The organism is Methylobacterium sp. Gmos1 (assembly GCF_053764715.1).
On record NZ_JBSNCC010000027.1, the window covers coordinates 1 to 55,815 of the forward strand.

General features: G+C 70.2%; 50 protein-coding genes, 2 tRNA genes and 1 pseudogene (1 of these 53 only partly in view). 32 read left to right on the forward strand and 21 right to left on the reverse strand.

All coding sequences use genetic code 11. The annotated features are described in order from the left end of the window. The 8 genes and pseudogenes from ACS5PV_RS29500 to ACS5PV_RS29535 form a co-directional block, all read left to right on the forward strand. Positions 1 to 760, forward strand: a pseudogene (locus tag ACS5PV_RS29500) (hypothetical protein); the annotation flags it as partial. A 35-nt stretch (positions 761 to 795) separates the two neighbouring features. Then, positions 796 to 990, forward strand: a complete 195-nt coding sequence (locus ACS5PV_RS29505) for a hypothetical protein (RefSeq protein ID WP_455398896.1) — start codon at positions 796 to 798, stop codon at positions 988 to 990. Then, a complete protein-coding gene (locus ACS5PV_RS29510) occupies positions 990 to 1,769 on the forward strand; it encodes a peptidoglycan recognition protein family protein (protein WP_455398897.1) in 780 nt (259 codons plus the stop codon). Before ACS5PV_RS29505 ends, ACS5PV_RS29510 begins: the two co-directional genes overlap by 1 nt. A 94-nt stretch (positions 1,770 to 1,863) precedes the next feature. Continuing rightward, positions 1,864 to 2,397, forward strand: coding sequence for a hypothetical protein (locus tag ACS5PV_RS29515; protein ID WP_455398898.1), 534 nt, complete (start codon positions 1,864 to 1,866; stop codon positions 2,395 to 2,397). Next, complete coding sequence (locus tag ACS5PV_RS29520) at positions 2,397 to 2,651, forward strand: hypothetical protein (protein ID WP_455398899.1); 255 nt, start codon at positions 2,397 to 2,399, stop codon at positions 2,649 to 2,651. Before ACS5PV_RS29515 ends, ACS5PV_RS29520 begins: the two co-directional genes overlap by 1 nt. A gap of 2 nt (positions 2,652 to 2,653) precedes the next feature. Next, entirely contained in the window at positions 2,654 to 2,854 is a 201-nt protein-coding gene (locus tag ACS5PV_RS29525; protein WP_455398900.1) for a hypothetical protein, read from the forward strand. A gap of 3 nt (positions 2,855 to 2,857) precedes the next feature. After that, on the forward strand, positions 2,858 to 3,382 hold the full coding sequence (locus ACS5PV_RS29530; protein ID WP_455398901.1) for a hypothetical protein: 525 nt from the start codon (positions 2,858 to 2,860) through the stop codon (positions 3,380 to 3,382). Between the two features lie 300 nt (positions 3,383 to 3,682). Beyond that, on the forward strand, positions 3,683 to 4,198 hold the full coding sequence (locus ACS5PV_RS29535; RefSeq protein WP_455398902.1) for a hypothetical protein: 516 nt from the start codon (positions 3,683 to 3,685) through the stop codon (positions 4,196 to 4,198). Positions 4,199 to 4,493: 295 nt separating this feature from the next. Here the strand turns inward: ACS5PV_RS29535 and ACS5PV_RS29540 are convergent, their stop codons facing one another. The 6 genes from ACS5PV_RS29540 to ACS5PV_RS29565 form a co-directional block, all read right to left on the reverse strand. Beyond that, positions 4,494 to 4,832, reverse strand: a complete 339-nt coding sequence (locus ACS5PV_RS29540) for a hypothetical protein (RefSeq protein ID WP_455398903.1) — start codon at positions 4,830 to 4,832, stop codon at positions 4,494 to 4,496. Positions 4,833 to 5,141: 309 nt separating this feature from the next. Next, positions 5,142 to 5,597, reverse strand: coding sequence for a DUF6941 family protein (locus ACS5PV_RS29545; protein ID WP_455398904.1), 456 nt, complete (start codon positions 5,595 to 5,597; stop codon positions 5,142 to 5,144). After that, positions 5,587 to 6,006, reverse strand: a complete 420-nt coding sequence (locus tag ACS5PV_RS29550; protein WP_455398905.1) for a helix-turn-helix transcriptional regulator — start codon at positions 6,004 to 6,006, stop codon at positions 5,587 to 5,589. The genes ACS5PV_RS29545 and ACS5PV_RS29550 overlap by 11 nt, the downstream gene beginning before the upstream one ends. Further along, positions 5,990 to 6,481, reverse strand: a complete 492-nt coding sequence (locus ACS5PV_RS29555) for a hypothetical protein (RefSeq protein WP_455398906.1) — start codon at positions 6,479 to 6,481, stop codon at positions 5,990 to 5,992. Before ACS5PV_RS29555 ends, ACS5PV_RS29550 begins: the two co-directional genes overlap by 17 nt. A gap of 80 nt (positions 6,482 to 6,561) precedes the next feature. After that, positions 6,562 to 6,945 (reverse strand): hypothetical protein, encoded by a 384-nt coding sequence (locus tag ACS5PV_RS29560; RefSeq protein WP_455398907.1) that lies wholly within the window; start codon positions 6,943 to 6,945, stop codon positions 6,562 to 6,564. A 363-nt stretch (positions 6,946 to 7,308) separates the two neighbouring features. Then, entirely contained in the window at positions 7,309 to 7,593 is a 285-nt protein-coding gene (locus ACS5PV_RS29565; protein WP_455398908.1) for a hypothetical protein, read from the reverse strand. Positions 7,594 to 7,927: 334 nt separating this feature from the next. On the opposite strand from ACS5PV_RS29565, the gene ACS5PV_RS29570 reads away from it, so the two are divergent. Then, on the forward strand, positions 7,928 to 8,404 hold the full coding sequence (locus ACS5PV_RS29570; protein ID WP_093564527.1) for an Lrp/AsnC family transcriptional regulator: 477 nt from the start codon (positions 7,928 to 7,930) through the stop codon (positions 8,402 to 8,404). Positions 8,405 to 8,527: 123 nt separating this feature from the next. Here the strand turns inward: ACS5PV_RS29570 and ACS5PV_RS29575 are convergent, their stop codons facing one another. The 5 genes from ACS5PV_RS29575 to ACS5PV_RS29595 all read right to left on the reverse strand — a co-directional run bounded on the left by ACS5PV_RS29575 (position 8,528) and on the right by ACS5PV_RS29595 (position 15,224). Then, entirely contained in the window at positions 8,528 to 10,186 is a 1,659-nt protein-coding gene (locus ACS5PV_RS29575) for an ABC transporter ATP-binding protein (protein WP_455398909.1), read from the reverse strand. Then, positions 10,183 to 11,046 (reverse strand): ABC transporter permease, encoded by an 864-nt coding sequence (locus ACS5PV_RS29580; protein ID WP_455398910.1) that lies wholly within the window; start codon positions 11,044 to 11,046, stop codon positions 10,183 to 10,185. The genes ACS5PV_RS29575 and ACS5PV_RS29580 overlap by 4 nt, the downstream gene beginning before the upstream one ends. Further along, the gene (locus tag ACS5PV_RS29585) at positions 11,043 to 11,999 is read right to left on the reverse strand and encodes an ABC transporter permease (RefSeq protein WP_455398911.1); all 957 of its coding nucleotides are present in this window, start codon (positions 11,997 to 11,999) and stop codon (positions 11,043 to 11,045) included. Before ACS5PV_RS29585 ends, ACS5PV_RS29580 begins: the two co-directional genes overlap by 4 nt. Positions 12,000 to 12,072: 73 nt before the next feature. Beyond that, a complete protein-coding gene (locus tag ACS5PV_RS29590; protein ID WP_455398912.1) occupies positions 12,073 to 13,683 on the reverse strand; it encodes an ABC transporter substrate-binding protein in 1,611 nt (536 codons plus the stop codon). 1,184 nt (positions 13,684 to 14,867) lie between these two features. After that, positions 14,868 to 15,224: a cupin domain-containing protein gene (locus ACS5PV_RS29595; RefSeq protein WP_455398913.1), complete on the reverse strand. Its 357-nt coding sequence runs from the start codon at positions 15,222 to 15,224 to the stop codon at positions 14,868 to 14,870. Between the two features lie 312 nt (positions 15,225 to 15,536). Here ACS5PV_RS29595 and ACS5PV_RS29600 point away from each other — a divergent pair, with 312 nt between their 5' ends. From ACS5PV_RS29600 to ACS5PV_RS29635, 8 genes are all read left to right on the forward strand, one after another. Beyond that, on the forward strand, positions 15,537 to 16,418 hold the full coding sequence (locus tag ACS5PV_RS29600) for a GNAT family N-acetyltransferase (protein ID WP_455398914.1): 882 nt from the start codon (positions 15,537 to 15,539) through the stop codon (positions 16,416 to 16,418). Positions 16,419 to 16,515: 97 nt separating this feature from the next. Next, entirely contained in the window at positions 16,516 to 17,385 is an 870-nt protein-coding gene (locus tag ACS5PV_RS29605; protein WP_455398915.1) for a GNAT family N-acetyltransferase, read from the forward strand. 49 nt (positions 17,386 to 17,434) lie between these two features. Next, positions 17,435 to 18,712 carry an NAD(P)/FAD-dependent oxidoreductase gene (locus ACS5PV_RS29610; protein WP_455398916.1) on the forward strand — a complete coding sequence of 426 codons (1,278 nt, stop codon included), beginning with the start codon at positions 17,435 to 17,437 and terminating at the stop codon, positions 18,710 to 18,712. Next, on the forward strand, positions 18,709 to 20,166 hold the full coding sequence (locus ACS5PV_RS29615) for an aldehyde dehydrogenase family protein (RefSeq protein ID WP_455398917.1): 1,458 nt from the start codon (positions 18,709 to 18,711) through the stop codon (positions 20,164 to 20,166). Before ACS5PV_RS29610 ends, ACS5PV_RS29615 begins: the two co-directional genes overlap by 4 nt. A 198-nt stretch (positions 20,167 to 20,364) precedes the next feature. Next, a complete protein-coding gene (ycaC, locus tag ACS5PV_RS29620) occupies positions 20,365 to 21,012 on the forward strand; it encodes an isochorismate family cysteine hydrolase YcaC (protein WP_455398918.1) in 648 nt (215 codons plus the stop codon). Positions 21,013 to 21,117: 105 nt separating this feature from the next. After that, positions 21,118 to 22,020, forward strand: coding sequence for a LysR family transcriptional regulator (locus ACS5PV_RS29625; RefSeq protein ID WP_455398919.1), 903 nt, complete (start codon positions 21,118 to 21,120; stop codon positions 22,018 to 22,020). A gap of 251 nt (positions 22,021 to 22,271) precedes the next feature. Continuing rightward, complete coding sequence (locus tag ACS5PV_RS29630; RefSeq protein ID WP_455398920.1) at positions 22,272 to 23,750, forward strand: amidase; 1,479 nt, start codon at positions 22,272 to 22,274, stop codon at positions 23,748 to 23,750. 456 nt (positions 23,751 to 24,206) lie between these two features. Further along, positions 24,207 to 25,658, forward strand: a complete 1,452-nt coding sequence (locus tag ACS5PV_RS29635; RefSeq protein ID WP_455398921.1) for a M81 family metallopeptidase — start codon at positions 24,207 to 24,209, stop codon at positions 25,656 to 25,658. Between the two features lie 17 nt (positions 25,659 to 25,675). Here the strand turns inward: ACS5PV_RS29635 and ACS5PV_RS29640 are convergent, their stop codons facing one another. From ACS5PV_RS29640 to ACS5PV_RS29660, 5 genes are all read right to left on the reverse strand, one after another. Then, positions 25,676 to 25,822 carry a hypothetical protein gene (locus ACS5PV_RS29640; protein ID WP_455398922.1) on the reverse strand — a complete coding sequence of 49 codons (147 nt, stop codon included), beginning with the start codon at positions 25,820 to 25,822 and terminating at the stop codon, positions 25,676 to 25,678. 329 nt (positions 25,823 to 26,151) lie between these two features. Beyond that, a complete protein-coding gene (locus ACS5PV_RS29645) occupies positions 26,152 to 27,207 on the reverse strand; it encodes a patatin-like phospholipase family protein (RefSeq protein WP_455398923.1) in 1,056 nt (351 codons plus the stop codon). A gap of 126 nt (positions 27,208 to 27,333) precedes the next feature. Beyond that, the gene (locus ACS5PV_RS29650) at positions 27,334 to 27,924 is read right to left on the reverse strand and encodes a histidine phosphatase family protein (protein WP_455398924.1); all 591 of its coding nucleotides are present in this window, start codon (positions 27,922 to 27,924) and stop codon (positions 27,334 to 27,336) included. Next, positions 27,924 to 29,684, reverse strand: a complete 1,761-nt coding sequence (locus ACS5PV_RS29655; protein WP_455398925.1) for a hypothetical protein — start codon at positions 29,682 to 29,684, stop codon at positions 27,924 to 27,926. Before ACS5PV_RS29655 ends, ACS5PV_RS29650 begins: the two co-directional genes overlap by 1 nt. Positions 29,685 to 29,997: 313 nt before the next feature. Continuing rightward, positions 29,998 to 33,006, reverse strand: a complete 3,009-nt coding sequence (locus ACS5PV_RS29660) for a response regulator (RefSeq protein WP_455398926.1) — start codon at positions 33,004 to 33,006, stop codon at positions 29,998 to 30,000. Between the two features lie 248 nt (positions 33,007 to 33,254). Here ACS5PV_RS29660 and ACS5PV_RS29665 point away from each other — a divergent pair, with 248 nt between their 5' ends. Then, the gene (locus ACS5PV_RS29665; protein ID WP_455398950.1) at positions 33,255 to 34,256 is read left to right on the forward strand and encodes an SDR family oxidoreductase; all 1,002 of its coding nucleotides are present in this window, start codon (positions 33,255 to 33,257) and stop codon (positions 34,254 to 34,256) included. Between the two features lie 265 nt (positions 34,257 to 34,521). Here ACS5PV_RS29665 and ACS5PV_RS29670 read toward each other — a convergent pair whose 3' ends face one another. Both ACS5PV_RS29670 and ACS5PV_RS29675 read right to left on the reverse strand, forming a co-directional pair. Next, on the reverse strand, positions 34,522 to 35,880 hold the full coding sequence (locus ACS5PV_RS29670; RefSeq protein WP_455398927.1) for an MFS transporter: 1,359 nt from the start codon (positions 35,878 to 35,880) through the stop codon (positions 34,522 to 34,524). Between the two features lie 8 nt (positions 35,881 to 35,888). Continuing rightward, the gene (locus tag ACS5PV_RS29675) at positions 35,889 to 36,083 is read right to left on the reverse strand and encodes an Rmf/CrpP family protein (protein ID WP_455398928.1); all 195 of its coding nucleotides are present in this window, start codon (positions 36,081 to 36,083) and stop codon (positions 35,889 to 35,891) included. A 310-nt stretch (positions 36,084 to 36,393) separates the two neighbouring features. On the opposite strand from ACS5PV_RS29675, the gene ACS5PV_RS29680 reads away from it, so the two are divergent. The 3 genes from ACS5PV_RS29680 (at position 36,394) to ACS5PV_RS29690 (ending at position 40,108) form a co-directional block, all read left to right on the forward strand. Then, positions 36,394 to 37,374 carry a sulfurtransferase gene (locus tag ACS5PV_RS29680; RefSeq protein WP_455398929.1) on the forward strand — a complete coding sequence of 327 codons (981 nt, stop codon included), beginning with the start codon at positions 36,394 to 36,396 and terminating at the stop codon, positions 37,372 to 37,374. Next, positions 37,371 to 38,585: a YeeE/YedE family protein gene (locus tag ACS5PV_RS29685; RefSeq protein WP_455398930.1), complete on the forward strand. Its 1,215-nt coding sequence runs from the start codon at positions 37,371 to 37,373 to the stop codon at positions 38,583 to 38,585. Before ACS5PV_RS29680 ends, ACS5PV_RS29685 begins: the two co-directional genes overlap by 4 nt. 236 nt (positions 38,586 to 38,821) lie before the next feature. Beyond that, complete coding sequence (locus ACS5PV_RS29690; protein WP_455398931.1) at positions 38,822 to 40,108, forward strand: PLP-dependent transferase; 1,287 nt, start codon at positions 38,822 to 38,824, stop codon at positions 40,106 to 40,108. A gap of 3 nt (positions 40,109 to 40,111) precedes the next feature. Here the strand turns inward: ACS5PV_RS29690 and ACS5PV_RS29695 are convergent, their stop codons facing one another. Next, the gene (locus tag ACS5PV_RS29695) at positions 40,112 to 40,441 is read right to left on the reverse strand and encodes a hypothetical protein (protein WP_455398932.1); all 330 of its coding nucleotides are present in this window, start codon (positions 40,439 to 40,441) and stop codon (positions 40,112 to 40,114) included. Between the two features lie 390 nt (positions 40,442 to 40,831). On the opposite strand from ACS5PV_RS29695, the gene ACS5PV_RS29700 reads away from it, so the two are divergent. The 4 genes from ACS5PV_RS29700 to ACS5PV_RS29715 all read left to right on the forward strand — a co-directional run bounded on the left by ACS5PV_RS29700 (position 40,832) and on the right by ACS5PV_RS29715 (position 45,042). After that, positions 40,832 to 42,403, forward strand: coding sequence for a 2-isopropylmalate synthase (locus ACS5PV_RS29700; RefSeq protein WP_455398933.1), 1,572 nt, complete (start codon positions 40,832 to 40,834; stop codon positions 42,401 to 42,403). A gap of 126 nt (positions 42,404 to 42,529) precedes the next feature. After that, positions 42,530 to 42,605 (forward strand) — tRNA-Lys (locus tag ACS5PV_RS29705). A gap of 102 nt (positions 42,606 to 42,707) precedes the next feature. Further along, positions 42,708 to 42,783: transfer RNA gene (locus ACS5PV_RS29710), tRNA-Lys, on the forward strand. Positions 42,784 to 43,263: 480 nt separating this feature from the next. Beyond that, a complete protein-coding gene (locus ACS5PV_RS29715) occupies positions 43,264 to 45,042 on the forward strand; it encodes an omptin family outer membrane protease (RefSeq protein WP_455398934.1) in 1,779 nt (592 codons plus the stop codon). Between the two features lie 136 nt (positions 45,043 to 45,178). On the opposite strand, the gene ACS5PV_RS29720 is transcribed toward ACS5PV_RS29715, so the two are convergent. Beyond that, complete coding sequence (locus tag ACS5PV_RS29720) at positions 45,179 to 46,864, reverse strand: methyl-accepting chemotaxis protein (protein WP_455398935.1); 1,686 nt, start codon at positions 46,862 to 46,864, stop codon at positions 45,179 to 45,181. A gap of 194 nt (positions 46,865 to 47,058) precedes the next feature. Continuing rightward, positions 47,059 to 49,425, reverse strand: coding sequence for an oxidoreductase (locus tag ACS5PV_RS29725; RefSeq protein WP_455398936.1), 2,367 nt, complete (start codon positions 49,423 to 49,425; stop codon positions 47,059 to 47,061). Between the two features lie 390 nt (positions 49,426 to 49,815). On the opposite strand from ACS5PV_RS29725, the gene ACS5PV_RS29730 reads away from it, so the two are divergent. The 7 genes in view from ACS5PV_RS29730 to ACS5PV_RS29760 are tightly spaced (at most 26 nt apart) and all read left to right on the forward strand, a layout consistent with a single transcriptional unit that may run on beyond the window. Beyond that, positions 49,816 to 51,003: an ABC transporter substrate-binding protein gene (locus ACS5PV_RS29730; protein ID WP_455398937.1), complete on the forward strand. Its 1,188-nt coding sequence runs from the start codon at positions 49,816 to 49,818 to the stop codon at positions 51,001 to 51,003. A gap of 25 nt (positions 51,004 to 51,028) precedes the next feature. Then, positions 51,029 to 51,952, forward strand: a complete 924-nt coding sequence (locus tag ACS5PV_RS29735) for a branched-chain amino acid ABC transporter permease (RefSeq protein WP_455398938.1) — start codon at positions 51,029 to 51,031, stop codon at positions 51,950 to 51,952. Then, on the forward strand, positions 51,949 to 52,938 hold the full coding sequence (locus ACS5PV_RS29740) for a branched-chain amino acid ABC transporter permease (RefSeq protein ID WP_455398939.1): 990 nt from the start codon (positions 51,949 to 51,951) through the stop codon (positions 52,936 to 52,938). The genes ACS5PV_RS29735 and ACS5PV_RS29740 overlap by 4 nt, the downstream gene beginning before the upstream one ends. Beyond that, positions 52,935 to 53,687: an ABC transporter ATP-binding protein gene (locus tag ACS5PV_RS29745; RefSeq protein WP_455398940.1), complete on the forward strand. Its 753-nt coding sequence runs from the start codon at positions 52,935 to 52,937 to the stop codon at positions 53,685 to 53,687. The genes ACS5PV_RS29740 and ACS5PV_RS29745 overlap by 4 nt, the downstream gene beginning before the upstream one ends. Then, a complete protein-coding gene (locus ACS5PV_RS29750; RefSeq protein ID WP_455398941.1) occupies positions 53,687 to 54,382 on the forward strand; it encodes an ABC transporter ATP-binding protein in 696 nt (231 codons plus the stop codon). Before ACS5PV_RS29745 ends, ACS5PV_RS29750 begins: the two co-directional genes overlap by 1 nt. A gap of 26 nt (positions 54,383 to 54,408) precedes the next feature. Next, entirely contained in the window at positions 54,409 to 54,867 is a 459-nt protein-coding gene (locus ACS5PV_RS29755) for a cupin domain-containing protein (RefSeq protein ID WP_455398942.1), read from the forward strand. A 4-nt stretch (positions 54,868 to 54,871) separates the two neighbouring features. After that, positions 54,872 to 55,815, forward strand: partial view of a flavin-dependent oxidoreductase gene (locus ACS5PV_RS29760; protein ID WP_455398943.1) — the 5' portion only. 313 nt of this gene lie beyond the right edge of the window; 944 of the gene's 1,257 nt are visible here — the first part of the coding sequence; its start codon is at positions 54,872 to 54,874; the stop codon falls past the right edge of the window.

Here is a 55,815-nt window from a genome sequence, read left to right on the forward strand (position 1 = left end):
GGCTTTCAACCGGGGCATCGTCCTGGACGGCCTCTACGACTTCTCGCACATCACCACGCTGCACTGCTGGCCGTGGGATGTAGCTATGAACGGCACACTGCTGACCGTTGCGACGGACGGCAATTCGGTGTGCGCCGAGCTGGGCCGGATCGACGGCTTGGACATCAAGACCGCGAACCTCTACGGATCGAGCCTGCTCGGCAACGCCAACGGCACGAACGGCGCAGCGCGCCAGATCGGCCTCCTCCAGCTCGACGGCGACGCCGCCTATTTCCGCAATCTCGCGGGCGACTTCCACATCGGCATCCTGTCCTCGACGGCGGGCGGCACGCTGGGCATCCCGAAGGTGCGTTGGGACGGCGGCGAAGGGCTTGTCGCCAACATCCGGCTCTGGGGTGCGAACAACGCGCCGCAGCTCGCGGTCTACGGCGGGCAGTTCAACGCCTCGGGCGGTTCGATCCAGGACATTGGGACTGCGGTGACCGTGCTCGCAGCCGGCGGCACGACGATGCTGAACGGCGTGATGTTCAACACCAGCCCGACCCCGAACCAGGGCACCCGCGTGAACCCTGTCGTCCAGCAGACGGCCGGCCTCATCCACATGGTCGGAACCCGCTGGAACCGGATCGCGGGCAACACCGTCACGCTGCTCCAGATCCAGAACGACAGCCCGTTCCACTACGTCGTTGCCAACGCCTTCAACGGTGCGGGCTTCGTGAAGCCGTCGGGCACGCTCAACGGCACCTACGCGCCGAACTGACGCCGCGTCCCACCCCTCACAATCCGGAGATCCCGATGACCGTGAGCCATCCCGCGGAGCGCGCCCGCGCGCCCGACGATCACGATCACGCCGACGGCTGCCTGTGCGGCCTCGACCACGGCGAGCACGACGCGACGCTGGACCACGACTTGCCGGCAGCTGAGGGCGGCGTGGAGGCGCCCCGCAAGCGGCGCCAGCGCGCAACACGCACCAGCACAGGAGAGGCGTGATGCCGAACGCAACCTGGCTCGCAGACGTGCTGCGCGCCGCCGGCCTCAAAGTCGCCGAGGTCGCGGGCTGGCAGACCCGTGGCCATGCCGAGCTCGGCACGATCCGGATGGTGATGCTGCACCACACGGCGGGCCCGAAGACCGGCAACATGCCGTCGCTCACCACCGTCACCAAGGGGCGGCCCGATCTCGCCGGACCGCTCTGCAACGTCGCACTCGGCCGGGATGGTACCTGCTACGTCGTGGCGGCCGGGCTCGCCTACCATGCCGGCCCGGGCGCCTGGCAGGGGATTAAGGCCGGCAACTCCTCGAGCATCGGCGTCGAGGCCGAGAACACGGGCGTCGGCGAGCCGTGGCCCGAGGTGCAGCTGGACGCCTACGCCCGGCTCTGTGCCGCGGTCCTGTCCCATGTCGGCGCGCAGCCGATCATGGCGGTGGCACACCGGGAATGGGCGCTGCCGAAGGGCCGCAAGATCGACCCCGCGGGGATCGACATGACGGCGTTCCGCGCCAGGGTCGCTGGCATCATGAACGGCGCTCCGGTGCGGCCGCTCGTGCCGGCGAAGGATGCGACCGGTCGGCCGACGCTTCGACGCGGCGCCAGCGGCGAGGCCGTTCGCACCATGCAGGCGGCGATCGGCGTCACCGTCGATGGCGTCTTCGGCGCCCTGACCGAGGCGAGCGTGCGTGCCTACCAGCGGGCGCACGGGATCGTCGCCGATGGCATCTGCGGCCCCGGCACCTGGGCGGCGATCGACGGCGCCAAGGCGCCGGCCTGAACGACCCGCGCCCTGTCTAATCCCGGAAAAATTATTCCGGATTCATTCCCGCGCCGGCCGGGTCAGCCGAGCTCCCCACAATCAGGACACCATCATGCCCCGCATCTTCCTCGCGGCGCTGGCGCTCGCCTGCGTCTGCTCTCCGGCCTTCGCCCAGGCTACCGCCACCGTCGCCCAGCCGGCGACCGACACCGCGGTGGTCACCGTGCCGCTCGGCACCTGGATCGCCTCCTACGCGGCCGCGTTCCAGGAAGCCGTGGTGGCGATCATCATGGCGGTGGTGACCTACGCCTGCCGTCGATTGCCCACCACGATCGGCGCCCTGGTCAAGGGCATCGTCACCCAGCAGCTCGTCGAGAAGGCCATCGCGTTCGGGATGAACACGGTGGCGGGCGCGACCAAGGACCGGGCGCTCTCGTTCGATGTCGGCAACGCCGTACTCGCCAACGCGCTGAATTACGTCGTGCAGCACGCGCCCGGCTGGCTGATCTCCTGGACCGGCGGCGTCAACGCGATCCGGGACCACATCATCGCCCTGCTGCCGGTCGAGGAGGGCGCCTCCCTGGCCACCAGCACACCGACCGCGGCCGGGCCGACCACGACGGCGCCGACCGTCAAGGCGGGCTGATGTTCAGCCTTTCGGCCATCGGCACCTACCTCGCCGGGCTGATCGCCCGAACAGCCGGCGAGGCCGCGGTTAACGCGTTCATCCGGTGGGTGGACGGGATGCGCGCGGCCGAGGCGCAGCGCGAGGTGGGGGCGGCGCAGCAACACGCCTCCTCCCGCGCCGAAGCGGAGCGCCAGGAGGCCGCCGCCCGGGCTGCGGCCGATGCCACCGCGGCCGCACCCGAGGATCCGGCTGACCCGTTTAAAAGGGACTGACCATGACGCTCACCTGCACCGGCGTGGCGTTCCTGTTCGCACAGATGACCTGCACCTCGCCCGAAATCCAGGTGGACGCGGCGCGCTGGTGCGTGGTCGCCAGGCCAATCACCTATTCGAGCCGGGACACGCCGGAGACGCGTCGGCAGGTCCGGGCGCACAATGCCAAGTGGACCGCGGTGTGCGGCGCGGGCCGGCGGTAGACGATGGACCTGATCGCCGTCGCCATGGCCGACACCCCTGGCCTGCCGCCCGGGGTCGAGGAGGCTGCTAAGCGTCTCGCCACCGACGGCGGAATCACCGGCGCGCTCCTGGTGCTCGCCCTCGCCGCGATCCTCGGCCTGTGGTGGGAGATGCGCCGGCGCGACGCCCAGGCCGCCACGCGCCTTGAGGTCGTGCAGAAGGCGCACGAAGAGCAGCGCGAGGACTGGCAGCGGCAGACCGAGGCACTGCACGAGCGCCGGTTCGTCGACATGCAGCAGGTGCTCAACGCCCTGAATTCGAACACCGGCGCGCTCAACGTCATCAGCCAGACCCAGGCCGACCGGACCGCGTCCTTGCGCGAGGTCGGCCAGGGCATCCACGACCTGATCCTGATCGCTCGGGGCAACTCCGATGCGCTGCGCGGCCTCCAGAGCACCGTGACGGCGAACGGTACCGCGATCGAGCGGTTGGTCTGGCACGGTGGCATTGCCCGTCCCTCGCCCACCCCGCCGCCCGGGGGCGCCTGATGGGAGTGATCCGCGCCATGCTCACTTGGATCCGGCAGTCGCCACCCCCGCCACCGTGCGGGGCGTGCCCTTGGGCGCCGCCCCGTGCTGAGATCCGCGAGAGATCCGCCGAGCTCGAGCGGGCGCTGGCCCGGTCCAGCAATGCGAATGACCGGGCTGCCATGGGCATCGTCGCCACGGCCGGCCAGGCCATGAAAAATGAGAGCCGCATCCAGGCGATGCTGCGCGGCGTGCTGGAGGAGGTCGACCGGGATGTGGACCGCGGTTAGGCGGGTACTATGGCGGCCCACGGCGTGGGCCATGGTGTCTCTTGGGCTGGCGTACTGGGCGCTCGCCTGGGCCACCCCTTATCGGCCCCTCAACGAGCTCATCATCGCCATCGCGACCGGGTTCTGCGCGGTTGGCAGCATCTCCTACCTGCCGGCGGCGATGCGGGTGCTGCTCGCGCCCCACTGGCCGGAGCGCGACCAGCGTGCCGTTCTGGCGGTGTGGCTCATCATGTTCTCGGTCGCGGTCAACGCGCTGTGGTCGGTGTTCTGGCGGCTATCCGGGCAGCCTTCCTATCTCGTGAACAACGCGCTCTACGACGGTTGGCGGATCGGCATCATCGTTGGGATCGGCGCGCTGGTGCAGGGGCCCAACCTGTTCGGGCGCGGCGTGACGCCGGCGGGCCGCTGGACCCTAGCCCTGGCTTGGGCGGTGGCGATCGGCATCGTGCTCTACCTCACGATCGTCAGCCCAGAACTCGATTGGCTGGCCGCCGCGGTTCGGCCCTGGCTCGACAACGGCGTGGGCTACGGGTCCGAGACGCCATAGCTGGAACCCGCCTCACCGCCAGCCCGTTGGCCACGCGTCTCCTCGGAAACGAGGCCCCCGCCTCCAGCCCCGCCGGCAGCCGTCGAGCGGGGCTTTTTCGTCGGTGCTCCGTTCCGCCGAGGACGCTCGTTCCACCGGTATATCCGTTGCGCCCTGAAAAGCATCGTGCCATGAATATCTTGTGAGAAGAGTGTTCCCCGCATGCGCGGGGATGAACCGATCGGCAACACCCTCAACATCCGCCTGCCGAGGTGTTCCCCGCAGGCGCGGGGATTGATGCCTCAGCCCGCCCGGGTCATCCCGCGGCGGGCTTTTTGCTGTCCCGGCCCGGCCACGGCTTCACCTCCATCTTCCATCCGGTCTCTGCGGAGAGCCGGGCGTAGTAGGCCTCGATGTCCATCATCACGCCGACGCGCCGACCATTGCAGGCCGAACAGCGCAGGTGGAGCGCAATGTCGGGGAACGGAAGGTCGTCCGGGAACCGGTCGGTGCTGATCGTCGCATCGTGCCGGCAGTCGTGGCACCAGACCCAGGCTGTCGTATCGCCCTGCGCCCGGCAGTCCTTGAGGGTCGGCGGCGCGATCTCGCGCCCCTCCTCGTCGTAGGCCCGGCGGGGGCTGCGGTCGCGCCTCACCCCTCGTCCTTGACGTACATCGCCACGAAGTCCCGTGCTCGGTCGTAGGCCGTCCGGATCAGCCCCTCGTCGAGAGGGTCGGCTGGGTCTAGATCCGCCCAAGCAGGCCACCATGTGTGTCGCTCGCGCGAGTGCTCGTGCAGCCACTAGGCGATGAGGTGGACAGGCCGAGGTCGGTTGGTAGATGTGTCGCCGCCGGTTCACCTATCAAGCCATCTTACCAGTCGTCATGCAACAATGAACAAAGAGACGATGGAATTAATAATTACTATCAAAGCCATATTAAATGTCTAATTGCCATCTAATTTATTAAGAATGCGCCTTCAAAATTCTAATAGCTCCGGCTTTTATAGTTTCTCCATTTATATTTAATCTTACTTTTACAAATCCTTCTTGCTTTATTTCAAAGGGCGAGAGAACAATGTGCTGGAGTAGTTTATAATGCGGTGGCACGTCTAAGTCACTGTGATCTCGTTCGGTCATTATGTCTTCTGTCCTAACATGACTAGGGTGCGATATCGTGGGAATATCTTCATCTCCAGGAATGAATATCTGCAAATTTATATCGAGATTTTTCGGCTTATCTCTCGGAAGCACAACGACAGTCATCATACCAAACTTAGGTATAATAACCGGAAATTCAGGAATAATAATATTTTTCTGTATTGCGCCAACAATAGTTAATGACCCGCCTACTTCCTGGCGAATATCTTCACAGAAAATAGTAGTGCCATACGGTATGAAAGATTTTGCTTTATTGGGCATTTTCGAGCACCGCTGTTTCAGCTTTCGTCACTTTTGATTTTGTCGAAGTCCAATTACCAATAGATTTTGATGATGCGCCGATAATAGACGATGGTTTTCCAGCTGCCTGTTGAGGAGGGGCTGCTTCAAAAAAATTACCATCATCGATATCTTCAAACTTGATGGTTGCCCTTTTGTTAAGAGCCCAAGCTAATTCACCAATAGTTTTTAAGCTAAGATTTTCTTTCCCAAGAAGCCACCGATTGACAACAGAGCGATGTTTGAGCCCAAGTTTTTGCGCAAGCGCCTGCTGCGTAAGACCATGCTGCTTCTTTTCTTTTGAAAAAGCTCGCTGAATTTCCCGAACAGTACGTTCGATAAGGCTGGCGCCAGCTAAAGACTTGTCGTCAGAATCAAGTTGAAATGACATCGCGAACATCCTTTGAGTTGATGAACTTAGGCTCGTCCAGATTCAAAGCATCTCGTTCTGTCACCACTTTATCGATACGTTCCCCGTACCTTGGCTTCAGGTTTTGCTTCAAATAGTTGGCATCACCACCAATGCTTGCAACAAATGTGTCGTGCTCCACAAACCAACCAAAAATTCTAACGTCTCCAGTTTTAAATTCCCAAACTCCATCGCCCCAGGGAGTAAGAATTTTGAATTGGCGCTCATATTCCAGAGATTCACCCGCTCGATATGCGCGCATGAGTACCGTTATCTGGTCGCTTGCCCGAACCAGCCCACCCCAGTGAGTTGCTTGGATCTTTGGAAGATCACCCTGCGCCCACAGCTTGAACTGCGCAGTCACGAATATCCGTCTGCAGGGCTGCTGGCGTCCCTCGAGTTTCACGTCCCATGGCGTCAGCCCTCCCCCCCTAACCAGCTCGGCGATGGTTGCCATATAGGTCTACTTCTTACAAGGGCAATCGGCAGTTTGCTCCTGCGGATCTGCGTTGCAACCTACTAGGCTCCGCCTTCGCGTCAAAGTGAGACAGCCCTTGTTCCGCTGCTCTCCCATACCGGCACCATGCCCGGCATCTTCACCGACTCCAGCCGCCAGGCCCGCCCATTCCCGATCCGGATCCACTCGTCGGCGACCTCGGTCACGTCGCGGGTGCAGGGGATCAGGACCCCGCAGAAGTCGCCGCGGATCGCGCCGAGGTCCGGGCTCACGCCAAACAGGTGGGTCGTCTCCCACCCCGCCGCGTGCGCCTGCATTCCCCAGCGCTCAATGAATGCCGTGCAGCGCTCATGCGTCTCGCGCCATTCGTCGGGGCGGAGGCCGCGGCACGGGACGACGCCGGGGGAGAGGCTGGCGAAGCCCTTGGACCATTCGAGGACGGTGGGTGGGATGGTGAGGGTCATGCAGCATGGTCTAACCGGCCGCGCCTTCGCGATGAAGGGGCCGGCGACAGAAACGCTACAGATTGGCGTGAACCGACCGCGAACATTCCGGGGTGATCGGAGGCGCTTCGCGTTGATTTTGCTGGATAATTTTGGCGAGCCGGACGTTATGAGCGGTCGGCTCTAACCATTGAGCTACAGGCCCTCGGTCCTCGTCTTCTGTCTCCGCACACTCAGGCGACAGAGTCGGCGACGCGAGACCTGCCCGTAGGTACCCGGGGAGTGCGGCGCCGGCAAGCCCCCTTGCCACACCCGTCGCGCGTGTTCGGTGGTGGCCGGCCTGAGCGGCGGATGGGCGATTCAGGGACCGGCCCGGTCGATGGGTCAGCGCGCGGCCTGCTCCATCCCCGACGACGAGGCGAAGCCCATCGTGTCCTTCTCGGCCTCTCCCATCGAGGCGCCCACATGCATCAGGGGGCGGCTGCCGGTCCGCGGCGCGGCCGGCAGGGCGGCTTCGGGCTGGGCGCAGAACAGCCCGACCGTGTCCTTCTCCGGGTTCCCGGTGGTCGCGCCGACGCGCATCGGCAGGTAAAGCGGGCAGCGCGCCGCCGCGGGAACCATGTAGCCGACGATCAACAAGGCCGCGAGCGGCGCAGCGAGCACGCGCATTCATCCCTCCCGGGGTCTCGATTATTGTCTGCAAGCCGAGAGACTGCATGGTCTATGCGGCCGATCGGCCATCTTCTATCCGCCAATTCGCGCTCGCTCGCGTCCTCAGATTGAACGACATCGCTGTGTCGTCTGAAGCACCGGGCCGGAAACCGCGTCGGGCCGGGACGCCACTGCCGCGGCCCGGTGGCATTTCATGCCGCGGGAGACGAAACGGAAGGCGAATGTGCCGGACACGGCCGCGTTCGCTCGATTGCGGGGCGTGGCAAAAGCGGCAAGAATCCGCCAAGCCTCCTTCAAGCCTCCGCGCCGCCGCCGAACCAGACAGACCCCGATGAAGCTCGACAGGATCGATCTGAAAATCCTCTCCGAACTGCAGAAGAACGGCCGCATCACCAATGTCGAGCTCGCCGAACGGGTGAACCTGTCCCCGAGCCCGTGCCTGATGCGGGTGAAGAAGCTGCAGAGCGAAGGCTACATCGCGAACTACTCGGCGCAGATCAACCTGTCGAAGCTCGGCCAGGCCCTGACCGTCTTCACCGAGGTGACGCTGAAGAACCACCGCCAGGCCGACTTCGCCCGGTTCCTGGCGGCGATCGAGAAGATCGACTCGGTGATGGAGTGCCACCTGATCTCGGGCGGCTACGACTACCTGCTCAAGTTCGTCACCGTCGACGTCATCGAGTACCAGACGACGATGGAGCGGCTGCTCGACCTCGACATCGGCATCGAGCAGTATTTCAGCTTCGTCGTGCTGAAGTCGCCGATCGTGCGGTCGTACCTGCCGCTCGACACGATGTTCCGGCTCTGACGACCGCGCCCGGGGGCCCCGGGCGCGGAAGGCACCCTCCGATCGCGGCGCGATCGGAGGGTGCCTTGGGTCTTGTTGCCGCATACCATCGACGAACCGGTATCCGCTTCGCCGGACAATGCTCTAACGCTGCGCGAAGGCCCGGGTGAGCGCGGGATCCTGCGTCAGGCCGTCGAGCCAGCCGGTGCGCAGCTGCGGCACCGAGGAGAAAAGCAGCCGCGAATAGGGCTCGGTCGGCTGCCCGTCGTTCACGCCGGGGCGCAGCTGCTCGACCTTCTCGCCCTTGTACATCACCACCACCTCGTCGCAGACCGCCCGCACGGTCTCGATGTCGTGGCTGATGAACAGGTAGGACAGCGACAGTTCGCGCTGCAATTCCTTCAGGAGATCGATGATCGCGGCGGCCACCACCGTGTCGAGGGCCGAGGTGATCTCATCGCACAGGATCAGCCGGGCATCCGCCGCGAGTGCCCGGGCGAGGTTGACGCGCTGCTTCTGCCCGCCGGACAACTCGCCGGGGCGGCGATGGCGCAAGGGCCGGGGCAGCCGCACCATGTCGAGCAGCTGCTCGATCCGCGCCTCGCGCTCCCGCCCGCCCATGCCGTGGTAGAAGGCGAGCGGCCTGCCTAAGATCTCGCCGACCGACTGGTGCGGGTTGAGCGCGGTGTCGGCGGACTGGAACACGATCTGGAGGTCGCGCAGGTCCTCGCGGCGGCGCTTGCGGAAGTCGGGGGCGAGCGTCCGGCCATCGAGCCGGATCTCGCCCCTGGCCGCCGGCAGGATGCCGGCGATGACCCGGGCCAGCGTGGACTTGCCGCAGCCCGATTCGCCGACGATGCCGAGGTTGCGCCCGCGCGCCAGCGTCAGGTCGACGCCCTTGAGGATGCGGAGCGCCGGCAGGCCCTCGGCGTCGGGACGGCCGTAGCCCGCCACCACGTCGCGCACCACGAGGAGCGGCGCCTCGTCCTGGTCGAGGGGGGTCGCGCGCGGCGCGGCGGCCGGGCGGAAGGCCGCCAACAACTCGCGGGTGTAGGGGTGCTGGGGGCGCTCGAGGATGTCGGCGGTGCGGCCCTCCTCCCGGATCTCGCCATGGCGCAGCACGATGATCCGGTCGGCGATCTGCGCCACCACCGCGAGGTCGTGCGAGACGTAGACGCCGGCGATGCCGCCTTTTCGCATCACCGACTTGAAGGCGCGCAGGACCTCGACCTGGGTGGTGACGTCGAGAGCCGTCGTCGGCTCGTCGAATATCACGAGCTTGGGGTCGCCGATCAGCGCCATCGCGGCCGACAGGCGCTGGAGCTGGCCGCCGGAGACCTGGTGGGGATAGCGCTCGCCGATCGTGTCGGGGTTCGGCAGCGCGAGCGCGCGAAACAGCGCGACCGCCTTGGCGCGGGCTTGCGGCACCGGCATCGTCCCGTGGATGCGCACGACCTCGACCACCTGGTCCATGATCGTGTGGGCGGGGTTGAAGGCGGCGGCCGCGCTCTGGGGCACGTAGGAGACGAGCGAGCCGCGCATCTGCGCCCGCCGGCTCTCGGGCAGGGCGTTCATCGCGACGCCGTCGAGGGTGACGGTACCGCCGGTGACGCGGCAGCCGGGCCGGGTGTAGCCCATCAGGTCGAGGGCGATCGTGGTCTTGCCCGAGCCGCTCTCGCCGATCAGGGCGACGATCTCGCCCTCGTCGATGTCGAACGAGACGCCGCGGATGATCTCGACCTTGCGGCCGGAATCGGTGCGCGCCTCGATCCTCAGGTCGCGGACTTCGACGAGGCGGCTCATGCGTCTTCGCTCCGGTCGCGGATCTTCTGGGGCAGGTTGTCGATGAGGAGGTTCACGCTGATCGTCAGGCTGGCGATGGCGAGGAGCGGGAAGATCACCGCCGGCGCCGCGAGCGACAGGCCGCCGATATTCTCCTTCACGAGAGCCCCCCAGTCGGCGTTCGGCGGCTGCACGCCGAGGCCGAGGAACGACATGCTGGAGAGAAGCAGCACGATGAACACGAAGCGCAGGCCGAGATCGGCCAGGACCGGGCCGACGATGCCCGGCAGGATCTCGGCGCGGATCAGGTAGCCGAGCCGCTCGCCGCGCACCCGCGCCACGGTGACGTAGTCCATCGCGTTGACGTTGACGGCGAGCGCCCGGGCGAAGCGGTAGGAGCCGGGGATGTAGATGACGGCGAGCGTCAGGATCAGGACCGGGATCGACGAGCCGACCGCCGCCACCAGGACGAGGGCCAGGATCTTGCTCGGGATCGAGATCAGCGCGTCGAGGAAGCGGCTGAGCGCGGCGTCGAAGAACCCGCCGATCACCGCCGCCGCCATGCCGAGGGTCACGCCCGAGATGCACGCGATGGCGACGGCGGCGAGCGAGATGCCCACCGTGTAGCGGGCGCCGAACAGGATGCGCGAGAGCACGTCGCGGCCGAGATAGTCGGTCCCCATCGGGTAGGCGCCCGAGACGGGCTGGAAGAAGTCGAAATCGACGATCTCGCCGACCGGGTGCGGCGCGATCAGGGGCGCGATCACCGCGACGATCGCCCAGGCGAGGATCACCAGGAAGGCGACCGCGCCGACCGGGCTGATCCGGTAGCCGAGGCGCCGGCGGCGCATCGGCCGCGTGCCGGACAGGGAGACGCTCATGCGTGGCGCAGCCTCGGGTTGGAGACGATGGTGACGATGTCGGCGACCGTGATCAGCAGCAGGTAGGCGAGGCAGAACACCATCGCGCAGCCCTGGATCAGCGGCAGGTCGCGGGTCGACACCGCGTCGAGCATCAGCTTGGCGATGCCCGGGTAGTTGAAGATCGTCTCGACGATGATGACGCCGCCGAGCAGGTACGACAGGGAGAGCGCCACCGCATTGACGATCGGACCGAGCGCGTTCGGCAGGGCGTGGTGCAGCACCATGCGGCGGCGCGAGGCGCCCTTCAGAAGCGCCATCTCGACGTAGGGCGTGTTCAGGGTCTCGATCACCGCGGCCCGCGTCATGCGGATCATCTGCGCCGAGACGACGAAGCTCAGGGTCAGCACCGGCATCGCGTAGGCCTTGAGGAGGCCCGTGAGCGTCGTGACGTCGCCGGTCATCGACAGGGCCGGCAGCCAGCCGAGATAGACCGCGAAGACGATCACCGAGAGCGTCGCGACCATGAACTCGGGCACCGAGATCACCGCGATGGTGAAGACCGCGACGATCCGATCGATGAGCGTGCCGCGCAGGATCGCGGCCGTGATCCCGAGGGTCAGCGCGACCGGCACCGAGATCGCCGCGGTCACACCCGCGAGCTTGAGCGAGTTCGACAGCCGGCCGGCGATCTGCTCGGCGACCGGGATGCCGTTGACGTAGGAGACGCCGAGATCGCCCGTCGCGAGGTTCTTCAGCCAGATCAGGAAGCGCAGGGCGGCGGGCTGGTCGAGATGCATCGCGGTGCGCAGGCCCTTGACCGCCTCGGGCGTCGCCGCCTGGCCGAGCAGGATCTGCACCACGTCCCCGGGCAGGAGCGCGGTCGCGAAGAAGATGACCACGGCGACGATCAGCAGCGTCACCACGGTGACCACCACGCGGCCCGCGACCATGCGGAGGATGAGGGAGTTCATGGGCGAGCCCGCGCTGGCGACGTCGACGAGGTTCGTCCCGGGGGCGGCCATCCGCCCCCGGAACCGGTGGAGTCTACGCCCCGAACCAGGCGTACTCGGCGAGGCCGTAGGCCATCATGCCGCCGAGCGGATTCGCCACCAGCCCCTTCAGCTTGGGCGACACGCCGTCGAGGTTCGACTGGAAGGTCGGGATCACGGTGCCGGCCTCGTTCGCCACCATGGCCTGCATCTCGCCGTAGATCTGCTTGCGCTTGGCCATGTCGAGGGCGCCCCTCGCCTCGAGCAGCATCGCGTCGAACTTCTCCGACTTGTAGCGGCTCTCGTTCCAGGGCGCTGCCGACTGGTAGAACTGCGAGAAGATGATGTCCGGGGTCGGGCGGGCGTTGATGTTGCCGAAGCCGACCGCGTCCTTGAGCCAGTGGTTCGACCAGTAGCCGTCCGAGGGGACGCGGTCGATGACGAGGTTCAGGCCGATCTTGCCGCCGGCCTGCTGGAGCACCGCGGCGTAGTCGGCCGAGCTGCTGGCCGCGTCCGAGGCGACCATGCGGATCTCCTGGCCGAGCACGCCGGCCTTCTGGAACAGGGCCTTCGCCCGCTCAGGGTCGAACTCGCGCTGCTTGAGCTCGGCGTTGAAGTAGGGGCTCCACGGCGGGACCGGCTGGTCGTTGGCGATCTCGGCGAGGCCGCGCAGCACCGACTTCTGGATCACCGGGCGGTTGACCAGATACTTGAAGCCCTCGACCACCCCGGCCTTGTCGCCCGGCGCGAGGTCGAGGCGGATGTTGAGGTTGGTGTAGGTGCCGAGCTTGCTGATGAAGGGGGCGATTGCCGGATTGCCCTCGATGATCCGCAGCGAGCGCGGGTTGAGGTTGGCGCCGACATGGATGTCGCCCGACAGGACCGCGTTGAGGCGCGCCGACTCGTCCGAGATCGCAAAATACTCGAAGGTGTCGAAGTACGGACCCGACGCCTTCCAGTAATTGGTGTTGCGGGCGACGATCGAGCGGACGCCCGGCTTGAACTCCTTCAGCACGAACGGCCCGGTGCCGTTGCCCTTGGTGAAGTCGGTGGTGCCGTCGGCCACGATCATGAAGTGGTGCAGCGCCAGGATCGTCGGCAGGTCGGCGTTGGCGGCGACCAGCGTGATCGTGGCGGTGAGGTCGTCGGCGGCGGTGACGTCGGCGAACTGCTTGGCGATCGTGGCGACCTTCGAGCCGGTGGCGGGGTCGAGGTGGCGCTTGAGCGAGAACGCCACGTCCTTGGCGGTCAGGCTCTTGCCGTCGTGGAAGGTGACGCCCTTGCGCAAGCGGACGGTCCAGGTCTTGGCGTCGGCGCTCTCGACGCTGTCGGCCAGTTCCATCGTCAGCTGGCCGGCCCCGTTGATGTAGGTCAGCCGGTTGTAGAGGGCGCAGCAGCGGGTGTAGTCGGTGGCGTTCGAGGCCTTGGCCGGGTCGAGCGTGTCGGCGGTCGAGGCCGAGAAGCCGGCGATCTTGAGGTGGCCGCCCTTGACCGGCTCGGCGGCGAGCGCGGAGCCTGCGCGGCCGAGGATCGCGGTGCCGGCCGACAGGGCGACGCCGCCCGCCAGCATCATCCTGAGCAATTCGCGCCGGTCGGCACCGCGCCGGATGGCGGCCTCGACCATCGCGTCGTCACCGGGAGTCCAGTTGGCCGTCCTGTCGCTCATCGCAAGTCTCCTGGGGCGACGGTGATCCGTCGTCGGCGGGGGTTCGGGAAGCTCTCACTCGACGCGGGCCGCATCCCGCGACGACGATTCGTGACGAGGGGCGGACGGACCGGTCGTCGAGAGCCCGGGGGCTTTGCGCGACATCCGGTCCTGCGGGCCGTGACGCTGTACCAAGGACCGCTCCGCGCCCGCGGGCGGGAGGGCCGTCCGACGCCGCCGGCGATCCGGGCGGCGGCGGGTGAAATTCCGCGGATGGGGCAAGGCCCGTACCATCCGGTCCCGTCCGGCGCCCTCATCCCCCTGGGATCGGCGCCCGGGTTTTCGATGGGAACAGTGTGGCGGATCCGCCTCGCGATTTGCACCGAAACCGCGGAAGGGGACGGCACAAAATTCCGAATCTGCGGTTCCGGCAAAATTTATGCGGCGGGCGGCCGCGCGGGGCTCCGGCGGCGACGCGGCATGTCCGGCTCTGTTACGGCTTGAGCGGTGCGGAATGTCGTGCAGTCGAAGGCGAGTTCACGGGCTGGTTCCGGCAGAAGAGATCGGGTGGGCGGGCCTGCATCGACTGGCGTGAGCGCCGGATCGGGGATGGCGGCGTCCGACCGGCAACGTTCCTCTACGGATCCTGGATGACGAAATTTGCGAAACGCGCCGCGCCGGGGATGGATGGCGTCGTCGAGGTGGCGGATCACCGGTCCCGGCAGCGCGCCGGCGATACCGGTGGGGAGGTGCGATGCGCAACAATCTGCTGCGGCCGGGACCCTTGCCGTGGGCCGGTCGCGTCCATTCGGTTCACGCCGTCACGCCAGAACCCTTCCCCCTTCTGCGCAGGGCTGCCGTTTCCAGAGGAAGACGCTCCCGAACCCGAGATGTGTGAATGCGGTAGCCCATTCGGGAGAGGGGATCCCGCGCTCGATTCTGATGGGGATTTTCCTCGGACAGCCCTGCGCAGAAGAGGGAGGGTTCGGCGCGGCGACGGTTGCTCTCGCAGCACGCGACTTGCCGTGCCGTGTAGCGTTGGCTGGCGCGCGGGAGCGACCCTACGCGTCATTTCTCTAAGCGATTTTGTTCGGACGGCGCCGCACCGCAGACCGCGAACGAAGCCGCCCCCGCCGCCTGACACGAAAAAGGCGGCCTTCCGGCCGCCTCCCCTTCCCCGACGATGTCGTGCGGTCCGCCCGCGCTCACTCGTAGACGCAGACGTAGATCTTGCGCACCGTGTCGATCGTGCGCCAGATGCCGACGAAGCCGGGCTTCATCACGAAGCTGTCGCCCGCCCGGTAGGTCCTGGTCTCGCCGCCCGTCTCCTCGATCTCGACCAGGCCGGAGAGGATGTGGCAGAACTCGAAGGTGGTGCCCTTGATCGAGTGGGTCTCGCCCGGGGTCGCCTCCCAGATGCCGGTCTTGATCATCCCGTCGCGGGTGTCGTCCTGCGCCCAGGTCTTGAATTCGGGCGAGCCCGAGATCAGGCGCTCGGGCAGCGGCAGGGCTTCCTTGGGGGGAAAGCGCGGGTCGATGTCGAGGGTGACGAGAAGGGACATGCCGGTCTCCTGGACTTTGAAAGCTGGGCTCTGAAGGGTCGGGGGCCGCACCGATCGCCGGCGGGGCGGCGTGCGGCGCGCCGCGCCCGGCGTCCCCCTGGACCGGCTCGACCGTAACGGCGCGAATCCGGGGCTCCTGCCGTAAACCGGCAGGCTTTGCGGCGAAAATTCCGAAAACCGCCCGATCTCCAGCGGAATTGTCGGCGCGGTCCGGGCCATCTTTACGGCGAGCGGTGGCGCCATGACGGTGCGGCGCGGGCCTCGGATCCCGTGACGCGCCCGCAGGGCGCCGGCCGACAAGGAGAGGATGCGGTGACGACGCCCCCGAACACGATGCGGCTGAAGTCCTTCGAGCTCGCGACGCAGGACATCGCCACCGTCGAGGTGGAAGCGCTCCACGGTCTGTCCCTCGGGGTCGAGTGGCCGCACCGCCCGGGCGACTGGGAGGCCCTGCGCGCCCTTGGTCACGGCGTCGCCGCCATCGACGAGATCGGCCGCGTGTTCGGCTCGGCGATGTGGTTTCCCCACGGCGAGGACTGCGCGACGATCGGTATGGTCATCACCTCGCCGCGCCTCCAGACCCATGGCGGCGGGCGCTGGATGATGGAGCGCATCCTGCGGCAATGCGGCGAGCGCCGGCTGATCCTGAACTCGACCCGCGCCGCCTACCGCCTCTACGTCTCGCTCGGCTTCGAGCCGCAGGCGACGGTCTACCAGTGCCAGGGCCACGCGACGCCGGCGCCCGCGCCCCGGCTCGCCGGCGCGGTCGAGGTGCTCGCGCCGGCCGACCTCGACGCGGTCGCGGCGCTCGACGCGGCCGGCTTCGGCGCCGGGCGCCCGCGGCTGATGGCGCAGCTCGCCCGGACCGCCGAGATCCGCGGCCTGCGGCGCGACGGGCGCCTGGTCGGCTACGGCATGCGCCGCGCGTTCGGGCGCGGCACGGTCATCGGCCCGGTCGTGGCGGAGAGCGAGGAGGAGGCCGTCGCCCTCGTCGCCAGCCTGCTCGCCGGCCTCGACGGTCAGTTCGTGCGCCTCGACACCCGCCAGGAGGCCGGCCCGTTGCGGGGCTACCTGGAGGCGGCGGGCCTGCGCCAGTTCGACACCGTGCGGACGCTGACCCGCGGCGCCCCGCTTCCCCTCGTCGAGCCCGGGCGCCCCGGCGTCTACGGCCTGGCGGCGCACGCCCTGAGCTAGCTCCACGCTTCGAACTCCGGCGCGACGCGCGGGACCGCCCTCCCCCACGGGCGGATGCCGCGGCGCGCCTCCCGCCACCGCCTGAGACGCCCCTTCCATGGACATCGCAACCCTCCCGGATCGCCGGATCGCCACCGACGCCGTCGCCCTGGTGCCGTTTGCGCCAGCGCACCTGCCCGGCGCGCTGGCGCTGTCGCGGGAGATGTCCTGGCCCTACCGGCTCGAGGACTGGGACTTCGCCCTGCGCGTCGGCCGCGGCTTCACCCTGGAGCGCGACGGCGCGGTGATCGGCACCGCCGCCTGGTTCCCCGACGAGGCCGACCACGCCACGATCGGGATGATCATCGTCGCCGGCGCGGCGCAGGGGCGGGGCCACGGGACGCGGCTGGTCGAGGCGCTGCTCGGGGCGGCGGGCCCGCGGACCCTGCTCCTCAACTCGACCGCCGAGGGCCGCGCGCTCTACGCGCGCTACGGCTTCACGCCGGTCGGCACCGTCCGGCAGCACCAGGGCCCGTACCGGCACCGCGGCGCGGCCGCGCCGGACCCGGCCGTGCGGGCGATGGGGCCGGGCGACGTCGGGGCGATCGCGGCGCTCGACCGGGCGGCGACCGGCTTCGCGCGGCGCCCGCTGCTGGCGCGCCTGATCGCCGCCGGCGAAGGCTGCGTTCTCCTGCGCGACGGCGCGCCCGCCGGTTACGCCATCGCCCGCCCCTTCGGCCGCGGCCACGTGATCGGCCCGGTCGTTGCCGGGAGCCCGGACGAGGCGCGCCGCCTGATCGCCGCGGCGCTCGCCCGCCTCGACGGCGGCTTCGTGCGGATCGACCTGCCCGAAGGGGCGGACCTCTCGCCGTGGCTCACCGGGATCGGCCTGCCGCAGGTCGGCGATGCCCTCACCATGGTGCGCGGGGTAACTCCGCCGACCGGGCCGGCGCGCCTCTTCGCCCTCGCCAACCAGTCGTTCCATTAGCGCCGCGCGAAACGCCGTCGCTTCTCCGAAACACGATCCCGGTGCCGCTATGAAGCTCACATCCTATTGGCTGGACACGTCCGCCCCGTTCGCGGGCGGCGCCACGGGGCCGGTCGAGGGCGCCTGCGACGTCGCGGTGATCGGCGGCGGCCTGACCGGCTCCTCCGCCGCCCTGGCGCTCGCCAGGAAGGGCGCCCGCGTCGTGCTGCTGGAGGCCGACATCATCGGCGGGGCCGCGTCCGGCCGCAACGGCGGCATGTGCAACAACGGATTCGCGCAGGATTACGCCACCCTCTCGGGACGGCTCGGCCGGGACGCCGCCGACACGCTCTACCGCGCCTTCGATGCCGGGGTCGACACGGTCGAGCGGCTGGTGCGGGAGGAGGCGATCGATTGCAGCTTCGCTCGCGTCGGCAAGATCAAGCTGGCCGCCAAGCCCGAGCACTACGACAAGCTGGCGCGCAGCCAGGAACTGCTGGCCTCGACCGTCGATCCCGACACCGCGATGGTGAGCCGCGCCGACCTGGCCGCCGAGATCGGGTCCGAGCGCTATTACGGCGGCCTGATCTACCGCAAGAGCGCGGCCCTGCATGTCGGGCGCTTCGTCCGGGGGCTCGCCGAGGCCGCCGCCCGGCGCGGCGTCGCGGTCCACGAGCGCACGCCGATGACGAGCCTGAAGGCGGCGCCGGGCGGGGGCCACCTCGTCGGCACGCCGAAGGGCACGGTGCGGGCGCGTCAGGTGCTGCTCGCCAGCGGCATCTCGCAGGCCGGGCCGCTCGGCTGGGTGCGCCGGCGCATCGTGCCGGTCGGCGCTTTCCTGATCGCCACGGAGCCTCTGCCCGTCGCGATGCTCGACCGGCTGACCCCGCGGCGGCGCAACGCCACCGACACCAAGAACCTCGTCAACTACTTCCGCACCACGCCGGACAACCGGCTGCTCTTCGGCGGGCGCGCCCGCTTCGCGGTGTCGAACCCGGCCTCGGACGAGAAGAGCGGCGAGATCCTGCGCGCGGCCCTGCACGACGTCTTCCCCGAGCTGCGGGACGTGCGCATCGACTATTGCTGGGGCGGCATGGTCGACATGACCCGCGACCGCCTCCCCCGGGCCGGCGAGCGCGACGGGATCTACTACTCGATGGGCTACAGCGGCCACGGCACCCAGATGTCGACCCTGATGGGCACCATCATGGCCGAGGTGATGGACGGGCGCGCCGAGCTGAACCCCTGGGGCGGGTTCGCCTGGCCGGCGATTCCCGGCCATTTCGGCCCGCCCTGGTTCCTGCCGGTGATCGGCGCCTATTACCGTCTCAAGGACCGCTTCCAATGACCGATCCCCTTCGGTACCTGGCGCAGGCCGGCATTCTCGGCCGCTACTACGGCGACGGGGCGTGGCGCGAGCCGGCCGGCACGGAGCGCGCCGGCGTCGTCGACCCGGCGACCGAGACGGTGATCGCCGAAGTCGCGCTGTGCGACGCCAGCGACGTCAAGCAGGCGGTCGCCGCCGCGCGGCGGGCCTTCCCGGCCTGGTCGCGCACGGCGCCCCACGAGCGCGCCGCGCTCCTCGACCGCGTCCACGGGCTGGTGCTGGAGCGGCTGGAGCTGTTCGCCCGGGCGCTGAGCGCCGAGATGGGCGCCCCCATCACGTATGCGCGCCAGGCGCAGGTGCCGCTCGCGGCCGCCCACCTGCGGGTCGCCCGCGACCTGCTCGCGACCTATCCGTTCCTGTCGCAGCGCGGCACCACCGCCATCGCCCGCGAGGCGATTGGCGTGTGCGGGCTCATCACGCCGTGGAACTGGCCGCTCTACCAGATCACCGCGAAGGTCGGCCCGGCGCTGGCGGCCGGCTGCACGGTGGTGCTGAAGCCGAGCGAGCTGTCGCCCTTGAGCGCGCTCCTCTTCGCCGAGGTGATGCACGACGCCGGCTGCCCGGCGGGCGTGTTCAACCTCGTCAACGGCACCGGGCCGGTCGTCGGCGAGGCGCTGGCGACGCATCCGGAGGTCGATATGATCTCGATCACCGGCTCGACCCGGGCCGGCGTGCTGGTGGCGCAGGCCGCGGCCCCCACCGTCAAGCGGGTGGCGCAGGAGCTCGGCGGCAAGTCGCCCAACGTGGTGCTGCCGGACGCGGATCTCGCCCGCTGCATCCCGCTCGGCGTCGCCGCGGCGATGCGCAACCTCGGCCAGTCGTGCAGCGCGCCGACCCGGATGCTGGTGCCCCGCGCGCGCCTCGACGAGGTCGAGGCCCTGGCCAAGCAGGCGGTCGCCGGCTTCGTGGTCGGCGATCCGCGGCGCGAGGAGACGACCCACGGCGCCATCGCCAACCGGGCGCAGTACGACCGCGTCCAGCAGATGATCCGGATCGGCATCGAGGAGGGCGCCAAGCTCGTCACCGGCGGCCCCGGGCGGCCCGGCGGCCTGGCGGCCGGCCTGTTTGCCCGCCCGACCGTGTTCTCCGAGGTGCGCCGCGACATGGCGATCGCCCAGGAGGAGATCTTCGGGCCCGTCCTGGCGATCCTGCCCTATGACGGCGTCGAGGAGGCGGTCGAGATCGCCAACGACACGATCTACGGGCTCGGCGCCCACGTGCAGGGCACCGATCTGGAGCAGGTGCGGGCGGTGGCCGGGCAGATCCGCGCCGGCCAGGTCCACCTCAATTCGCCCGACTGGGACCCGGCCGCGCCCTTCGGCGGCTACAAGCGCTCGGGCAACGGCCGCGAGTACGGCCGCGAGGGCCTGGAGGAGTACCTGGAGACCAAGGCGATCCTCGGGTTCTACCGGTGACCGGGACGGAGCCGTGATCCGCGAGGATCACGGTCTTTCGGCCTCGGTCATCCGCTCTCGCAGTTCCGCCTTGCGGCGCGACTGGGCATTATTTGGAAACGATCGTTTTCCATCGTTTCTCTTTTCGCCCAGAAACCTCCCGGACATACTCCCCTCCATCGAAGCAGCGCCGCACCGGCCACCCCGATGGAGACGACGATGACGAAGCCCTACACCCGCCTCGACCTCGACCAGGCCGTCGTCCTGCTCGTCGATCACCAGGCCGGCCTGATGTCGCTGGTGCGCGACTTCGATCCCGACCGCTTCAAGAACAACGTTCTGGCGGTGGCCGACCTCGCTGCCTACTTCAAGTTGCCGACCATCCTCACCACTAGCTTCGAGGACGGGCCGAACGGCCCGATCATGCCGGAGCTGAAGGCCAAGTTCCCGGACGCGCCGTTCATCGCCCGGCCCGGCCAGATCAACGCCTGGGACAACCCCGACTTCGTCGCCGCCGTGAAGGCGACCGGCCGCAAGCAGCTCGTCATCGCCGGCGTCGTCACCGAGGTCTGCGTCGCCTTCGTCGCCCTGTCGGCCATCGCGGAGGGCTACGAGGTGTTCGCCGTCACCGACGCCTCCGGCACCTTCAACCCGGTGGTGCGCGACGGCGCCTGGAACCGGATGTCGGCGGCGGGCGTGCAGCTGGTGAACTGGTTCGCGGTCGCCTGCGAATTGCACCGCGACTGGCGCCGGGACGTCGAGGGGCTGGCGACGCTGCTCGGCGACCACATCCCGGACTATCGCAACCTGATGACGAGCTACGCCGCGTTGCGCGGCACGATCCTGAATGCGGCTCCCGGCGCCTGAGCCGCGCCATGACGATGCGGGAGTTTCGTGACACATAACGGCCCTGCGTGCCGGCTCGCCTGACCTTCCTGGGCAGCGAGCCGGTCTCGGTCACGGGCTCCCGGCATGGCGAAGATCGTCGCTCTCCACTACTTCGCGGTCGTCACCCGCTGCTCGTCGCTGCGCGACGCCGCCACCCAGCTCGACATCCATCCCAACGTGCTGGCGCGGCACATCTCGCAGCTCGAATACTACATGGACGCGCCGCTCCTGGAGCGCAGCCCGCTCGGCATCCGGCTGACGGCGGCGGGCGAATTGCTCGCCGCCAAGCTCGACCGGACGATCAATGAACTCGACCACGTCGTGCGCCTGATCGACGACCTGAAGGGTCTGCGCGGCGGCCTCGTCGGCGTCCACGCCGCCGAGGGTATCGCCTCGGCGATCCTGGTGCCGGTGCTCGCCGCCTTCGCGGCCCGGCATCCGAACGTCCGCGCCCGCCTGCGCACCGGGACCGCCAAGGACGCGGTACGGGCGATCGAGGACGCCTCCTGCGACCTCGCCCTCACCTTCTTCGCCCCGGCCTCCGACGCGATCACGGTGGTCAAGCGGGTGCGGCTGCCGCAATTCATCATCGCGCCGCCGGATCATCCGGTGACGCGGGACGGCGGCACGGCGCCGGCCGCGCTCGCGGGCTACCGCTGGGTGCTGCCGGGCCCGGATTTCGGCGCGCGCAGCTACATCGACCGGGCGGCGGCGGAGGCCGGGTGCCGGATCGTGCCGACCTTCGAGGCCGCCTCCCTCGACCTCCAGCGCACGCTCATCGTGCAGGCCGGCGCCCTCGGGGTGCTGCCGCGCGCCACCGTCGCCGACGCGATTACCGCCGGCACGATGGTGGCGGTGCCCTTCCCCGACACGATGCCGGTCGAGACCTCCCTCGATCTCTGCGTCCCGGCCGACCGCCAGCCGAGCTTCGCCGCCGAGCGCCTGCGCCGCGAGCTGGAGGCCGCGCTGCTCCAGGTGAGGGCCTGACCGGCCGGGGAGTGCCACGGAAAGCGGTGCACGCCTCGCACGATTTCGTCGTAGTCAGGTCGCGTAGCCGAGCGCACCCTGCACCTGGGCACCGGTCGAGGCGGCCTCTGCCTGTTGCAACCGAGCAAGGATAAAGCGCGGGATCCCCTCTCCAGGCGATGCCGGGCTTGCCCGGCATGGCTGCAAGGTGTGGGAGAGGGGGACGCGCCTTATCCTGAAACGATACTGACAACGAGAGCAGGACCACACCGATGACCCTCGCCATGACCTGGGAGGAATGGGCGCAGCACGATGCCTGCGCGCTCGCGGCGCGGGTGCGCGCCGGGGAGGTGACGCCGGCCGAGCTCGCCGCGCAGGCCGCCGCCGGCGTGGCGCTGACGAACCCGGCGACGAGCGCCGTGGTCGAGCTGTTCGACGATTGCGTCGCGGACCCGGCCCGGGACGGCACCGACCTCGATGGGGCCTTCGCGGGCGTGCCGTTCCTGATGAAGGATCTCGGGCCGACCCTCAAGGGACGGCTGCAGGAGATGGGCTCACTCCTGATGCGCGGCAACCGCGCGACGGGCGACAGTCACCTCACCGCCAAGATGCGGAAGGCCGGCCTCAACCTCGTCGGTCGCACCACCACGCCGGAATTCGGCGTGTGCAGCTCGGCCGAGAACCCGGCGGTCTACGTCACCCGCAACCCGTGGAACCTCGACTTCACCACCTGCGGCTCCTCGGCGGGCTCGGCCGCCGCGGTCGCGTCCGGGGTAGTGCCGATGGCGCACGCCACCGACGGGGGCGGCTCGATCCGCATACCCGCCGGGGTGAACGGCAATCTCGGGCTTAAGCCCTCGCGCGGCGTGTTCTCGATCGCGCCCTACGGCTCGGACCTCACCAGCGTCGTGTCGATCCAGGGCTGCCAGTCGCGCAGCGTGCGCGACACCGCGACCTTCGTCGACCAGTGCCGCGGCGGTGCGCCGGGCGAGTTCATGCCGTACTGGACGTCCCCCGAGCCCTACGCGACCCTGATCGGGCGCGATCCCGGTCCCTTGCGCATCGCGCTGTCGCACGAATGGGGCGAGTACCGCGCCGTGCCGCAGCACGTCGCCGAGCTGGAGCGGATCGGGCGCTTCCTCGAGGGGTTGGGCCACCACGTCGAGTGGGCGCTGCCGGCGGTCGACATCCCGGCCGCCTTCGCGGCGCAGACCACCTGCTACATCACCAACTTCGCCCAGACCATCAACGGGCTCATCGCCGCCAAGGGCCTGGAGCGCCCGCCGGAAGACCTCGTCGAGCCGATGAACATCCGGATCTGGGAGGCCGGGCGCCACGCCACCTACGCCGAGCGGACGGCGATGCAGGCGACGTTCAACACCACCGCCCGGGGCTTCGGCGCCTTCTTCGAGGACTGGGACGTCATCCTGACGCCGGTCACCGCCCTGCCGACGCCGCGTGTCGGCACGACCGAGTACCTGACGATCAGCGACACCCCGTCGGTCCACGACTGGTTCGAGAACCTGTGGCGCAACTTCGCCTACACGCCGCTCGCCAACCTGTGCGGCATCCCGGCCCTGTCGATGCCGCTGGGCTGGAACGAGCACGGCCTGCCGCTCGGCATCCAGGCCCAGGCGCGCCAGGGCCAGGACGGGCTCCTGCTCCAGCTCGCCGCGCAGGTCGAGCGGGCGATCGGGGGTAAATGGAACGACGGGCGGCGGCCGGGGGTGCACGTGGCGGCGACGAGCTGAGCGGACACAGGCCGGTCCGGTTCCGGACGGCTTCGACACCCCCGATGTCATCCCGGGTTCCGCACCCGCGGCCCCGGGATGATCACGGTCCACGACACTGTCAGATAGGTACCGACGGGCCTACGATCCATCGTAAGCCACCTCCCTTTCCCGGACGACTGTAGCGTCAGCGGAAGGAGATCCGGGATCCAGCGCAAGGACGTGCCGCGAAGCGGCTCTGAATCCTGCACAGTTGCAGCCATAAGGACGCTTCGCGAGTTCTTGTGCTGGATCCCGGATCTCCTTCCACTTCGTTTCAGTCGTCCGGGAAAGGGGCGGTGGCTTACGATGAGGCGGTGGCCTCTCGGCACCGGAGCCTCCGATGTCGCGTACCGTGCGGGATGACACTGAGGATCTGGAATACCCTGGACCGACGGACGATTCCCGGTCGACGCGTCTCCCGGAGGAGAACCACCCGTGAAGCTCTTCATCGCCGCGCTCGGCACCGAGACCAACACCTTCTCGCCGATCCCGACCGGGCGCGCCGCCTTCCTCGACGACCTCCACGTCGAGACCGGCGCCTCGCGCCGCTCGGATCACTGGTTCGCCGGGCCGCTGCGGGTCTGGCGCGAGAGGGCGGAGGCCGCCGGGTACGAGGTGGCGGAGAGCCTGGCGGCCTTCGCGCCGCCCGGCGGGCCGACGCGCCAGGACGTCTGGGAGGAGTTGCGCGACCGCATCCTCGCCGACCTGAAGGCAGCCGGCCCGGTCGACGTCGCCCTGTTCAACCTGCACGGCGCGATGATCGCCGAGGGGGAAGACGATTGCGAGGGCGCGCTCGTCGCCGCGGCCCGGGAGATCCTGGGGGACAGGGCAACGATCGGGGTCGAGCTCGACCTGCACTGCCACCTGACCGACCGGATCGTCGCGGCCGCCGACGTGCTGCTCACCTACAAGGAATACCCCCATATCGACGTCGACGACCGGGCGCGCGACCTCTTCCGCCTCTGCGACGATGCCCATGCCGGTCGCACCCGCCCGGTGATCGCGGTCGCCGATTGCCGGATGCTGGCGGTGTGGCGCACGCCCAACCCGCCGACACGCGGCTTCGTCGACCGGATGAGCGCGGCGGAGGGGCGGGGCGGAATCCTGTCGCTGTCGCTCGCCCACGGCTTTCCCTGGGCCGACGTCCCGGATGTCGGCGCCAAGGTGGTGGCGGTCACCGACGGCGACCTAGGCCTGGCCAAGGCCACGGCCGAGGCGCTGGCCCGCGAGCTGTGGGAGATGCGGGAGGCCACGACCGACCGGCTGCTCTCCCTCGACGAGGCGGTGCGGGTGGCGCTCGCGCCGCCGGCGGGCGTCACGGTGCTGGCCGACGTCTCCGACAATGCCGGCGCCGGCTCGGCGAGCGATTCGACCTTCCTGCTGCGCGCCCTGGTCGCGGCCGGCGCGACGGCCTGCGCCATCGGCAGCTTCTGGGATCCTGTCGCGGTCCGGCTCTGCCGCGAGGCCGGCGCGGGCGCGCGGCTTCCCTTGCGCATCGGCGGCAAGACCGGGCCGATGTCGGGCGATCCGGTCGACCTCGCGGTGCGCGTCGTCGGCATCGTGCCCGACGCGGTCCAGACCTACGGCAACGGCAAGCAGGCGATGGGCGACTGCGTGATGGTCGAGGCCGGCGGCCTGCACGTCGTGCTCAACGCCACGCGCACCCAGGTCTTCCAGCCGAGCGTGTTCGAGCAGTTCGGCGTGCAGCTGAGCGATTACGCGACGGTGTTCGTCAAGTCGGCCCAGCACTTCAACGCCGGCTTCGCCCCGCGGGCCGACCGCATCCTGCACGTCGCCGTGCCGGGCAGCGCCAACCCGGATTTCTCGCGCCTCCACCTGCCGAGGGCCGCCCGCCCGCTCTGGCCGATCGTCGCCGATCCGTTCTGACGGGCAGGGTTCAGGCTTCACGCCGCGTCGAGCCGGGCGCCCCCCGTCTTCAAGGTGGAGACGAGCCTGTCGAGCATCACCCTGACATGCGCCCGGATCTCCTCGCCGGACGCGGTCGTGGCGCTCTCCGGACAATCGACCATGCGCCGTGCCTGAACCGTCATCGCGCTGACCCTTCTCGAGATTGGGAAACCGCTACGCCGACGCCACCGATACAGCACGGGATCGAACCTGTCTCATCACGATGATGCATGCTCAATACATCAAACAAGAGGCAAATTCGAACTTCCAGCTTTCACCCCGCAGCATGGCGGCGGTTTGTTGCGCCAGTATTGCGTGGAGGGCGGCCGAAAGGACGGGTCGCGCGGGGCGACACCTCCCCATCCGGACGAGGTGCGACGGTCTAAGTGTCTCTCACGAAACTCCCGGTCACCGGCGTCGCTCGATGTGGCGGCGCCAGCGCAGCGGGAGTTTCGTGAGGTGCACTAAGCCGTCAGAGCCTGGCGTAGGTGAAGCGACGCTCCGCCGGGCGGTAACTCGCGAGCCAGTCGGCCCCGCGCCCGGCGTCGCGGGCACCGGCCGCCCAGCGGTCGCGGATCGAGGAGGGCGAGAAGTCGAAGCTCTTCGCCGCGAGCTGGTCGGCCTGTGCCCGGTGGACGAGGTGCAGCAGCGTGACCGCCGGCCCGTGCGGGTCGAGCTGCTGGCGCAAGGCGTATTCCCGCTGAAGGCCCGCGATGGCGCGCCGGCCGGCGCTGGCGAAGATCAGGTCGTTCGCCCGCTCGAGGACCGCGTCGAGGGAGGCCGGGCGGGGCGCCTCCAGGCCGAACAGGTCGAGGGCGATGCAGGTGAGGTCCCGCTGCAGCTCTTCGGCGAAGATCGGGTCGAGGGGCAGGTTGTTGGTGTAGCCGGCGTCGCAGAGCAGGCGGCCGTCGACCTCCACCGGCGCGAAGGCCGGGATGATCGCGGTCGAGGCCAGGACGTGCTCGGGGCGGACCGTCCGGTGCGCGGTGTCGAAGTACACCTCCTCGCCGGTGGTGACGTCGACGCAGCCGATGGTGACGCGCATGTCGCCCCGGTTCAGCCGCTCGAAGTCGACGAGGCGCGCGAGGGTGTCGAGCAGGGGTGAGTGATCGAACAACGCCACGTCGTTCGGCATCCACGGCAGCGCCGACCACAGGCCGGGCAGGCGATGGCGAAAGATGTTGGGGCGGCCCCAGGCCAGGGTCAGGAGGGCGTGCAGGCCATTGTAGACCTGGCGCGGCTTGAGCATCTCGGTGGCGCTCGGCGCCGTGTGCTGGGTCGCCTCGTCCCAGAACTGGCGCAGACGCTCGACCCGGTGCTCGGGCGCGTTGCCGGCGATGATCGCCGCCGTGACCGCGCCGATCGACGCGCCGACGACCCAGCCGGGCTCGATCCCGCGCGCCTGCAGCACCTCGTAGCCGCCGGCATGATAGGCCCCGAGGGCGTTGCCGCCGGCGAGCACGAGGGCGGTGTCGTGGGGCCGGGCTTCCCGGGAGGGGGGCGATCGGTCGGGCGAGGGTTCGGTCATGCTGTCCGGGTGCGAGGAATCCGGGGCGGGGCCTTGCCCTTGCGGGCATCATCCCCGGCGCGGGGCTGCGGTTCCCGGCCCGCTCAGGCGGATGCAGCACCGGCCGCCGCCGCGCCTTGACCCAGGTTAACGTTCCACCGCCAGCAGCCGCCCGCCCTCGTCCATCCGGCAGCGGACCCACTCGCCGTTGCCGAGCGTGCAGCCGGTGACCGCGTGAATGAACCCGAAGTGGCACACGACCAGGGTATGGGCCCAGTCGGGATCCTCGGCCATGCCGGCGCCGAAAGCGGCGATGCGGGCCGCGAACAGGTGGTCGGGCTCGTGCTCCTCCTCGTCGTCGGCCTCGCGCCACCAGACCTCGTCCAGGTGGGCGAGGTCGAGGTGGGGCCAGGCGCGGGCGAGGTCGGTGCGGCACGTGCCGGTGTCGCAGCTCGCGCCCCGGCGCTCCCGTACCGCCGGCGTGACCAGGACGGGAAGGTCCAGGCGGGCGGCGACCGGGGCGGCGGTCTGGAGCGCGCGGGTCAGCGGCGAGCACAGGATGCGCCGCAGGCCTTGGCCCGCGAGCGCGCGGGCGGCGGCCTCCGCCTGCTCGTGGCCGAGCGGCGTCAGCGGCGCATCGACGATGCCGGGATCGAGGCCCGTGGCGTGGTGGTGGAGGTTGAACTGGCTCTGGCCATGGCGAAGCAGGATCATGGCGGGAGAAGTAGGGCGCGGCATCACGTTAGGCTCGCGACGCGCAGCCGCGCCGCGAGGTGCCGGCGGTAGCGCCCGGCCTCGGCCGCAAGCCGCCTGCCCTCCTCGGCATCGGCGGAGTGGACCGCCATCGTCACGGCGCCGAGCTGGAAGGCCGCGTAGGCGATCTCCAGCCACGCGAGGAGATCCGGATCGGGCTCCCGCCCGGTCCGCCGGGCGACGACCGCGTGCAGGCGCCGCCCCGCCGCTCCGTCGAGCCCGAGCTCGATCGCGGCACCCGCGAGGTCCCAGGCGACGTCCTGGCAACCGACGAGGTCGTGGGCGGCGTGGTGGTCGACCGCGTCGGTCTTCAGGATCGTGCCGTCCGGCCGGGCGAGCCATTCCCACCGGTGCAGGCGGTTGTCGGTCTCGACCGGGCGTATCCCCCCGGCGAGGCGGGGAAGGGCGTCACGCCAGCCGTCGACGGCGCCGGCCGCCGCCTCGCCGAGCGCCTGCGTGGCGTTGTGGCGGGCCATCTCCCACAGGGCGGCGAGGGAGGCGCCGCGGCCGGGCTCGCAGGCGAAGGCCGAGGCGCGAAACCCGAGATAGTCGCCGACCCGCTCGGCGAGGCGGAGGCGATCGAGGCGGGCGGGATCGAGCGGCGTCGCCCCCTTGATCCAGCGTTCGACCAGGAAGCCGTGGCAAAACCCCGCCACCTCCGGGGTGAAACCTGCCGCGTGCAGGGCCCTGGCGCGCCGGACCTTCCGCTCGCCCTCGGCGCCGAGGCCGACGAACTTGGCGAGCCAGGTTCCGGTCGCGGTCCGGGCCAGGAACTTGCGGCGCTCCTGCATCGGGTTCGCCGGCGGCCAGGCGGCGCGGTCGTCGGACCGATGAGCCCGCCAAGCTCCCCCCGAGATCTCCGCGAGCGGCGCGCTCAACGGCCCAATGAGGGGGGCGAGCCAGACTTCGAGCCGGTGCTCCGGCCGCTCGGCCCGGAGGACGAGGTCGTCGAAGGTCAGGACGTGGCGCCGGGCCTGCCCGTAACGCCGCCGCGTCTCCTCCGAGGCCTGGTGCCCCGGCTCGCCGCCATGGCTCGGAAACAGCGCGACGCGCTCCGCCGCGATTCCGCGGCGCTCCAGTTCGCAGAGCACCGCGCCGAACGAGCTGCCCGACAGTCCCGGCCCCTCGTCGGCGACGGCGACGGGCGATTCCGGGCCGAGGCGATCGCGCAACGCCTCCGACAGGTGAAGCTCACGCCGGAACGGATGGCCGCTCGGCCGGACGGTCACCAGATCGGTCGCCCCGAGTCCGGCCGCCACCATCGCGCCGAGGCTCGTGCCGATGCTGCGCAGGCCGATCACCGTCGCATCGGCGTCGAATCCGGAGGAGGAGGCTGCCAGGGCGTAGGCCTCCGGGTAGACGGCGTAGAAGGCGAAGCCCTCGGGCAGGCGGATCTCCAGGCGATCGGGCGGGAGCCCGGCGCAAGCTCGGGCGAGTTCGCCGCGATCCGGAATCTCGCCGGCCGCGAAGCCGCTCCGCCACGACGCCCAGACGGACCTTGCGAGCCGCAGCAGCAACCCGGTGAGCCGGGCCGTCGCACCCTCCTGCGCGTCCCGGCCGGTCTCCCGGAACGCCGCGTCCGCCACGCCCTGCACGACTTCGCCCGCCGCGATCAGCGCGCGTACCAGCGCGGCGTGGCGCGGAAGGCCGGGACCGAGCCCGCGCGCGGCCTCGACGGCCTCCAGCAGGCGGGCGATTTCGGCATCGGGATCGGTCTGGCGCCGGGCGTCGCCGTAGACGAGCATGGTCGGATTGCTCCACGGTCGGAGGTGGAGGGAAGTTGCGGAGGCCATCCCGTTCCCCCGCAGCTTATCCTATCCACGACCTCATCCTGAGGTGTGGAGCGATCGAAGATCGCGGAGCCTCGAAGGAGGCCTCCAGGGTTCGCCGCGATATCTGGAGGCCTCCTTCGAGGCCGCTACGCGGCACCTCAGGATGAGGTTGTGGATGGGAGTTGTGGATGGGACACGGCTGGATGTTCTCTTGGTTCTCCTGATTACCCGTCAGTGATGTGAACCGAGTGGCCAGCCGTATCTCTGACCGCAGGACGTACCTCCCTCACGGCGCCACCGCCCGATCCGGCGCCTCCGGCACCACCTCGTCCCCCACCCCCGGGCTCATCAGCCCGCGGAGCGTCGCCGCGAGGTCGGCCATGCCGAGGCCCGCCTTCGGCAGGATGCGGTCGGCCTGGCCGGCGAGGCGGCGGCGGTCCTCGGCGGTGACGTCCTTGGCGGTCAGGACGACGACCGGGATGTCGCGCCATTCCGGCCGGTCGCGCAGGGCGCGCAGGAAGCCGAAGCCGTCGAGCTCCGGCATCATCAGGTCGAGGAGGATCAGGCCGGGCTTGCGCACCCCGACCGCCTCCAGGCCGGCGAGCCCGTTCTCGGCGCTCGCCACCCGCCAGCCCTCGCGGGTCAGCATCGTGGTCATGCGCTCGCGCACGTCCGGGTCGTCGTCGACCACCAGGACCGGCCCCTCGTGGATGGCGGGCCGGAAGCGCTCCATCGCCTCCTTGAGCGCCCCCCACTCGACCGGCTTGTGCAGGTAGTCGGTGGCGCCGAGGGAGAAGGCGAGGTTCTGCTCGTCGAGCACCGTGACCATGATGACCGGCGTCGCGCCGAATTCGGGGTCGGCGCGCAGGGCACGCAGCACCGCCCAGCCGTCCATGCGCGGCATCGTCACGTCGAGGAGGACGACGCGGGGGCGTAGACGCCGCGCCTGCTCCAGGCCGGCGCGGCCGTCCGCGGCGGTCGCGACTGTGAACCCGTCGCGGCGCAGGAAGCGGGCGAGGAGATCGCGGGTCGCCGGGTCGTCGTCGACGACGAGGACGAGGTTGGAGCCGGTGTCGGGCCGCGTGCCGACCGCCGCCGCCGCCGGCTCGGGCAGGCCCTCGCCGGCGGGCTCGGCCGGGTCGCGCTCCTCGTAGAGCGCCGGCAGTTCCAGGGTGAAGGTGGTGCCCTCAGCAAGCCGGCTCGTGACGGTGATCTCGCCGCCGAGCATGTGGGCGAAGGCGCGGGTGATGGCGAGGCCTAAGCCCGTGCCGCCGAAGCGGCGGGTGGTCGAGGCGTCGGCCTGGGTGAAGCGCTGGAACAGGCGCGCCTGCTGCTCCTCGCTCATGCCGATGCCGGTGTCGGTGACGGTGAAGACCAGCCGGTCGCCGCCCTCGCGGTGCTCGCGCGCGGCGTGAAGCGTGATGGTGCCGGCCTCGGTGAACTTCGCGGCGTTGCTCAAGAGGTTGATCAGGCACTGCCGCAGCTTCGTCGCGTCGGTGTGGGCCCGCCCGAGGTGATCGCCGAGGGTCAGGCTCAGGGTGTTGCCCTTCTTCTCCACCAGGGCGTCGACGGTGGTGGCGACCTCCCGCACCGTCTCGGCGACGTCGATCTCCTCGGCGTAGACCTCCATCCGCTCGGCCTCGATCTTCGAGAGGTCGAGCACGTCGTTGATGAGGCCGAGGAGGTGGCGGGCATTCGCCTCGATCTTGCGCATGTCGGCGAGCAGGCCCGCCTCGCCGAGATCCTCCAGCTCCTCCTGCAGCATCTCCGAGTAGCCGATCACCGCCGAGAGCGGGGTGCGCAATTCGTGGCTCATGTTGGCGAGGAACTGGCTTTTCGCGCGGTTGGCCTCCTCCGCCGCCTCCTTGGCGGCCTCGAGCGCCAGCTCGGCCTCCTTGCGGGCGGTGACGTCGGCATGGGCGCCGACCCATTCGCGCACCCGCCCGTCCTCCTCCAGGATCGGGACGGCGCGGCCCTCCATGTGGCGCCAGACCCCGTCGTGGCGGCGCAGCCGGTGCTCGATGGCGTAGAGCGTGCGCGAGGCGACCGCCCGCTCCCAGGCGTTCCGCGTCGCCTCGCGGTCGTCGGGATGGACCGCCGCGAGGAAGCCCTGGCCGGCGGCCTCGGCCGGCGCCTGGCCGGTGAAGCGGGTCCATTCCGAGGTGGCCTGGCGGAAGGCGCCGTCGGGCGTGGTGGTCCAGACGATGGCCGAGGTCGCCTCGGTGAGGGAGCGGAAGCGCTCCTCGCTGTCGACGAGGCGGCGCTCGGCGATCTTCCCCAAGGTCACGTCGGCCATGACGATGCCGACGCCGTCGGCCCGCTCGCCCTCGGGGCCGCGGCCGCGGCGGCGCAAGGGGAAGAAGCTCGCCTCGAAGTGGCGGATCCCGCCCGGTGCGCTCGGGGCCGGCACCGCGACCGCGACGTTGGCGGTGACGAGCCCGCTGTCGCGCGCCGCCGCGAGCTTCGGCCCGAGCTCGTCGCGCAGGGAGGGCAGCAGCGCCCAGATCGGCGCGCCGAGATCGGCGCCGAAGCCGCGCTCGCTCATGTTGCCCAGCGCCCGGTTCATGTGCTGGAGGTTCAGGTCGCGGTCGAGGAAGCCGAGGCCGACGGGGGCGTTTTCCAGGACGCTCTCCAGCAGGTCGGCCATGCGCTGGCTCTCGCGGCGGCGCACCAGGGCGAGGCGGGCGAGCAGCCCGACCGCCGCCAGCGCGGCGGCGAGCGTCACGAGCGGCAGGAGCGGCGAGCGCAGGGCATCCGTCCCGGCGAGGCGGCGCAGGTCGGCGGTGGCCCGGTCCTGGACCTCCCGCGTCAGGTCGCGCACGGCGTCCATGGTGCGCTTGCCCTCCCCGGTCTGGATCAGCGCCAGGGCGGCCTCCTGGCCGCCGGCCCGGCGCGCGGCGACGACCCGGGCGGCGTAATCGGTCTCGGCAGCGATCACGCCTCGGCGCCGCTCCCGCACACCCCGGTCGGGCGTGACGGCATCGATGGCGGCGAGTTCGCCGTCGATCCGGGCGAGCGCCGCCGTATAGGGCTCGAGGTAATCGTCGCGGCCGGTCAGGACGTAGCCGCGCTGGCCGGTCTCGAGATCCTTCATGCTGGAGAGCACCCGCTCGCTCAGCGCCGTGACGCGCGCCAGCCGCTCGGCCTCGGCCCGGCTGCGCGCCCCCTCGACGTAGTTCCAGCCGCCCGCCGCCACCGCGACGACGAGGAGGAGGAAGGCCAGGGGCGATCCCGGCAGGCGCCGGCCGGGGGCGAGGAAGCGCCAGCGGTGGGTGGAGGCGGTCTTGCTGCTCATGTCACCTTGCTCTCGGCGCCCCGCGGGAGCCGCGTCGGTCCGTCAGGAAACGCCCGATCCCCGGCATCGCCCGCCGGGCCGGCGGCCGAATTGTCGTGCGACAGGAACCGGACCCTGCCGGCGAGCGCAAGGGTGAAAGAACCCGGCCGAGCCCCCGGCAGGGGACGAGGTGCGCGAAAGCCGCGCAGGGTGAAACCATGTCGCCGGCCGCACGTCACCTCCGGGCCGAGGAACTCAGGGTGAGTATGATGCGACACAAGCCGCTGCGCGAGCAGGTCATCGTGATCACCGGCGCGTCGAGCGGGATCGGGCTCGCCACCGCCCGCATGGCCGCCGAGGGCGGCGCCCGGGTGGTGCTGGCCGCCCGCAGCGGCGACGTGCTCGCGCGCCTCGCCGCGGAGATCGGCGCGCGCGCCCTCGCCGTCACCGCCGACGTGGGCGACCGGGCGCAGGTCGAGGGGATCGCCGAGCGGGCGGTCGCGACCTTCGGCGGCTTCGACACCTGGGTCAACGTCGCGGGACTGACCGTCTACGGCCCGTTGCGCGAGATCACTCAGGAGGACCACGAGCGGCTGATCCGCACCAATTTCTGGGGCACGGTGAACGGCTCCCTCGTCGCCGCCGAGCACCTGCGCGCGCGGGGCGGCGCCTTGATCAACGTCGGCAGCATCGCCTCCGACCTCGCCTTCCCGTTCCAGGGCCTCTACGCCGCCTCCAAGCACGCGGTGAAGGGCTTTACCGACACGCTGCGCATGGAGCTGATCGCCGAGGGCGCCCCGGTCTCGGTCACGCTGATCAAGCCGGCCTCCGTCGACACCCCGCTGCCGAACCGGGCCCGCAACTACATGGACCGCCAGCCGACCCTGCCGCCGCCGATCTACCCGCCGCAGGAGGTCGCGAACGCGATCCTGCACGCGGCGGTGCACCCGCAGCGCGACGTCTTCGTCGGCGGCGGCGGCAAGCTGTTCGTGATGGGCAAGGAATTCGCGCCCGGCGCCTACGACGAGCTCGCCCCCGCGATCATCGCGTTGCAGAAGCGCGGGGAGCCGCCGCGCGATTCCGTGGGCGCCCTCCACGCCCCGGTGCGGGCCGGCGAGGAGCGCGGCGACCCGCCGGTTCCGGTGATGCGCACCAGCGCCTACACGCGGGCGACCCTGCACCCTCTGGCGAGCGCCGGCGTCGCCGCGGGGCTCGCCGCGACGGCGGCGGTGGTGCTCGGGAGCCTGGCGCGGGGCCGGCGGATGTTGTGAGACTTCGGTCCGGTCCTCACGGGACTGACCCCCCCGGGGTCATTCCGGGCTCCACTCCACGGCACCGGATAGAACTTGTCCCATCCACCACCTCATCCTGAGGTGCGAACGAAGTGAGCCTCGAAGGAGGCCTCCAGAGGTCCGCGAGTGAACTGGAGCCCTCCTTCGAGGCCTCCGCTTCGCTCCGTCACCTCAGGATGAGGTCATGGGTGGGGGAGACGCATGGGTGGGAGAGACGATCGTCTCTCGGTGCCGTCCTCGTGCGTCAAGCAGCCCCTCGACGCATCGACTGCGCCCGGCCCTCTTCCTCTCCCAAGTCCCGCTCTCCCAAGTCCCGCTCCCCCAAGTCCCGCCCCCGGGTCTCCGGCAGCCACCACGCCGCCACCGTGCCGATCAGGCTGAAGGCGGCGAGATAGTAGGCCGGCGCCATCCGGTCGCCGGTCGCGGTGATCAGCCAGTTGATGACGTAGTTGGTGCTGCCACCGAACACCGAGACCGCGAGGGCGTACACGATGGCAAGTCCCGAGCTGCGCACCGCCCGCGGCAGCGATTCCGGGATGCCGACGATGATCGCCGCCGCGTTGATCGAGGACAGGGCCGAGAGCAGGAAGGTGACCGCGTAGACGGCGAGCGGGCCGGGCGCCCGCAGGAGCCAGGCGAAGGCCGGCACCGCGAGCACCAGGATCAGCGCGCGCGGCCAGATCATCACCGGGCGCCGGCCGTAGCGGTCGGCGAGGTACCCGCCGAGCAGCGGAAAGGCCACCGAGGCGAGGCCGAGCGCGATCGGCACCGCGGTCGCGGCGGTCTCGGAGAGGCCGAGCGTCGCGCCGGCATAGACCGGCATGTTGGTGCCGACCGCGTTCGAGATCGTCGAGGCGGCGATGACCAGGAAGGTCAGCCCGAGCAGGCGGCCGTGCTCGCGCAGCAGCCGGGCGATCACCGCCCCGGTCGAGGACGCGGCATCCGGGTCCTCTCCGGCGCCCGCCGTTTCCGGCAGGTGGCTGCGGATGACGAGGCCGACCGGCACCACCGCGAGGCCGACCAGGAACATCACCCGCCAGCCCCATTGCGCCATCGCGGCATCGCCGACGGCGAGCGCCAGGCTCGTCGCGAGCAGGCCGGCAAACAGCGCGGCGCAGCCCTGGCTGGCGATCTGCCAGCTGGTGACGAAGCCGCGGTGCTTGTGCGGCGCGGCCTCCAGCAGGTAGGCGGTCGAGGGACCGACCTCGCCGCCGAGCGCCAGGCCCTGGATCAGCCGGCCGGCGATGACGATGGCTTGCGCCCATCCGCCGATCTCGGCGTAGCCCGGGCAGGCGGCGAGCATCAGCATGCCGATCGCCATGAGCGCGATGGTGACGAGCATCGCGGGCTTGCGCCCGGCCCGGTCGGCGAGCGCCCCGATCAGCGCGCCGCCGATCGGCCGCATGACGTAGCCGACGCCGAACAGGGCGAGCGAGGCGAGCAGGCTGTGGCTGGCGTCGGAGGCCGGGAAGAACGCCTCGCCGATCGCCTTGGCGAAGAAGGCGTAGACGGTGAAGTCGTAGAATTCGAGGGCGTTGCCGAGCACCACGGCCCCGACCGCCTTGCGGTCGAGGGTGGGATGGGCGGGGTTGCGCGCGTCCATGCCGGAGATCAGCGGCCCGGTTCGCGCTTGAGGCCGCCGGTCACCGGCGCCTCCCCTGCCGCCACGGCCTCGTCGAAGCCCGACAGCCAGCGCTCGCGGGCTTCCGTGCCCTCGGCGTAGGGGCAGGCCTCGCGGGCGAGGCCCTTGCTCGGGGCGGCGCGGCCCAGCGCGTGGGCGTCGAGGTTATCGGGCGGGGAGTGCATCGGAGGCTCCGGTCGGGCGTGTCGGGGCGATCTAGGGCTTTGGCGGGCGAAGGGGATGGCCGCCGGCTCCGCGGCGTCGGCGGGCCTCCACCCGGACCACGCGCCGCCGACCGGAATAATCCTCATCGAATGTCGCCGCCCCGGAGCACGAAACTTCTCCAGGCGGTCGAAAATTAAAAATACCACTTTAATTGACGCTCGGGCAATACTCTGGAAATCATCGCACATCCGAAAGCGCCAAGCATAGGGCCGCTTCGGGAGAGATCAGGAACGGCGGGCCGGCCCGGCCGGACGACCTTTGGGGAACCACATGCGCACGACGACACTGCTCCGCCAGGCTCTGGCCGGCGCCGCCCTGGCGGCCCTGCTGCTGCCCGCCGCCCCGGCGCTCGCCAATGCCGGCGCGAATGCCGCGCCGGTCCCGCTGCGCGACGCGGCGAAGAGCCCGCTCGTCTCGACGGAGTGGCTGGAGAAGAACATCGATTCCCCGAAGCTGCGCGTCGTCGAGGTCAGCGTCGACCCCGGAATCTACGAGCGCGGCCACATCCCGGGCGCCCACAACGTCGCCTGGCACACCGACCTCGTCGAGACGGTGAGCCGCGACATCGCCGGGCCGGAAAAGTTCGCGGCCTTGGCCCGCCGTCTCGGGGTCGACCGCGACACCACGGTGGTGCTCTACGGCGACAACAACAACTGGTTCGCCGCCTGGGGCGCCTGGGTGTTCGCGCAGTACGGCCTCGTCGACAACGTCAAGCTGCTCGATGGCGGGCGCAAGAAGTGGGAGGCCGAGAAGCGGCCGCTCGACACCCGCACGCCGGAGGTCGCCGCCTCCACGTTCGCCGTCACCCCGGCCTCGACGGGGCTCAGGGCCCGCTTCACCGACGTGCTGGCGGTGGCGCGCAAGGAGCGGGACGAGAAGATCCTCGACATCCGCTCGCCCGACGAGTTCTCCGGCAAGGTCATCGCGCCGGCCGGGGTGCCGGAACTGGCCGTGCGGGCGGGCCACATCCCGGGCTCGGTCAACGTGCCCTGGGCCAAGGCCGTGAATGCCGACGGCACCCTCAAATCCGTCGAGGAGCTGAAGAAGCTCTACGCCGAGGCCGGGATCGACGGCTCGAAGCCGGTCATCACCTCCTGCCGCATCGGCGAGCGCTCGAGCCATTCCTGGTTCGTGCTGAGCCGGGTGCTCGGCTACCCCGCCCGCAACTACGACGGCTCGTGGACCGAGTACGGCAACGCCGTCGGCGTGCCGGTGGTCAACCTCGCCGGCACCGTCTGGGGCGGCAAATGACGGCGAGCGCGGCGGTCCCCGCGACCGCCCCCGCCGGCGCGCCTTTACGCGCCGGCCTCTCCCTGGCTCTCGCCGCGCTCCTGGCGGCGGGCGCCTGGCACCTCTCGGGCGAGGCCGGCGGGACCCGGCTCTCCCTCTCGCTGGTCTTCGGGGCGCTGTTCGGCTTCGTGCTCCAGCGCTCGCGCTTCTGCTTCCTGTGCGTCTGGCGCGATTTCCTCGACCGCGGCGATCCGCGCGGGGTGCTCGGCATCCTCGCCGCGCTCGCCATCGGCATGGCCGGCTACGCCGTGGTGTTCGGCGCGTGGCTGCCGGACCCTTCGGGCACGCGGCTGCCGCCGGGCGCCCATATCGGGCCGGTCGGGCCGATCCTGGCGTTGGCCGGCCTCGCCTTCGGGGCCGGGATGGCGATCTCGGGCTCGTGCCTCAGCGCCCATCTCTACCGCCTCGGCGAGGGCTCACCGACGGCACCGTTCGCGCTTCTCGGCGCCGCCCTCGGCTTCGTCCTGGGCTTCCTGACCTGGAACCCGCTCTACCTCGCGGGCATCGCCGAGGCGCCGGTGACCTGGCTGCCGCGCCATCTCGGCTACGCCGGCAGCCTCGTCGCCGGGCTCGCGGTCCTGGCGGGCCTGGCCCTGTGGCTGCTGCGGCGGCTGCGGCCGGCCCCGCCGCGCGCTTACGCGCCGGACCCGCTGCGGGCGGCGGTCTCGGCCGTGTTCGTCGCGCGCTGGCCGACCTGGCTCGGCGGTCTCGCGGTCGGGGCGATCGGGGCGCTGGCCTACCTGCGGCTCGGCCCCCTCGGGGTGACGGCGGAGATCGGCGGGCGCAGCCGGCAGGCGGCGAGCGCGCTGGGGCTGCTGCCGGAGCGGCTGGAGGGGCTCGACGGCTTTCGCGGCTGCGCCACGGCTTTGCGCGACGGGCTCCTCACCCCCAACGGGCTGTTCGTCGGCGGGCTCGTGGTCGCCGCCTTCGCGGCGGCGCTGGCGGCGGGCCAGTTCCGGCCCGAGCGGCCGGGCCGCGGCCACGTCCTGCGCGGGCTGTCCGGCGGGGTCCTGCTCGGCTGGGGGTCGATGACCGGGCTCGGCTGCAGCATCGGCACGCTGCTCTCCGGCATCATGGCGGGGGCGCTGTCGGGCTGGGTGTTCGGGATCGCGATGCTGGCCGGCCTCACCGCGACCTTGCGCCTCGGCCGGCGGCTCGGGCTCCTCGGGTGAGCACGGGCTAAGCAGATTTCGCCGAAGTGGTTGCCGGTTCGGCGTCAAAAATATGCGATAAAACAAGAACCTAAGCAGACTTGCGTTGGCCTGCCAACGCAAGTCTGCTTAGCCAAGCCGATTTCCGCTTAGCGAAAGCGATCCGGCAGGATCGCCAGAAGCCATCACTCGGAAATCATATGACCGGCGGGGCGGGAGCGGCCTATAGGGCGTGACCCGCCCCAAGGAGACGACCCGTGCCGCCAGCCCCAACCGCCCCTTCGCCGGACGCCAAGGTCGAGCGGCGCGCGGCCTTCCTCGCCGGGTGCCGGCCGGCGACGCGCCGGATCCACGCGCCGATCGTCGACCTCGCCGCCTCGCGCGGCCACCTCAACCCCCGCGGCCTCGGGCATGCCCGGGCCTTCTCCGATCTCGGCTCGCTCGGCCAGAGCAGCGTCGGCTTCGACAGCCTCGGCGATTACGAGGCGGCCGACGCGGCCGGCCGCGCGCCCTACGGCGGCGCCGAGTACGGCGTCGTCCTGTCGCCGGAGGCCGAGGCGGTCTGCGCCAAGTTCGCGCGGCTGCACGGCGGCACCGGCGCGATCGTCTGCGCGTCGGGCCTCGCGGCGATCGCGATCACGCTCGACGCCTTCGCCCCGAAGGCGGTGCTGATCCCGGACGCCCTGTACTTCCCGGCCTGGCGCTACTTGTCCGAGACCGGCCGGGCCACGCTCTTCACCTATCCGGCCGGGGCCTCGGGGGAGGAGGTCGGGGCCCTCATCGCGCAAGCCGGACGGCGTTTCGCCCCCGCCGACACGATGGTCTACCTCGAGGCGCCGGCGAGCGGCACGTTCGAGATCCCGGACATCGCCGGCATCGTGGAGCGGGCGCGGCAGGCCGGCATCCGCACCGTGATGGACAACACCTGGGGAAGCCACGTGCGCTTCCGGCCGCTCGACCACGGCATCGACCTCGCGATCCAGGCGACGACGAAGTACGAGGGCGGCTACGGCGACACGCCGAGCGGCATCGTGGTGGCGCGCGACGAGACCGACCTGTCCCGCCTGCGCCGGCAGTTGCGGATCAGCGGCCACGGCGCGGTCGCGCCCCAGACCTGCACCCGCCTGTTCCACCGGGTCGACGACGCGGCAAGCCGCCTGGAGCGGCACGCGGCCACCGCCGCGGCGCTGATGGCCTGGTTCGAGGGGCAACCCTTCACCGCCGGGATCGTGAGCCCGACCCGCGAGGGCAGCCCCTACCACGCGCGCTTCCGGGAGTATTTCGGCGCCGGCAACAGCCTGTTCACGGTCGCGTTCGACGAGGGGATTCCGGCCGGGCGCGTCCACGCCTTCGTCGACGCGCTATTGCTGTTTCGCGTCGCCGAGAGCTGGGGCGGCCACGTCTCGCTGGTGCTGCCGGTCCATCCGCGGCGTCCGCCCGAGAGCCTGCCGAAGGGCGCGATGTTCCGCTTCAATGCCGGGCTGGAAGAGGCCGACGACCTGGTCGCCGACCTCGCGCAGGCGTCGCGCGGGACGCTCGCCTGAGGGCTACGGGTAGCCGTAGCGGGCCTTGGCCGCCACCAGCAGGTGCAGGGCCTCGCCGTCGCGGCCGGCGGCGCAGGCGCTCGACGCCTTGGCGAGATCGGCCGAGAAGCGCTGGCCGACGGGGGCGTTGAGGTTGCCGGTGGCGACGTCGCTCTCGACGACGGCCTGGGTGCGGGCGATGGCCGGGCCGCAGCCGGTGCCGGCGGGCAGCGCGCCGGCGGGCAGCGCCGCGACGGGCCCGAGCGCGGCCGGCGGCGGGACGGCCGGTTTCGACTGGCAGGCTGCGAGGGCGAGGACGGCCGCGAGGGCGAGCCCGGGCTTGCGATACGACACGGGGTCAGCTCCATCCTGACGTGAGCACATTCGGCCAAGCTTGTGGCAAGCACCGGCGGGTCGGTCAATCACCGGGCGAGCCCGCGTCTGCGGCGGCTTGTCATCGTGCGCGCGGATCGTTACACAGGCGGCCCTCGCATCGGGTTCATCACCCTTCAGGAGACGCGAGCCGTGGCTCATGCCGGCTCCCCGCTGACGCTTCCGACGACCGCCCTTCCGGCGGCGCGGTCGCGCGCGCTCCTCCTCGGCGACCTTCTCCTCCTTATCAGCCCCTAGGGGCCGTCCGGGCATGCGCCTGGGCCCTTGGGGGAGCTTTTGGGACCGAGACACCTTTCTTCCGACGCCGCGCCCGCGCGACCCCTGATCCCGGGCGAACCAGGATTTGCGACCATGACCGACCAGACCGCCCGCACCCCCTCCCCGGCCGAGCGCGTGCTGATCTTCGACACCACCCTGCGCGACGGCGAGCAGTGCCCCGGCGCCACGATGACGCTGGAGGAGAAGCTGGCGGTGGCCGAGATGCTCGACGCGATGGGCGTCGACATCATCGAGGCCGGCTTCCCGATCGCCTCCAACGGCGACTTCGAGGCGGTGGCGGAGATCGCGCGCCGGTCGAAGTCGGCGGTGATCGCGGGCCTGGCCCGCGCGATTCCCGCCGACATCGCGCGAGCCGGCGAGGCGGTGCGCTTTGCCCGTCGCGGGCGGATCCACACCTTCGTGTCGACCTCGCCGATCCATCTGGCCCACCAGATGCGCAAGACCGAGGACGAGGTGCTGGAGATCGTCCTGAAGACCGTCGCCCAGGCCCGCGACCTCGTCGAGGACGTCGAGTGGTCGGCGATGGACGCGACCCGCACGCCGATCGACTACCTGTGCCGCACCGTCGAGGCGGCGATCCGGGCCGGCGCCACCACCATCAACCTGCCCGACACGGTCGGCTACGCCACGCCCGAGGAGTACCGGGCGATGTTCCGGTCCGTGCGCGAGCGGGTGCCGAACTCCGACAAGGCGGTGTTCTCGGTCCATTGCCACAACGACCTGGGGCTGGCGGTGGCCAATTCCCTCGCCGGCATCGAGGGCGGCGCGCGCCAGATCGAGTGCACCATCAACGGCATCGGCGAGCGGGCCGGCAACGCGGCGCTGGAGGAGATCGTGATGGCGATCAAGACCCGCGGCGACGTGCTGCCCTACGAGACCGGCATCGACACCACCCAGCTGGTCCGCGCCTCGAAGCTGGTCGCCGGCGCCACCCACTTCCCGGTGCAGTACAACAAGGCGATCGTCGGCCGGAACGCGTTCGCCCACGAGAGCGGCATCCACCAGGACGGGATGCTGAAGAACCAGACCACCTACGAGATCATGACGCCGGAATCGGTCGGCGTGCACAAGACCTCGCTGGTGATGGGCAAGCATTCGGGCCGGGCCGCCTTCCGCTCGAAGCTCGACGACATGGGCTACCGGCTGTCCGACAACCAGTTCCAGGACGCGTTCGAGCGGTTCAAGGCGCTGGCCGACCGCAAGAAGAACGTCTACGACGAGGACATCGAGGCGCTGGTCGACGAGAACCTCGCCACCGCGCAAAACCGCATCCGGCTGGTCTCGCTCACGGTGGTCGCCGGCACCCGCGGCCCGCAGCGCGCCACGATGAAGCTCGCCATCGAGGATCGCGTCGTCACCGAGGAGGTCGACGGCAACGGCCCGGTCGACGCGGTGTTCAACGCCATCCAGGCCCTGGTGCCGCACGAGGCGTCCCTCGAGCTCTACGACGTCCACGCGGTGACCGGCGGCAGCGATGCCCAGGCCGAGGTTTCGGTGCGCCTGCGCCAGGACGACCGCATCGTCACCGCCCGCGGCGCCGACCCGGATACCCTGGTCGCCTCGGCCAAGGCCTACCTCGCGGCGCTGAACAAGCTGATGGCCGGCGCCAGCCGCCTGCACGCCCAGCACGCCGCCGCCGAGTAGGGAGCCAGCCGGCAAAAAATCGCGGCTCCGGCGGGATCGGGACTGGACAGCCCCCCGCCGGCCCATTAAACGACCCTCACCGCCGGGGCGGTTTGGTGGCTTCCCCGGTGGCGCTCTTGTGAGCGCGGGCGCATAGCTCAGTTGGTAGAGCAGCTGACTCTTAATCAGCGGGTCCTAGGTTCGAGCCCTAGTGCGCCCACCAAAACCCAAGTTGCTCTCGCGGTGACTTGACCCGGATATCCTCAGGATAACCGGCACCATAGGAACGGTTGGTGGCCGTTCCCCTCTCGCCCTCGCGGGTGACGGGCGCATAGCTCAGTTGGTAGAGCAGCTGACTCTTAATCAGCGGGTCCTAGGTTCGAGCCCTAGTGCGCCCACCACTCCCCTCCCCTGCGGATTTCAGATCGAAGCGGTTCACGCCTCCGGCGGTGCCGCGCACGCCCATGGTTTCCGTGACCATGGCGATGCGCCGCGTGCCTGCGACCCGCCGAACCTCGCATTTCCGAGGCTCGCCTGCGGCGAGCACCGGGATGACTTGGAGAGGTGTCGGTCTGCCACCTGACCGATGATGCGACCGGACAATCGTGGCGCAAGTTGCTGGACCTGCACCGGACATATTGCTGTTTCGTATCCGGCAATGCAGGAGAATAAAATTTCGAGGATCATCCGGTCTTGACGCCGCTAATCGCCAATTCGTGAAACGTCCGACAAACCCATAGTCGTGCATGTCTTTTCCCAAGAGACCCTGATTTCCACCTCGCCCTGCGTCAGGAGAGCGGGGACGGTGGCGCGCGTGCGACAGGCGCCACCGGAGCACGCGCGCATACAGGCGGCACCGAACCGATCCTGCCGAGCCCGCGATGCGCGTCCTGCTCACCCTGATTCCCCTCGCCGCCTTCGCGGCCGACGCCCTCGCGGCCGATCTGCCGCCCCGTGCCGCCCCGCCCGTCGCGGTCCTGCCCCTCTTCACCTGGACCGGCCTCTATAGCGGCCTCTTCGCCGGCTATGGCCGGATCGACGACCGGACGCGTCCCGCCTGCATCGGAGCCGACGGCCTCGGCGACGGCCTGCGCTGCCCGGTGCGGTCGGCGTTCTCGCCGCGGGCCGAGGACTTCGTCGCCGGGACCGAGATCGGCTACACCTACCAGCTCGCGCCGGGGCCCGACCTCGTCGTCGGCGCGGCGGCCGATTACCAGTTCACGCCGATCCGCTCCTACGGCCTCGAGACGGGGGCGTTCGCGCAAGGCGGCCAGCCCGGCACGATCTACCCCGGCGGCGTCTACCATGCCGGCCAGCGCCTGGATTGGCTCGGCACCGCCCGGGCCAAAATCGGCTACGCCGTCGACCGCGTCTTCGTCTACGGCACCGGCGGCGTCGCCTTCGGCGGCGTGCGGATCGACACGACCACCACGGCGGATGCCGGGCTCCTCGGCCAGCGCGTCAACCGGCCGGATTTCGATGGCCGCAAGGGCGCGCTGCGCACCGGCCGGGTCGCCGGCGCCGGCGTCGAATACGCGATCAGCCCGCACCTCTCGGTCAAGGGCGAGGCGCTGTACTACGATCTCGGCGCCCGGACCGTGCTCGCCGGGGACGCGAGCGGCTTCCGGCCGAACGTGGCTGCCGGCACCCGCGCCGAGACGAGCGGTGTCCTCGGCCGGGTCGGCCTCAACTACCGCTTCGACGACGGCCTGCCGGTCATCGGCCCGGTCGTCGACGTCGCCAGGGCGCTGATCGACCCGGTGCCCTACGTGGCGCCGGTGGCGCAGGTCTGGGGCTTCGAGATCGGCACCCGCTACGTCTATAGCGCGGGCCGGTTCGGCAAGTCGTTCTACCGGCCGGCCGACGAGACGATGATCTCGCGCCTGACCTACCGCGACTTCGACGCCCATTCCGGCGAGACCTTCGCCCGCCTCGACCACGCCCCGACCGGGCTGTTCGTCAAAGGCTTCCTCGGCTCAGGCTTCGTCGCTTCCGGCGGCCGGCTCAACGACGAGGATTTCCCGCCCGGCATCCCCGGCAACGTCTACTCGAACACGCGCTCGACGATCCGCGACGGCGACGTCGCCCTCTCGGCGATCGATGCCGGCTACAGCTTCTGGCGCAACGACATCTACCGGCTCGGTACCTTCCTCGGCTACCAGTCGACGGTCGAGCGCGCCAACGCCGTCGGGCTGGTGCAGCTCGCCGGCAATCCGGCGATCGGCGCCCGCGGCGTGCCCAACGGCGTCTCGGTGCTGACCCAGGACAACCATTGGAACGCGCTGCGCGTCGGCCTGGCCGGCGAGGCCCGCTACGACCGGTTCACCCTGTCCGTCGAGGGCGCCTACCTCCCGGTGGTCGGCCTCGACGGCTACGACCGGCACTGGCTGCGCCCGGACATCAACCCGCTCGCCGAGCGCGGCAGCGGGAGCGGGTACTTCCTGCAGGGCGTGATCGCCTACGACCTCACCCCGACGATCAGCCTCGGCATCGGCGCCCGCGCCTGGCGCATGACGGTCGACCGGCAGGACGGCACGACGCGGTTTCCCACCCTGGCCGAGCCGGCGAAGTTCGCCAGCGAGCGGTACGGCGCCTTCGCGCAGATCTCCTACCGGTTCACCGATCCGGATTTCGGCCTGGGCGGGCCGAGGTCGCGGTAGGAGTTTTTCGGTACGGTGCGACTCGAAGCGGTGTTCGGGTTGGCCGCCTCGACTTCACAACCCTCCGAGCCGTCCCGGGCCCCCGCCTCTCAGGCGAGCCCCGGGACGGCCCCGAGAGATACCGATCGAACGGCCCTCACGCCGCCCGCACCGTATCGAGGAAGCGCGCCACCTCGACCGAGAGATGCTCGGATTGGCGCGACAGCTCGGTGGCCGAGGCCAGCACCTGGCTCGCCGCGGCCCCCGTCTCCTCCGCCGCGCCCGCCACGCCCGCGATGTTGCCCGTCACCTCGCCGGTGCCCGCCGCCGCCTGGGACACGTTGCGCACGATCTCCTGCGTCGCCGCCCCCTGCTCCTCGACGGCCGCGGCGATCGAGGTCGCCACGCCCGAGATCTCCTCGATCCGCGCCGTGATCTGGCCGATCGCTCCCGCCGCCTGACCCGTCGAGGCCTGGATCGCCGCGATCTGGCTCGTGATCTCCTCCGTCGCTCGTGCCGTCTGGCCGGCGAGTTCCTTCACTTCCGCCGCCACCACCGCAAAGCCGCGGCCGGCCGCCCCCGCACGCGCCGCCTCGATCGTGGCGTTCAGCGCCAAGAGGTTAGTCTGGGCGGCGATCGACGAGATCAGCCCGACGACGTCGCCGATCCGGGCGGTCGCCTCGGTCAGCGCGCGAACCTGATGCGCGGTCTGCCCGGCCTCCGCCACTGCGGCCTGGGCGAGGCGGGCCGAGCCGTCGACCTGGCGGCCGATCTCCTGCACCGAGGCGCCGAGTTCCTCGGCCGCCGCCGCCACGGTGCCGACGTTGGAGGCGGCCTCCTCCGCGGCCGCCGCGACGGCGGTCGACTGCGCCGCGGTCTGGGTCGCGGTCGCAGTCATCGTCTGGGCGGTGGCCTGGAGCTCGGTCGCCGAGGCCGAGACCTGGCCGACGATGCCGCCGACCGCCCGCTCGAAGGCGTCGGCCATCTGGCGCATGCCGGCCCGGCGCTGCTCCTCGGCGGAGGCGCGGGCGAGCACCGTCTCCTCCTCCAGGGCGCGGGCGCGGATCAGCCCGTCCTTGAACACCTGCACGGCCGCCGCCATCGCGCCGATCTCGTCGCGCCGGGCCGCGCCGGGGATCGGCACGGCGACGTCGCCGGCGGCCAGCCGGCCCATCGCGGCGGTCATGCGGGCGATCGGGCGGGCGATGCCGAGGAGGCTGAACACCACCGCGCCGATCGCCGCCGCGAAGGCGAGCGCCGTCATGAGGCCGGCGATCAGGATGCCGCGGTCGGCGCTGGCGCTGCTCTGCTCGGCGCTCGCCAGGGCGGCGCCGGCATTCATCGTCACGATCGCCTTCAGGGCGTCGGTCGCCTCGGCGTTGATGCCGGCCATCTGGGCGCCGGTCAGCGTCGCGAGCGCCGTGGCCTGGTCGCCCGCCGCCATCGCGCCGGTCACCATCTTCTGGCCCTCGAGGTAGTCGCTCCACCGGGCGACGAAGCGCCCGAACGTCGCCCGTTCCTCCGGCCCGGAGATCAGCGGCTCGTACTTGGCCTGGAGGTCGATCAGCGCCTTGCGGCTGTCGGTCAGGGCCTGCTCGTTGCGATCGTAGGCGGCGTCGTCGGTCGAGGTGACGACGAAGCGGTAGAGGCGGATCCGGTAAGTCTGAGTCTCGGCGTAGATCTGGTTGATCAGGTTCGAGGCCGGGATCCGGATCCGGGCCACGTCGACCACGTCGTCCCGTAGCGTCATGAGCCGCAGGATACCGTTGCCACCCTGCGCCACGCTGAACAGCATCAACGTCATGGTCGTCCCGATCAGGACGTGCTTGATCGACAACTTCATCCCGCGACTGCCCGGTATCCGATGGTCACGCCTCGGGAATCGAGGCGTGACCATACATAGAAGTCGCTTAGTTAGTCATTACTTAAGAAAAGAGTCATTGGCGCGCGAAGCGCCAGATCACCGCGAGAAACAGCACCCCGGCTAATGAACTGGGCAGCCCATGCCCGGCACTTGAGCGGCCCTGCTCCGCCGACTCACTCCGCGGCCGCCGGCCCGGCCTGGTGCGGCCGCGGCCGGGCCTTGCGCCGCAACGCGATCTCCTGTTCGCGCGCCTTCGGCAGCTCGCGATGGGCCTGGTCGCGCCCCGGCCGGTAGGGCTTCGGCCAGGACTGGTTGCGGGCGTCGTACCAGGCGGCGGCCTGGCGGCAGAAGTTCGGGTTCCACAGGTGCGGGCGGCCGAGCGCCACGATGTCGGCCCGGCGGGTGTGCAGGATGGTGTTCACCTGTCCGGCCTCCGTGATCGCGCCCACTGCCATCACCGCCATCGGGGCATGGTTGCGGGCGCGGTTGCGGATCGCGTCGGCGAACTGGACCTGGAACATCCGGCCGTAGACCGGGCGCTGGTCGGCCACGGTCTGGCCGGCCGAGACGTCGACGAGGTCGCATCCCGCCTCGTGCAGGACTTGCGCCACCGCGACCGTGTCGGCCTCTGTCATGCCGCCCTCCGCCCAGTCGGTGGCGGAGATGCGCACCGACATCGGGCGCTCCGCCGGCCAGGCGGCGCGCATGGCGCAGAAGACCTCGAGGGGGAAGCGCAGGCGGTTCTCGATCGAGCCGCCATAGGCGTCGGTGCGGGTGTTGGTGAGCGGCGAGAGGAACGAGGCCATCAGGTAGCCGTGGGCGCAGTGCAGCTCCAGCATGTCGAAGCCCGCCCGCGCCGCCCGCCCGGTCGCCCGCACGAAGTCGTCGCGCACTCGGTCCATCCCGGCCCGGTCGAGGGCTTCCGGCACCTGGCTCACCCCGTCGAGGTAGGGGATGGGGGAGGCCGAGACGATCGGCCAGTTGCCCTCGGGCAACGGACGGTCCATCCGCTCCCAGCCGACCTGCGTCGACCCTTTGCGGCCGGCGTGGCCGAGCTGCATCACGACCTTCGTGTCGGTATGGGCGTGGACGAAATCGACGATGCGGGCCCATTGCGCCTCGTGCGCGTCGGTCCACAGGCCCGGGCAGCCGGGGGTGATGCGGGCGTCGGCCGAGGGACAGGTCATCTCGGTGAAGAGCAGGCCGGGGCCGCCGAGCGCGTGCGAGGTGTAGTGCACGAAGTGCCAGTCGGTGAGGTTGCCGCCCGCGTCGGCCGAGTACTGCGCCATCGGCGCCATCGCGACCCGGTTCGGGATCCGCATCTCGCGTAAAGCAAGACCCGTGAACATCGGCGTCGGACGGCTCGTCCGGTAATCCTCGCCGGTCTCGGCGTGGAGGCGGGCATAGAACGCGTCGTCGACCGCCCGGACGTAATCGGGATCGCGCACGACCAGGTTGTCGTAGGTGACGGACTTCGCCCGGCACATCACCACCATCGAGAACTGCTCGGGGTCCATGTCCCAGGAGCGGTTCATGTGCTCGAACCAGGCGAGCGACACGTCGGCATTGTGCTGGATAACCTGGCAAGGTGTGCGCCGCGCCCGGTCATAGGCTGAGAACGCCGCCTGCACGTCCTCCTCGGCGTTGTCCACCAGCGCGTCGGAGAGCGCGATGGCGCATTCCATCGCGAGCTTGGTGCCCGAGCCGATCGAGAAATGCGCCGAGGCCTTGGCGTCGCCCAGCAGCACGATGTTGTCGTGCGACCAGGTGTGGCAGAAGATCCGCGGGAAGCGGCGCCAGGTCGAGCGGTTGAGGAGCAGGCCGTGGCCCTGCAATTCCTCGGCGTACATGTGTTCGAGGATCCGGCGCGAGCCCTCCTCGTCGGTCTCGGTGAAGCCGTGGCCCTGCCAGCAGGCCTCGTCCATCTCGAATACCCAGGTCGAGCGGCCGGGCTCGTACTGGTAGGTGTGGGCGCAGACGATGCCGTGCGGCGTCTCGCGGAAGAAGTAGTTGAACTCGTCCATCGGCCGAGTCGAGCCCATCCAGCAGAAGCGGTTGGACTTGATCTCGACCTCCGGCCGGAACGCCTCGCGGAAGTGATCGCGGATGCGCGAGTTGATGCCGTCGCAGGCGACGATGACGTCGGAATCCGGGAAGCGGTCCTTGAGCCGGTCGGGCGGGATGCTCTCGCCGAAATGCAGCTCCACGCCCTCCTCGCGGCAGCGCTCCTGCAGGATCTGGAGCAGGCGCATCCGGCTCACCCCGGCAAAGCCGTTGCCGCCGCAGCGCATGACCGTCCCGTCCTTGTGGATCGCCACGTCGTCCCAGTACGAGAACGCGTCGCGGATGCGGGAGAACGAGCGCGGATCGCGCGACAGGAACTCGTGCAGGGTCTCGTCGGAGAACACCACGCCGAAGCCGAACGTGTCGTCGGCCCGGTTCTGCTCGTAGACCTCGACCCGCCAGCCGGGCCGGCGCTTCTTCGTCAGGAGCGCGCAGTAGAGCCCGCCGGGTCCGCCGCCGATCACCGTGACGCGCATGGGAGGCTCCTCATCGTGGCGGCGGGCTCGCCGGCCGAGAAACTCTAACCTTGAAATATTCCGGCGCAAGAGGGCGCCGGGTCGTTCGCGCGACGGCTTGGCAGCGGCGCAGTCTCCGATCCGGATCGATCCCGCGAATGCCGCGCCGCAGCGATTAAAACGGCTTGTTTTTCAGCATTCTGCTCGCTGCACTGCACACCAATATGGCAGGGCGAAAAAGTCGCCGGACGCGGTTGCCAGACGATATTTCATGCGTAAAGTATTCCTCGCGGGACGGGGCCGGGATCCGACGAAAGAGCGCTGCTTCCGCCTCACGCGCCGACTCGACTTCGGCCGCATCACGCCGGACAAGTGCCGTCGATGCTCTCGACAGACGAAGGGACACACGGGATGACGCCGATCCGGAACGCCGCCAGCTGCCTCGCGACCGCGCTGATGGGCGCCACGCTGCTGGCCGGCCCCGCGGCCGCGCAAGCGCCCGAGAAGGTCCGGGTCGGGCTGATGTTCACGCTGTCCGGGCCGTCGGCGGTGCTGGGCGAGCAGGGCCGCGACGGGTTCCTGCTCGCCCTCGACACGCTGGCTAAGAAGCTCGGCGGCCTGGAGACCGAGGTGGTGACGGTCGACGACGAGCTGAAGCCGGATGTGGCCACCAACAAGGCACGGGAACTGGTCAAGCGCGACCGGGTCGACTTCGTGGTCGGGCCGACCTTCTCCAACGTGCTGCGTGCGGTGGTGCGCCCGGTGACCGAGGGCGGCGCCTTCCTGATCTCGCCCAATGCCGGCACCTCGAACTATGCCGGCGCGGAGTGCAACCCGAACCTGTTCGTCTCGTCCTACCAGAACGACCAGGTGCACGAGGTGCTGGGCAAGTACGCCCAGAACAAGGGCTACAAGCGCCTCGTCCTGCTGGCGCCGAACTACCAGGCCGGCAAGGACTCGCTCGCCGGCTTCAAGCATTCCTACAAGGGCGAGGTGGTGAACGAGATGTTCACCCCCCTTGGCCAGCTCGACTTCTCGGCGGAACTCGCCCAGATCTCGGCGGCCCAGCCCGACGCGGTGTTCGCCTTCATGCCCGGCGGGATGGGCGTCAACCTGGTGCGGCAGTACCGCCAGGCGGGCTTGAGCGGCATCCCGTTCCTCTCCGCCTTCACGGTCGACGAGAGCACCCTGCCGGCGCAGAAGGACGCGGCGGTCGGCTATTTCGGCGGCGCGAACTGGGCCCCCGACCTCGACAACCCGCAATCGAAGGCCTTCGTGGCGGCCTACGAGAAGAAGTATGGCAGCGTGCCGGGCACCTACGCCATGCAGGCCTACGACGCCGCCCTGATGATCGATGCCGCGATCAAGCGCGCCAAGGGCGACCTCAAGGACAAGGACGCTCTGCGCGCCGGCCTCAAGGCCGCCGAGTTCCAGTCCCTGCGCGGCAACTTCAAGATCGGCAACAACCACTACCCGATCCAGGATTTCTACCTCGTCAAGGCCGCCAAGCGCCCGGACGGCAAGTACGAGACCCAGATCGCGGAAAAAATCTTTTCGAACTATCAGGACAACTACGCGGCCGAGTGCAAGATGAAATGATCAAAGGGCAGAGGATGCCGGGCCGATGCTCAACCTGTTCCTGATCCAGGCGCTGAACGGCGTCCAACTCGGCATCCTGCTGTTCCTGGTGGCGGCGGGGCTGACCTTAATCTTCGGGGTGATGGATCTCATCAACCTCGCCCACGGCGCGCTCTACATGATCGGCGCCTATCTCGCGGCGACGCTCACCGCCGTCACCGGCAGCTTCGGCCTCGGCCTGCTGCTAGCGCTGCCGGCGACCCTCGCCTTCGGGCTCGCCCTCGAAGTGTTGGTGGTGCGCCACCTCTACGGGCGCGATCACCTCGACCAGGTGCTCGCCACCTTCGGGCTGATCCTGATCCTCAACGAGGGCGTGCGCATCGTCTGGGGCGCCGCCCCGATGAGCGTGCCGGTGCCGGACGCCCTGTCGGGCTCGATCCAGCTCGTCGGCACCCTGCACTACCCGCTCTACCGGGTCGCGATCATCGCCGCCGGCCTCGCGACGGGCTTAAGCCTCCACCTCCTCGTCAACCACACCCGGCTCGGCATGCGGCTGCGCGCCGGAGCCAGCAACGGGCCGATGGTGGCGGCGCTCGGCGTCGACATCCGCCGGCTGTTCCTGGTGGTGTTCGGGCTCGGCGCGATGCTGGCGGGATTTGCCGGCGCGATGGTGGCGCCGATCCTGTCGGTCGACCCCGGCATGGGCGATTCGGTCTTGATCCTGACCTTCGTCGTCATCGTCATCGGCGGCGTCGGCTCGGTGCGGGGCGCCTTCGTCGCCGGCCTCCTCGTCGGCCTCGCCGACCAGTTGGGTCGCAGCTTCGGGCCGATCCTGCTGCGCAGCGTGATGGATGCGTCCTCCGCCTCGCAGACCGGGCGGACGCTCGCCCCGATGCTGATCTACATCCTGATGGCGGCGATCCTGTTCTTCCGGCCCTCCGGCCTGTTCCCGGCGCGGGGGTCGCGATGACCGCCCTCGTCGCCCGCGTGACCGCTGAGCCGCCCCGGCGCCGCGCCGCCCTTCCCGGCACGGCGCTCACCGGCCTGGTGCTCGCGGCGCTCGCCGCCCTGCCAATCGCGGCGGAAGCCGCCGGCCTGCCGTTCCTGGTCGTCACCGCGACCCGGATGATGATCTTCGGGCTCGCCGCCCTCTCCCTCGACCTCGTGCTCGGCTACGGCGCGATGGTGTCGTTCGGCCACGCCGCCTTCATCGGCCTCGGGGCCTACGCGGTCGGCATCCTCGACGCCCACGGCATCCGCGACCTTGCGATCCAGGCGCCGGTGGCGGCCGTGACCTGCGCGCTCTTCGCCCTCGTCACCGGGGCGATCAGCTTACGCACCCGCGGCGTCTACTTCATCATGATCACGCTGGCCTTCGGGCAGATGGCTTATTTCTTCATGGTCTCGCTCGCAGCCTATGGCGGCGACGACGGCCTGCCGCTGTCGGGTCGCTCGACCCTGTTCGGGATGCGGCTGATCGCGGGCGACCCGGCGTTGTTCTACCTGGTGCTCGCGGTGCTGGCGGTCGCGCTGCTGGTTCTGCGCCGCGTCGTCGTCTCGCGCTTCGGCCGGACCTTGCGCGGCAGCCGCGACAACGCCGTGCGGATGCAGGCGATCGGCTTCTCGCCCCTGCCCTACCAGCTCACCGCCTACGTCATCGCCGGGGCCGTCGCGGGCCTCGCCGGGGTGCTGCTGGCCAACCAGGCCGAGTTCGTCTCGCCGGCCTACATGAGCTGGCAGCGATCGGGCGAGCTGATCGTCATGGTGGTGCTCGGCGGCATGGGCACGCTCGTCGGGCCGGTCGTCGGCGCCGCGGCGCTGATCGCGCTGGAGGAGGTGCTGGCGCATTACTCCGACCACTGGCGCCTCGGCCTCGGTGTGATGCTGGTGGCCGTCGTGCTCCTCTCCCGCGGCGGCCTCGCCGGGCTCGCAGCGAAGATCGGGAGGCGCGCGTGACCCCGCTCCTCTCCGTCCGGAATCTTCGGAAATCCTACGGCGCCCTGAAGGTGACGGACGACGTCAGCCTCGACGTGGCGGCGGGCGAGTTGCACGCCATCATCGGGCCGAACGGCGCCGGCAAGACCACGCTGATCCATCAGCTCTCCGGCAGCTTAGCCAGCGATTCCGGCAGCGTGCATCTCGCCGGCGAGGACGTGACCGCGCTTCCGATGATGGCGCGAGTGCGCCGGGGCCTCGCCCGCTCGTTCCAGATCACCTCGATCCTCGACGGGTTCTCGGTGCTGGAGAACGTGGCGCTCGCGGTCCAGGCCCGCTCCGGTTCGAGCTTCCGGTTCTTTCGCCCCGCCGCGAATGAGACGCGGCTGAATGCCGAGGCGATGACTGCGCTCGGCCGCGTCGGCCTCGCAGACCGGGCCGCACGGCGGGCCGGCAGCCTGTCGCACGGCGAGAAGCGCCAGCTCGAACTGGCGGTGGCGCTCGCGACGAATGCCCGCCTGCTCCTCCTCGACGAGCCATTGGCCGGCACCGGCCCGGAGGAATCGGCGATTCTGGTCGGGCTGATGCGCGAACTCAAATCCACCCACACCATCGTGCTGATCGAGCACGACATGGACGCGGTGTTCGCGCTGGCCGACCGGATGAGCGTGCTCGTCTACGGTCGCGTCATCGCGAGCGGCCAGCCCTCGGTCGTCCGCTCCGACCCGGCGGTGCGCGCCGCCTATCTCGGCGAGGAGGAGGCGGCCTGATGCTCACCGTCGAGGGTCTGGAGAGCGCCTACGGCGATTCCCGCATCCTGTTCGGGATCGATCTCTCCGTCGCCAAGGGCGAGGTGGTGACCCTGCTCGGCCGCAACGGCATGGGCAAGACCACCACCGTGAAGTCGATCTTCGGGCTCCTGAAGCCCCGGGCCGGCCGGATCCTGATCGACGGCGAGGACATGGCCGGGCGCCCGTCCCACCTCGTCGCGCGACGCGGCCTCGGCCTGGTGCCGGAGGGGCGCCAAGTCTTCCCGACCCTGTCAGTGGAGGAGAACCTCGTCGCCACCCATCGCGGCGGGCGGAGCGCCAAGTGGAGCCTCGATGCCGTCTACCGCCTGTTCCCGCGCCTGAAGGAGCGGCGTCGCAACGGCGGCGACCAGCTCTCGGGCGGCGAGCAGCAGATGCTGGCGATCGGCCGCGCCCTGATGACCAACCCGCGCCTCGTCGTCCTCGACGAGGCCACCGAGGGGCTGGCGCCGCTGATCCGCGAGGAGATCTGGGCCTGCCTGCGGGCGATCAAGGACGAGGGCGAGGCGATCCTGGTGATCGACAAGAACGTCGACGCGCTCGCCCGCTTCGCCGACCGCCACGTGGTGATCGAGAAGGGCCGCGTGGTCTGGACCGGCACCAGCGCGGCGCTCCGCGAGGCGCCGGAGGTGAAGGACCGGTTCCTTCATGTGTGAAACATCTGTTGCGAAGGAGTGACCGCATGACCCCCATGACCGCAGGCATCACCCGCGCCGGTGAGGGCATCGAGGGCGTCCGCTGGAACATCCTCGGCCAGATCTACATCCCTAAGCAGCACACCGAGAGCTCGCTGTCCTGGCACGCCACCTTCCCGCCGGGCACGTTCGTGCCGCCGCACATCCACCCGACGCAGGACGAGTTCCTGTACATCCTGCAAGGGCGCCTCACCGCGGTGCTCGACGGGCAGGAGAGCGTGGCCGAGCCCGGCGACACGATCCGGCTGCCGCGGGGCCAGCCGCACGGGCTGTTCAACCGCTCGGATGCCGACGTGAAGTGCTTCTTCTGGGTCTCGCCGGCGCGCCGGCTCTACGACCTGTTCTGGGCCCTGCACAATCTCGGGCCGCAGGCCAACCCCGCCGACGTGGTGGCGATCTCGGCCAAGCACGAGGTCGACTTCCTGCCGCCCCCGGACGCGGAGTGAGACGATGCGCGTCCTCATCGTCGGCGCCGGGATCGGTGGGCTCGCCACCGCCCTGATGCTCCACCGGCGCGGCATCCGCGCCACGATCGTCGAGCAGGCCGCGGAGGTGCGCGAGGTCGGCGTCGGCATCAACACCCTGCCGCACGCGATCCGCGAGCTCGCCGAGCTCGACCTGCTGCCCACCCTCGATCGGGTGGCGATCCGCACCAAGGAACTCGCCTACTTCAACCGCCAGGGCCAGGAGGTCTGGCGCGAGCCGCGCGGGATCGACGCCGGCCATCCGGTGCCGCAATTCTCGATCCATCGCGGGCGACTCCAGGCCGTCCTCTACGACGCGGTGCGCGAGCGGCTGGGTCCGGACGCGGTGCAGACCGGCCTGTCGCTCGCCGGCTTCCTCCAGGACGAGGGCGGGGTCACCGCCCACTTCACTGACGCGCGGTTGGGTGATGCCGGCCGGACGATCCGGGGCGACGTGCTCATCGCCTGCGACGGCATCCACTCGGTGGTGCGCAGGAAATTCTTCCCCGACGAGGGCCCGCCGCGCTGGGACGGGGTGCTGATGTGGCGCGGCGCCACCGAGTGGGCGCCGTGGGGCGACGGCCGCACCATGGCGATCGGCGGCGGCATGGGCGCCAAATGCGTGCTCTACCCGATCGCCGAGGCCGAGGGCGGGCGCCAGCTGATGAACTGGGTGGTGTTCGTGAAGATGGCGGACGGCACCCTCTCGCCGCCGCCGAAGGAGAGCTGGTCGCGCCCCGCCCACCGCTCGCAGGTCCTGCCCTACGCGAAGCGCTTCGCCCTGCCGGATTTCGATCTCGCGGCCCTCGTCGAGGCGACGCCGCAGATCTTCGAGTATCCGATGTGCGACCGCGATCCGCTGCCGGGCTGGACCCACGGCCGGGTGACGCTGCTCGGCGACGCCGCCCACCCGATGTACCCGGTCGGCTC

What these genes read in the sequence shown, in the direction of transcription:
- ACS5PV_RS29585 (WP_455398911.1), bottom strand. Translation starts at nt 11,999, where the DNA reads ATGAACTCCCTCATCCTCCGCATGGTCGCGGGCCGCGTGGTGGTCACC.
- ACS5PV_RS29735 (WP_455398938.1), top strand. Translation starts at nt 51,029, where the DNA reads ATGCTCAACCTGTTCCTGATCCAGGCGCTGAACGGCGTCCAACTCGGC.
- ACS5PV_RS29570 (WP_093564527.1), top strand. Translation starts at nt 7,928, where the DNA reads ATGAAGCTCGACAGGATCGATCTGAAAATCCTCTCCGAACTGCAGAAG.
- ACS5PV_RS29670 (WP_455398927.1), bottom strand. Translation starts at nt 35,880, where the DNA reads ATGGACGCGCGCAACCCCGCCCATCCCACCCTCGACCGCAAGGCGGTC.
- ACS5PV_RS29675 (WP_455398928.1), bottom strand. Translation starts at nt 36,083, where the DNA reads ATGCACTCCCCGCCCGATAACCTCGACGCCCACGCGCTGGGCCGCGCC.
- ACS5PV_RS29605 (WP_455398915.1), top strand. Translation starts at nt 16,516, where the DNA reads ATGGACATCGCAACCCTCCCGGATCGCCGGATCGCCACCGACGCCGTC.
- ACS5PV_RS29740 (WP_455398939.1), top strand. Translation starts at nt 51,949, where the DNA reads ATGACCGCCCTCGTCGCCCGCGTGACCGCTGAGCCGCCCCGGCGCCGC.
- ACS5PV_RS29610 (WP_455398916.1), top strand. Translation starts at nt 17,435, where the DNA reads ATGAAGCTCACATCCTATTGGCTGGACACGTCCGCCCCGTTCGCGGGC.
- ACS5PV_RS29505 (WP_455398896.1), top strand. Translation starts at nt 796, where the DNA reads ATGACCGTGAGCCATCCCGCGGAGCGCGCCCGCGCGCCCGACGATCAC.
- ACS5PV_RS29510 (WP_455398897.1), top strand. Translation starts at nt 990, where the DNA reads ATGCCGAACGCAACCTGGCTCGCAGACGTGCTGCGCGCCGCCGGCCTC.
- ACS5PV_RS29715 (WP_455398934.1), top strand. Translation starts at nt 43,264, where the DNA reads ATGCGCGTCCTGCTCACCCTGATTCCCCTCGCCGCCTTCGCGGCCGAC.
- ACS5PV_RS29525 (WP_455398900.1), top strand. Translation starts at nt 2,654, where the DNA reads ATGACGCTCACCTGCACCGGCGTGGCGTTCCTGTTCGCACAGATGACC.
- ACS5PV_RS29680 (WP_455398929.1), top strand. Translation starts at nt 36,394, where the DNA reads ATGCGCACGACGACACTGCTCCGCCAGGCTCTGGCCGGCGCCGCCCTG.
- ACS5PV_RS29560 (WP_455398907.1), bottom strand. Translation starts at nt 6,945, where the DNA reads ATGACCCTCACCATCCCACCCACCGTCCTCGAATGGTCCAAGGGCTTC.
- ACS5PV_RS29545 (WP_455398904.1), bottom strand. Translation starts at nt 5,597, where the DNA reads ATGCCCAATAAAGCAAAATCTTTCATACCGTATGGCACTACTATTTTC.
- ACS5PV_RS29530 (WP_455398901.1), top strand. Translation starts at nt 2,858, where the DNA reads ATGGACCTGATCGCCGTCGCCATGGCCGACACCCCTGGCCTGCCGCCC.
- ACS5PV_RS29550 (WP_455398905.1), bottom strand. Translation starts at nt 6,006, where the DNA reads ATGTCATTTCAACTTGATTCTGACGACAAGTCTTTAGCTGGCGCCAGC.
- ACS5PV_RS29725 (WP_455398936.1), bottom strand. Translation starts at nt 49,425, where the DNA reads ATGCGCGTCACGGTGATCGGCGGCGGACCCGGCGGGCTCTACTGCGCG.
- ACS5PV_RS29755 (WP_455398942.1), top strand. Translation starts at nt 54,409, where the DNA reads ATGACCCCCATGACCGCAGGCATCACCCGCGCCGGTGAGGGCATCGAG.
- ACS5PV_RS29575 (WP_455398909.1), bottom strand. Translation starts at nt 10,186, where the DNA reads ATGAGCCGCCTCGTCGAAGTCCGCGACCTGAGGATCGAGGCGCGCACC.
- ACS5PV_RS29535 (WP_455398902.1), top strand. Translation starts at nt 3,683, where the DNA reads ATGGTGTCTCTTGGGCTGGCGTACTGGGCGCTCGCCTGGGCCACCCCT.
- ycaC (WP_455398918.1), top strand. Translation starts at nt 20,365, where the DNA reads ATGACGAAGCCCTACACCCGCCTCGACCTCGACCAGGCCGTCGTCCTG.
- ACS5PV_RS29645 (WP_455398923.1), bottom strand. Translation starts at nt 27,207, where the DNA reads ATGACCGAACCCTCGCCCGACCGATCGCCCCCCTCCCGGGAAGCCCGG.
- ACS5PV_RS29685 (WP_455398930.1), top strand. Translation starts at nt 37,371, where the DNA reads ATGACGGCGAGCGCGGCGGTCCCCGCGACCGCCCCCGCCGGCGCGCCT.
- ACS5PV_RS29665 (WP_455398950.1), top strand. Translation starts at nt 33,255, where the DNA reads ATGCGACACAAGCCGCTGCGCGAGCAGGTCATCGTGATCACCGGCGCG.
- ACS5PV_RS29730 (WP_455398937.1), top strand. Translation starts at nt 49,816, where the DNA reads ATGACGCCGATCCGGAACGCCGCCAGCTGCCTCGCGACCGCGCTGATG.
- ACS5PV_RS29565 (WP_455398908.1), bottom strand. Translation starts at nt 7,593, where the DNA reads ATGCGCGTGCTCGCTGCGCCGCTCGCGGCCTTGTTGATCGTCGGCTAC.
- ACS5PV_RS29700 (WP_455398933.1), top strand. Translation starts at nt 40,832, where the DNA reads ATGACCGACCAGACCGCCCGCACCCCCTCCCCGGCCGAGCGCGTGCTG.
- ACS5PV_RS29580 (WP_455398910.1), bottom strand. Translation starts at nt 11,046, where the DNA reads ATGAGCGTCTCCCTGTCCGGCACGCGGCCGATGCGCCGCCGGCGCCTC.
- ACS5PV_RS29640 (WP_455398922.1), bottom strand. Translation starts at nt 25,822, where the DNA reads ATGACGGTTCAGGCACGGCGCATGGTCGATTGTCCGGAGAGCGCCACG.
- ACS5PV_RS29590 (WP_455398912.1), bottom strand. Translation starts at nt 13,683, where the DNA reads ATGAGCGACAGGACGGCCAACTGGACTCCCGGTGACGACGCGATGGTC.
- ACS5PV_RS29515 (WP_455398898.1), top strand. Translation starts at nt 1,864, where the DNA reads ATGCCCCGCATCTTCCTCGCGGCGCTGGCGCTCGCCTGCGTCTGCTCT.
- ACS5PV_RS29555 (WP_455398906.1), bottom strand. Translation starts at nt 6,481, where the DNA reads ATGGCAACCATCGCCGAGCTGGTTAGGGGGGGAGGGCTGACGCCATGG.
- ACS5PV_RS29720 (WP_455398935.1), bottom strand. Translation starts at nt 46,864, where the DNA reads ATGAAGTTGTCGATCAAGCACGTCCTGATCGGGACGACCATGACGTTG.
- ACS5PV_RS29630 (WP_455398920.1), top strand. Translation starts at nt 22,272, where the DNA reads ATGACCCTCGCCATGACCTGGGAGGAATGGGCGCAGCACGATGCCTGC.
- ACS5PV_RS29660 (WP_455398926.1), bottom strand. Translation starts at nt 33,006, where the DNA reads ATGAGCAGCAAGACCGCCTCCACCCACCGCTGGCGCTTCCTCGCCCCC.
- ACS5PV_RS29650 (WP_455398924.1), bottom strand. Translation starts at nt 27,924, where the DNA reads ATGCCGCGCCCTACTTCTCCCGCCATGATCCTGCTTCGCCATGGCCAG.
- ACS5PV_RS29750 (WP_455398941.1), top strand. Translation starts at nt 53,687, where the DNA reads ATGCTCACCGTCGAGGGTCTGGAGAGCGCCTACGGCGATTCCCGCATC.
- ACS5PV_RS29615 (WP_455398917.1), top strand. Translation starts at nt 18,709, where the DNA reads ATGACCGATCCCCTTCGGTACCTGGCGCAGGCCGGCATTCTCGGCCGC.
- ACS5PV_RS29520 (WP_455398899.1), top strand. Translation starts at nt 2,397, where the DNA reads ATGTTCAGCCTTTCGGCCATCGGCACCTACCTCGCCGGGCTGATCGCC.
- ACS5PV_RS29625 (WP_455398919.1), top strand. Translation starts at nt 21,118, where the DNA reads ATGGCGAAGATCGTCGCTCTCCACTACTTCGCGGTCGTCACCCGCTGC.
- ACS5PV_RS29595 (WP_455398913.1), bottom strand. Translation starts at nt 15,224, where the DNA reads ATGTCCCTTCTCGTCACCCTCGACATCGACCCGCGCTTTCCCCCCAAG.
- ACS5PV_RS29655 (WP_455398925.1), bottom strand. Translation starts at nt 29,684, where the DNA reads ATGCTCGTCTACGGCGACGCCCGGCGCCAGACCGATCCCGATGCCGAA.